The organism is Massilibacterium senegalense, from assembly GCF_001375675.1.
GTDB classification, from domain to species: Bacteria; Bacillota; Bacilli; order Bacillales; family Massilibacteriaceae; genus Massilibacterium; species Massilibacterium senegalense.
The window spans coordinates 1-57,671 of sequence record NZ_LN831785.1; the positions used below are offsets into that span (position 1 = coordinate 1).

Here is a 57,671-nt window from a genome sequence, read left to right on the forward strand (position 1 = left end):
ACCTACTCCTTTTAATCGGTCGCCAACTTCTTGAATCGCACCTCTCCCCATTAAGTTCAAACTAGGAATATAAAATCCATATACTTTGTTTTCCATGAGTCATCTTCCTTTCAAATATTTTAACCAATCATTAGTGTTTACGATTTATATCAGAATCATTACAACATTTCTTTCCACCCCCCTAAACAAGTAAGCGCTTACATTTTTATCTCAATATAAGAACTGTATTAATAGTGTAATCATATACTTAAATGCCGAAAAATATGTTAAAAATATGAAATTTTTCAGAAAAATCTTAGCAAGTGCTAAGATTTTTCTGAGTCCAACTGTTGAACAGTATAAAGATTGTAGTATTCTCCTTTTTTCTCCATTAATTGTTCGTGTGTACCCGTTTCTATTATTTCCCCGTGCTTCATCACAACAATTCGATCAGCATATGTAATCGTAGCTAAACGATGCGCAACGATAAATGTCGTTTTATCTTTTGCCAAACGTTCCATTGCTCCTTGAATTTCGTGTTCACTTTCTAAATCAAGCGCACTCGTTGCTTCATCAAAAATTAAAATAGGGGGATTTTTTAAAAATACGCGCGCTATCGCGAGTCTCTGTTTTTGTCCTCCAGATAATTTTACCCCGCGTTCTCCGATTTTCGTATCATACCCTTCTGGTAAATTCATAATAAACTCATGCGCTTTTGCTACTTTCGCTGCTTGCATGATTTCTTCTTCTGTCGCTTCAGGATTCCCCATTAAAATATTCATCCGAACAGAATCACTAAATAAAATATTATCTTGAAGTACCATGCCAATGTGGTCGCGTAATGAACGTACTTGATAATCACGAATATCGACACCATCTAATAAAATTTGTCCTTCTGTTACATCATAAAAACGAGGAATGAGACTAACAAGCGAAGATTTACCCCCACCACTCATCCCAACTAACGCAATTGTTTCCCCTTTTTGAACGGTTAAATGAATCTTTTTCAAAACATCGTTTGTGTCTTCTTCATATCGAAATGATACATTTCTAAAAACAACTTCCCCTTGCACCTCTTGTAACACTTTTGCTTGTTTTTTATCTTCAATATCATACGGTTCATCTATCAATTCAAATACCCGGTCCATCGATGCTAACGATTGCGTCAACGTGGTAGATGAATTAACTAAACGGCGAAGTGGGTTATACAATCGCTCCATATATGCAACAAATGCTACCATCGTACCGATTGATAATGTTCCTTGGATTACTTCATAAGCCGCATATCCAATAACGAGTAATGGAGCAACATCTGTAATCGTATTTACTACTGCAAATGTTTTTGCATTCCATCTTGTATGTTTGATTGCTTTTTCTAAAAAGTTTTTATTTTGTTTTTCAAATTGTTGTTGTTCGTAATCTTCGACAGCAAAACTACGGATAACAGAAATCCCTTGGATTCTTTCATGCAAATGTCCTTGTACTTCCGCTAATGCTTGCGAACGAACTTTCGTTAATTTACGCAATCGACCATAAAAATATTTAATTGAAAATCCGTAAAAAGGAAAGAGCAAAATAGCAGCAAGCGTTAATTTTACGTTCATTGAAAACATAATCGCCAATGCAATAATAATCGTAGCGCTATCTAACCAAATATTCATTAATCCTGTCACAACAAATGCTTTTGTTTGTTCTACATCGTGAATAACACGCGAAATAACTTCTCCTACTTTATGATTCGAATAATAACGCATGCTCAATTTTTGCAAATGACTAAATAGTTGATCGCGTATATCGTACAATATTTTGCTTGCAGTCCATTGCGCAAAATACTGGCGATAATATTCCACAGGTGGACGAATGACAACAAAAACAATAAAAGCTATTCCCATTATCCATACTAACTGCTGTACTTTTTCGTCCGTCGCCATACCATCTACTGAAATAATTTGATCAATCACATATTTTAATAAAAGCGGCATGAATAAAGGGATACTAAACTTGATTAATCCAATAAAAATTGTGATTATTATTTCTTTTTTATAAGGTTTTACAAATTGTAAATAACGAAAAATAGTATTCAGTGGTTATTCCTTCTTTCCTTGAAATTCCTTATACCATTTAGGAACAAATTTAGGATCAAACGGCCCTTTTTTCTGACGAATCCATTCTAATAATTCTTTCAATTCTTCTTCCACTTTTTTTATGACCTCCCCTGGATAATCCATTTCTTTTTGATGAAGGTCAAATTCATCTTGGTCAACAATTTTAAATGAGCCATCTGGTGCAACAATGACGTCTAAATCGTAATCAATATAAATTAACACTTGATTTTGTAAATCATACGCATTCGTCATATTGCAATAACAATGAATGCCGTCTTCTTTTATTAGTCCAATTACATTAAACCAATGCTGCTGATCAAAATAACAAATGGCAGGGTCTATCGTAAAAAATTCCCTTTTTCCTGGTTCGATTACTTTTGTACCAATGTTTGCTCCGATTATTTTTCCATCTTCTTGATGTAATACATATGTTTGTTCCCAAATTCTATGAATTTCCCCGTTATGTTTATGACTTTCAATTCGAATGATACTCTTTTCTTTTTTCGACATTTTTCTATTCTCCTTCTAATCATAGTACAGTTACTTACAAAAATAAAGTCCTTGTCATAACGAAAAAGGGCTTTTAACGATTCGTTAAAAGCCCTTTTCTTTCGCCTTCTTTATTTAGAAGAAGACATTTTTTTGTTTTGTTCAGATTGTTGGTTTTGCATTTTAACTTCCTGAACATTTGTTTCTGACGCAAACTCTGTCATAGAGTTTTGCCCTTGTTGTGCACCAGCAGATTGAGCATTTTGTTGCTTCACATGGTTCACATCAGTTCCAGCAGTAGTCTTATTTGGCATTTTGTTATTGTTAGTAGCCAAATTCATCACCCCCGCAGTACCTATTGTGTACAAAACGACAAATAATATGCTACATTGTTAAAAGGGAAATTCCACCATCTACAATAATGGTTTGTCCACAAATCATATTCGCTTGATCAGACAATAAAAACATCACTATATTTGCTAAATCTTCTTTTTCAACTAAACGTCCCGCTGGCGTTTTTTGGGAAGATCCCCCTAATAATTCTTCACGATTTGGAAAATGCTTTAGCGCATCTGTATCCACCGCTCCACCTGATACAGCATTGACAATAATATTTTTGGATGCTAACTCAACAGCTAAATAACGCGTTAACGCTTCTACTGCTGCTTTTGAAACACCGACTGCCGTATAATTATCTAAATACCGAATCGCACCGATTGAGCTTAAATTCACGATTTTTCCGCCGCCCGTTTTGTCCATTCGTTTCGCAGCTTCTTGTGAACAAAATAAAACAGCTTTACTGTTAATATCCATTGTCCAGTCCCAATGGTTTTCTTCTAGTTCCATCAATGGTCGAAGTACACCTGAAGCAGCGTTATTTACTAACACATCGAGACGTCCATAATGTTCATCAATTTTTGTAAACAACTCTTCAATTTTTTCTTTTTTTCCCAAATGTGCTTTTACTAAAAGAACATCACTTCCTAAAGCACGTATTTCTTCTGCTGTTTCTTCTGCAGCACTTTTACTTCTATTGTAATTAATCACTAAATCGTATCCTTGTTTTGCAAGTTCTTTCGCAATTACTTTTCCAATTCCACGACTACTTCCTGTCACTAACGCTACCTTTTTACTCATCGTTTACCTCCTATGTATAAATAACTCTTTCTTCATCATACTATAAAGTAAAAGCAGGGAAAATAAACGAGTGGACTTTTCCCCATAACTGAACCTTGTCTTCCTTCATTGCTGGAAGCATGTTTCTTTCCATTTTGTCCAATCTCTTGAATAAAACAATCATACCATGATTATGTAACGGGAAAAAGGAGGAAATTTTATGTATGTTGGACGCGATTTACTAGAGCTCTCATCGATTCAAACCAATGTTTGGTCCGATCAAGAGTTACATTATTATCATGAACAAATGACACACCTAGCTCCTTATCTCAACAATGAAGGAGTAACGATTCATCAAAAAATTATTCATGAAATGGAAAGTCGTAATCAATCACACCTATCGGAAGCGTCATACATGAATGGAACTAAATTTACATATAAAATAAACTACTAATTTGAAGCATTAAAATGCCGTATGAATTCATACGGCATTTCTTTTATTTTACTTCCACCAAATTATTTTCTTCCATTTTTTTGAATGTTTCCACTAATTCGTATTTCGTTATTTCCTCATCCGTTGCTTCGATATAGTTTTCCACATCTGTCCAAATGTTATTATTTACTAGCAATTCAATGGCATGACTTTGATAGCGAATATTTTCATCTGAAACTAAATTCATTACTGTTTTTGCTACTACTCCTTTTATAACAGGTTCCGCTTGTACATCAGGATTATCCATTCCGTCTAATGACACATCGTTATCTTTTAAAACATTGTACACCATATTATTATGTTCTTCTGGATTATCATTTTTTTCAACCGTAACATTCGCTTTTAAAGAAGGGAAATAATGCACAACCATTTGCGCAAATTCTGCTTCTGTAAGAAGTTGATCTGGATTAAAATTTCCATTTTCATCTGGTTGTACTAATTCTTTTTCTGTTGCCCACATCACAGTATTATACTTTTCATCACTTTGAGAAATATCTTTGTATACTACTTCTTGTTTTTCAATTTGTGTGTCTGATTTTACTTCATTAATACCAGTTTCATCTAATTTAAATTTATTACTCCCGATAATGACAACTATTATAATCATAACTAGAATAATGATGTTTAAAATCATGAACATTTTTGATGTTTTTTTCAAGTTTTCTCCATTCCCTTCAGTAAACTTATCAATTGACTATTAATTTTCTGGTTCAGCAGGTGGTGTCACTAACATATCTTGGTCAGCAGGTGATGTTACTTTTGGTTCAGCAGGTGGTGTCACTAGCGTATCTTGGTCAGCAGGTGGTGGTACGAATTCACTGTCCACACTTTCATTTTTAGAGTTTGTTGCGTCCTTTGACTCTATACTTTGTTGTTTTTCCGATACTGAAGTATTGGTACTTTTATTCTGACTAGAAGGAGATTCTTTATAATTATTATTTTGTTTGCTTTCTATTTTTCTTTCCATTTTAGTATTGTTTTTTGAATTAGAAAGATTGCTTTGTTTCGTTAGGGATTTTTCCAATTCTTCTTCGTTTTTAGTAGAATCTTTTGTTTTTTCTTTCTCATCCGTTTCTTGTATATCTTTTTGTTGTAGTGCTAAAAGAGCTTGATCAGGTGATAACTTTTTCTTTTTTATTGTATCAGCCATATCTGTAATCTTTTCATTTTCAATTTCCTTAAGTGTTGCTATCAAGTCGTACTTTTGTATGTATTCTGATGGTTGTTTATCTTTCCACCTTGAAGAATCAACTTTTTGTAGATATTCATATGATTCTGTATAATTATTGTATTTTTCCCCATTGATATAACTTAATATTTCTGCTAAATAACCAACATTCACCTCATTCTCACGCGTTGGGATATCCATATACCCCTTCAAAGGAACTTGGTATTGTAGTAATGTAGTATAGATTTTTTCTTGCTTTTCACTACTATTATTTTCTTTTATTTTCCCAATTTCCTTATATAATGTTTCATAATAAAGAACAATCATCTCTGCCAATTGTTCCTCTGTAACCGTTGCTTCTGGATTAAAGTTTCCATTTTCATCTGGTTTTACTAATCCTTTTTCTGTTGCCCACATGATTGTATCTAAACGTTCATCACTATTTGGGATATCTAGATAAGGACTTGTAAATGTTTCTTTTTTCAATTCTTTTTTAGATTCTTTTATGATATTTGAATCACTTTTATTTTTTCCAGTAAAGATATCACTACCTATGATAAATACACCTACAATAATTACAACTAATAAAACATTACCAATAATCAGTGTTTTCTTCTTCATCATATCTCCTCCTTCCACCTCTATTATTGTAATCCATTACACTAGTATATTTCTACCAATGATAACAAATTAATAAGTATCATTTAATATTTTACTTTTATTTCAATATAATCTTTTTAATCATTTTTTGATACGGTACTGGAAATGGTAGTTGTAGTAATTCTTCTTTTGTCACTAATCTTTTTCGTTCACTTTCTATAATAGTACCTTTATATTCACTACTGTAAACTGATATTTTCCATTTTAAATGAGAAAAGATATGCTCAAACTCATATTCGTAATTGATTTTTTGAATATCGACGTCATACAGTTTTTCCAATGCCTTTTGAAAATTCTTCTGTTCATTTTTCGTTTTACGAAGCGTTGAAACATTTGGAAACTCCCATAACTTAGCAAGCAAGCCAGTGTCAGGTCTTTTTTCTACGATATATTGGTTTTGTTCATTTTTCATAATGCTTACTGACAAAGACACTTCTTTCGTTGATTTTTTTCTCGTTTTAATCGGTAAAGTAGATTCTAATCCTTGATGAAATGCTTGGCAATGTTCCTGTACAGGACAAAGCAAGCAAGCTGGGGATGTTGGCGTACAGACTAACGCACCAAGTTCCATAATCGCTTGATTAAAATCACCAGGACGGTTTTGGTCGATTACTTCTCGGACAATCTCTTCTATTTTTTTTCTTGTTTTCGGCTTCGCGATGTCATCATGAAGGGCAAACAGCCGCGAAAATACCCTCATTACATTTCCGTCTACAGCAGGGACAGGTAAATTGTATGCGATACTTAAAATCGCTCCCGTTGTATAAGGTCCTACTCCTTTTAAAGTAGAAATTTCTTCTTCTGTATTAGGAACAACACCGTCATATTTTTGAACTACTTCTCTTACAGCTGTTTGCAAGTTGCGTGCCCTAGAATAATATCCTAACCCTTCCCACGCTTTTAACACTTCTTCTTCATCCGCTTTTGCTAAGTCATACACCGTATGAAATTTAGAAACAAACCGTTCAAAATACGGAATTACTGTATCTACTTTCGTTTGTTGTAACATAATTTCGGAAACCCATATTTTATATGGATCTTTATTTTGTCGCCACGGTAAATTTCGTTGATTTTTTAAAAACCATTCCACTAAATTTCGTTGAAATGTTGCGACATCCATTTGTTTTACAAGTTCTTTCATTTCCATTATTCTTCCTCCAGTAGCTTCCTTTCAAAACACCAGCAATGAAATTTTTTACCCCCACCGTCAATATCTTGTAAAATTGGACCAAAAACTTCATGCTTTTCATCAGAACGTAATTTTTTTATTTTTTCATATTCTTCAAAAGATAGTACCGTGAACATTTCCACATATAAATAAGGTTGATCTGATGCGACATACCATTGAAAATCACGTATAGATAATGTTTCGAGTGTTTTCTTACACGCGAACATTTTTGATTCATATACTTGAATACATTCTTTTTTTATTTTATACTCAATAAAAACTTGAAATTTATTCACTGGCAAAACTCCTTATTTTACTTTCGTCTTTCTATACATTTTAACAATGAATTTATCAAGATGCACTTTTTATCATTGTTGTATATGTAATAAGAAGCTTGCCGTTTTAATTTTCCTTATTTTAAGGAGGCGGTGCTTGAATGGATACAGGTACCCATGTTGTAATGGGAATTGCACTTGGTGGATTAGCAACGTTAGATCCTGTTGTTGCTACAGATCCATTGACACATCAAGCTATTATTATTGGGGTATTAGTTGGCTCTCAAGCTCCTGATTTTGATACTGTTACAAAATTGCGCAATAATGCGGTGTATTTACGAAATCATCGTGGAATGACACATTCTATTCCCGCTGTTTGTTTATGGCCTATCTTAATTGCCAGTGCTCTTTTTACTGTTTTTCCAGACGTAAACTTATTTCATTTATGGCTTTGGACCTTTTTCTCCGTTATTTTACACGTTTTTGTCGATGTATTTAACGCATATGGTACCCAAGCGCTCCGTCCCTTTTCAAAAAAATGGATTGGTCTAGGAGTTATCAATACATTTGATCCATTTATTTTCTTTAGCCACCTAATTGCTTTGTTCATTTGGAGGTATACAGGAGAGGGTGGTTATACGATCTTAACGCTTTATATTATCTTGATTTTTTATTATGTATGGAGATTTAAAGCTAGAAATCGTGTACAAGCTCGGGTCTTAAAAAAAATTCCCTCCGCCACTCAAATGTTCATCTCTCCAAGCTATCGTTGGAGTGACTGGCATATCGCCGTAAAAGATCCAAACCTTTTTTATGTCATAAAAATTAAAAAAAATAAATTAAAAATTATCGATACATTTGAACAACAACCACTGCCAACAAATGAAATTATGGAAGCTGCTACAACAGATGAAAACATTACAGCCTTTTTATCTTTTTCGAAAATCTATACGTGGGAAATTCACAAAGAGCAAAATAAAATCGAAGTTCGTTTTACCGATTTACGCTATTTAAGCAAAAGTTATTATCCTTTTGTAGCGGTCGTACATCTCAATTTAGATTTAATGCCACAATCCTCTTTCACAGGCTGGGTATTTAGTGAAGATAAATTGCAAAAAAAATTATCTTACATCACAGAATAGAAAATGGTCCGTCCTTTTTTACGGGCCATTTTATTGCTTTAGTCCATTACTATTTTCTAATAAATGCTTATACTTTGGATTATCGGTTATGAATTCATGCAAAGTAGGGCCATATCGGTTAATCCATTCTAAAACAATCCGTTCTGTCATTTCATGTCCTCGATATGACCATCCACCTTTTGCTCGTGTCGTTTCAAAATCTTCCCATAGTACTTCTACCCATGTCCTCGCTTGATGGTACGATAAATAATCGTTCATTTCTAATAATCGATTCGTTAAACGTTCAAAAATTGCATTCATGATTTTCTTTCCCTTCTACGTTTATATGAGGAGGATAAAATAACTCCTCACCAGTTGTTGATGAGGAGCATCATTCATCTTCCATTCGCTATAACGAATGGAAGGATATCATTACTCTACTTTATTTCCTAACATAGAAACAGGTAATGCTTCTAATTTTGGATTCCCACTACGATGTCCCCAAGCAAATGTACCATTTATGTACGAAATTTTAAATATTTCTCCAGGATCATCTTTAATTTCATATGTTTCTTCTGGATGAAAGTCACTTGGGTCGATTAAATATGCTTTCGCCATAGCAATTTTCCGTTCATAAACTGCTAATTCATTCACCATCCCCATTTGTTCTGCTTTTTTTGCTTTTTCATTCAGTTGAGAAATTTCACGATGCAGTTCAAATTCTGACATTTCACTATAACGTTTCATTTGTTCCATTCGTATTATACTCCTTCTGTTCATACTACGTTTATTTTACTCGTCTTCGTTATTTTGAAGAAAAGTGTCAATTTGCTCAAAGGTGAAGCCTTTTCGAACTAAATACTGCTTCACTCGCATCTTTTTTTCATAACCTGTATATTTCCGATACTTATATAATGCTTTTTCTCCGTGATATTGTAAAGCTGAATGTTCTGCTTGATCAGAATATTCCCATTTTGCTTGTGCAAAGGCTGTTTGAATAACATCGCGAGAAAATCCTTTTCGATATAACTGCTGGTATATTTTTTGTTTTTTTTCTTTTAACGAAGTATTTCCTAGTACTTCCTGTTTTTTTTCAATATACGATATAAGACGACTTACTTGGCTCTCAAAGGACATTCGTGATAAACTTGAAGAAATTATGGTGGAAGAAACTCCTTTTTCTTCTAACTCTCGTTTTATTAATAATGGCCCTTTTAGTTGTGTATTCATTTTCGATTGCACATACTGATTACTGAATTCTTCATCATTTATGTAATGATATGATTTTAATGTATCGATACATCCTACAATAGTGGAATAATCTAACTCTTTTCGTTTTAAATACTCAATTAATTCGTGTTCTGAGCGCATTCGGTACGATAAATAAGATAAAGCGAGACCAATCGCGCGTTTTTTTTCTTTTTCACGAACAATTTCCATAAGTTTTGTATGATCAATTTCCATGCCTTTTTGTAGTCGAAATCGAATAAACAAATCACTGTCAATCGTAAAGCCAAACTCTTCACCAGCTCCACAATCGATATACACATAGTACCAATCTTTCTTTTTGGGATGAACGGTGATTCTTGTTATGATTGTCATTTGTTACACCTCGAATTTATTTTAACATAAAACCTATGGGAGGGATTGTTATGAAAATTGCCATTGCTGGTGGAACAGGATTTGTAGGAAAAGCATTAACGGACCTTTTAGTAAACGAGGGACATCACGTATTTATTTTATCGCGAAATGAAAAAGTATCTAAACATCCAAATATAACTTTCGTCCCTTGGCTCGGCACTCATCCACTTCCGACACAACGATTAGAAGGAATAGATGCCATCGTAAATTTGGCTGGGCAAACAATTAATTCTCGATGGACAAAAGAAATGAAGCAAAAAATTATTACTAGTCGCCTTCATGCGACGGAAACGATTATTAACATTATCGAAGCATTAGAAACAAAACCAAAAGTTCTTATTAATGCTTCTGCCATTGGTTACTATGGCACTTCCTTACACGATGTGTTTGATGAAAAAAATACGACACCTGGCGATGACTTTTTAGCTCAAACCGTTGTGAAATGGGAACAAACAACGAAACAAACGGAACTATTTCATGTTCGTACAGTATTAGCACGATTTGGCGTTATTTTAGGAAAAGAAGACGGTGCTTTACCGAGAATGATACTTCCATATAAATTATTCGTAGGAGGCCCTCTCGGTTCAGGAAAACAGTGGCTTTCATGGGTTCATATAGATGATGTCACACGAATGATTTATTTCGCTATTCAAAACGAAGAAATTCACGGTCCAATGAACGTCACAAGTCCTATCCCAAAACGAATGAATGAGTTCGGTAAAGAACTAGCAGCCGTGCTAAAACGTCCTCACCTATTGCCAGCACCGGCAGTCGCCTTACGACTTGCACTTGGAGAAATGAGCATGCTTGTTTTAGAAGGACAACACGTAAAACCAACGGTCGCCCTAGAACATGGGTACACATTCGCCTTCCCTGACTTAAAAGAAGCATTAGAAAACATAGTGAACTACTCCCACCACTTATCACCCTTACGGGTCACTTGAAGTGGGGCTTCTCGACTTATCATTGCTTTTAGTAGCCGACGAAAACTGACCGAGCTATCCCTCTCGTTCCAAGAGTTCTTTTTTCTATGATAACGCTAATAAGCGTAATCCTTCATGTTTGATGTTGATAGAAGCATTCCAGTCTCTGTCTGCTACAAAACCACAATCACAGTGGAATGTACGCTCAGAAAGAAATAGAGACTTCTTTATCTGACCACAACATGAACAAGTTTTGGATGATGGAAACCACTTATCTATTTTGATCAGTTTTTTCCCTTGCTCTTCTAACTTGTATTGGAGAAATGTCGTGAACATGCCCCAGGCATTATCCGTAACGCTTTTACCGAAATGGAGTGCTTGTGACATTCCTTTCATGTTGAGGTCTTCGATAACCACACAGTCATACAGTTTCACTAATTTGTACGATTCCTTATGTAGAAAGTCCTTTCGTTGGTTCGCAATTTTTTCATGTAGCTTCGCTACTTTTAGACGTTGTTTGTGCCAACGATTAGATCCTTTCTTTCTGAGTGATAGAATACGCTGTTCCTTCGCTAACTTTTCCAAAGCTTGATGATAGAAACGTGGGTAATTGGCTGTCTTCCCTTTTTCACTATCGACAAATAAACCATTCATGGAAAAGTCTAAGCCAACAACAGCTTTTACTTCTTTTTGTACAGGTTGATGTTCGTATTCGATGAGAATAGAAACATAGTATTTTCCTGTTTTTGTTCGAGAAATCGTACAAGACTTGATGATATGATGCGACGGAATTTTCCGATGTTGCTTCATTTTCACAAGTTTCCATTTCGGTAATTTAATATAGCCATCCAAAAGCATAATGTTTCCATTTATCACGTTAGTTGTGTAGAATTGTCTTGCCTTACGGTTTTTGAACTTCGGAAATTCAGCACGACCAGAAAAGAAGTTTTTGTACGCCTTCTGCAAATTTAGTTGGGTGTTCGCCAATGCAAGACTATCTACTTCTTTGAGCCATGAAAACTCCTCCTTGTACTTAGCAGGAGTAGGAAACTTTTGCTTCTTTAGCGCTTCTTTGTCGCCCTTGAATTGTTCATACGCTTCCTTTCGTTCAGCTAACATTTTGTTGTAGACAAAACGAACACATCCAAAGGTTTTGACAAGAAGTTGCTCTTGTTCTTGCGTTGGATACAGACGAAACTTATATGCTTTGTTTGCCATATCGAATCACCTCACTTTACACCTTGATTTTCTATCTATTTCTTTATCACTTCAATGGACGCGCCACCAGTGGTAAGTAAGCAAAAATTCCTTGACCAAAAATACTCTTTCCACAGTTTCTTTTTCACCTATGGAAAATGCTTTTTGATAAGTCGTGAACTTGCGCTTTTATAAGCGTTGATGAACTTTGACATATCAGTATTCGGATGTGCTTTGAACAACATATGCACATGATCCATATCGTGACTCCATTCGACTAAGGAAATAGTATCATTTTCACCCAATCGAACAAACATATCTTTCGCATAGTCAGATATGGCAACGTCCATCACTTTTCTACGATATTTTACGACCAGAACAAGATAATAATACAACATTAATACTGAATAATTATTATTTTCTAATTTCATTGATGCAACATCTTTTTTATTATCTAATACTGATTTATCATAGTACAAAAAAAAGAAACAACTTTAGGCTACGCCTAACCGAAATTCATCTCCCACTTTCACTGGTGCTGCCGTACCTTCACGTTTAGAAGTGGAAGACTTCTTTCGTAGGGAGTTAAAATAAAAAGCAGAGGCGAGCTTGCTCAAAGACAGAGTAATAAGGTAAAGGATGATCTTACTCTATATTCCCAAAGAAGAAACAGCGTGCACACGTTGTTTCTTTTATTTTTCTAAAAAACCTCTAGCAAAAGTTAGAAAAGATAATGTATACTTTCTAAAATATGAGTACGCAAGAAAGGACGTCGGCGATGAAAACATTAATTACTGGAGCGACGGTATATCCGATTACATCAAAAAAAATGGATGTAGCAGATGTATTAATCGAAAAAGGAAAAATAGTAGCAATAGAACCATTTATTGATCCAATGGATGACATGGAAGTGATTGACGGCTTTGGTCATCATTTATTACCAGGGTTTATTGATGCACATACGCATCTTGGTTTATATGATGAAGGAACTGGATGGGCCGGAAATGATGCGAATGAAACGATTGAGCCATTAACCCCGCATATTCGAGCTATGGATGGTGTGAATCCATTAGATTTAGGTTTTTATGACGCAATTCGCTTCGGTATAACAGCTGTAAATGTAATGCCTGGTAGTGCCAACATTATTGGTGGAACAACATCGGTAATTAAAACACATGGAAAAAACATTGATTATATGTTTGTTCGCAGAGTTTCTGGCTTAAAAATGGCATTAGGTGAAAATCCAAAACGAATTCATAGTGAAAGTGACCATTCCATTACACGAATGGGCATTATGGGCATGCTTCGCGAAGCTTTTTATCAAGCAAAATGTAGTAAAGATCCAGATAACCCAAGGATTCGCCCACTTAATGCTGCGTTAGAACAATCCATTCCTGTTCGTATTCACGCTCATCGGGCAGATGATATTTTATCTGCTGTTCGTTTTGCGGATGAGTTTAATCTAGACGTGCGAATTGAACATTGTACAGAAGGTCATTTAATAGCAGAAGAATTAAAAGGAAGAAATTTAAAAGTAACAGTAGGCCCTACTTTAACGAGACGATCCAAAATAGAGCTGTTAAATAAAACATGGAAAACATATTCGATTTTAGCTAATGCAGGCGTGGAAGTTTCTATTACAACGGATCATCCATACGTTCCGATTCAATATTTAAATGTGTGTGCTGCTTTAGCAGTTCGCGATGGTTTAAGTGAAGAACAGGCACTCGAAGGAATTACAATAAATCCAGCACGAAATCTTGGAGTAGATCATAAAATAGGAAGTATCGAAATTGGAAAAGATGCTGATTTAGTCCTTTGGAATGAACACCCGTTTCACTATTTAGCGTCTCCTGTATTAACAATAATTGATGGACAAATAATTTACAAAAAATCTTAAAAAAAACTATTTTCAACACGGTTATTTTCAGTTAATATAAAAGTACAAAATAAATGAATCCTTATTGGAAGGTGAACTGTTTTAAAGAATTTTCAGTCAATTGTATAACAGCAGAGATGCGGGAAGGCAAATGGTGCGCCACCAGTTTAAACTGGTTCTAGTGGGTTCGATTCCCACCCCAAATTGTTTACGAATTGTAGGATTAGATTTGTGAATATATTGGGGGGGTAGATCGGTGAAAGGACCCAATTCTGCCCTCAAGAAATGGAGGGATGAACCATGTTTTTAAAAAAACGTGATCTTCTTGAGTGCCAACGTTTATTTGAACTGATGACTGATCCAGCAGTCTTCCCTTTTGTTCGTCAAAAAGCACACTCTCAAGAAGAATATTTATTTTTAACAAAACAGACGATTGAAGCAGAAGAACACGGTGAAGTCATTTCAAGAACCATCATGGATGAATGGGGAGAAGCTATTGGTACGATCAATCTGTTTGACATTGAAGATGGTTACGGATTTTTAGGTACATGGATTGGCAAACCGTACTTTGGTAAAGGCTACAATCAAGCTGCAAAAGCATTATTTTTTGATGAGTTATTTTTCGAAAAAAACATTGAAACAGTCTATATGAAAATTAGAAAGGCAAATATTCGTTCTAAAAAAGCAGCAGAAAAATTACCTTATGTCACATTAGCAAATCAAACAGCTATTGAACTTTATGAACAAGTTAACCAAGACGGTGAAATATTTGACCTTTACGCTATTCCAAAAGATCAATATCATCTACACACACTTCGTATGCCTCATGACACAATAGAGTTAGTCGAAGAACACCAATTAAAAGAAGCATAAGAACGATAAAAATCAAGGGTCACTCTGTCATAGGCGCTGAAGCTATATGAAAAAAAGCGAAAGGATGATTCCTTTCGCTTTTTTCGTTTACTAGAAAGATAAAATCATTGTTTATGGGAACTCTACTGCAATATAACTTAACGAACCATAATCATACGATCGATGCAAAATAGAACCATTCCCTTCACTTGCCCCCATTGCAATATATAAAGGGATATAATGTTCCGGTCTCGGTACGGCTAGTTCTACATATGGTGCTTCTTTTTCATAGTTTTTTAATGATTCCCGGTCGTTATGTTCGATTTTTTTAATGAGCCAATCGTCAAATGCATATGCCCAATCCGCTACCTGAGTACGATGCTGAAAATCCAGTGCTCGTAAATTATGCACCGTTCCTCCACTACCGATAATTAAAATATTTTCTTCTTTTAATGAACGAAGTGCTTCTCCTATTTTAAATTGATCAACAGCTGATAGATACGGTTGTACGGAAATTTGAATAAGCGGAACATGTAAGGACGGATATAGATGATGCAAAAGGCACCATACGCCGTGATCGATTCCACGTGTACTACCGACATGACTTTTGATATTAGACGCGTGAAATAAGGCATGAATTTTGTTTGCTAGCGAAACAGAACCAAAAGAAGAATAAGTCATGTGATATAATTCTTCTGGAAATCCATAAAAATCATATATAATTGAATTTTCACCATTGACCGTTGTAATTTCAATTTCCTCTGTTTCCCAATGAGCAGAAAAAACAATTACTGCTTTCGGCTGTTCGAAATGTTTAGATAGTCCTTGTAAAAAACGAGTATAGCTCGTATCTTCTAATGCCATCATTGGTGAACCGTGCGCTAAAAATAAACTTGGCATCATCCTATCACCTACTTTACTTTTTATAGTTACTATACTACATTAAATATAAAGCATCAATCTTTTTTCTTAACTTTCTCTGATCTTGGCATTATTTTAGTAAAGAAAAAAACATTCCTTCTTTTTTTATAGACAGAAAGGCTTTGTCTATTGTGTCAATTTTTATATAATGTGTTTATGCCTCATGACTGGGTAGTACCCTAATTGATGGACATGTTCTTTATTTTTTATAAAAGGAGCTTTTATTATGAAGAAATTTCTTGTTTACTGGCTCCCCGTAATCGTATGGATGGCGCTTATTTTTTATTCTTCTTCTCAACCATATGACCAACAAGATATTCGGCCTTTTTTATCAAGTACATTTAATTTAGGTTGGGTCAGCTCGTTATTTTCTTTCGTTTCTTTTCAATATGCAGGTAGTGAAATTAGTGTTGCTGCACTCGGAGAGACTGGATTTCTAGAATTCTTTATTCGAAAAGCGGCTCATTTTTTTGTTTATTTTATTTTAGGTATTCTATTTTACCGAGCTTTTCTGCATACGTTATGTAAAAAGAATCATCTTTTTATTATCTCCTTATATGCTACAATTATTTATGCAGCAACAGATGAATTTCATCAAAGTTTAACCGTAAATCGAACACCACTCGTTCAAGATGTATTAATCGATTTATCTGGTGGTCTCTTTGGTTTACTATGTATTTCTTTCATTCAAAAGAAAAAATAAAACCGCACAATTGTGCGGTTTTTAACTTTCACCAAATGCATCAATAAACTGACCATCTTTTGCACTGATGAAAAATGATGGAGTAATGATGTGGTACATTAATTGATGCGTACGTTTTTCAATAGGGAAATAAATTCTCTCCCATTCTAGACGGACATCAGTACCACTTAACCAATTTTTTTTCGCTGTTTCGTGATTCATTTGAACTTGTTCAGATGTGCGCCTAAAATGTTCAATCGGACATGTAATATTTGAAAAATAATTGACTAATCCATTTTGACGATTTATTGCAATGACTAATGTTTCACTTAATACTGGTAAATCCTCGATAAACGGACGAAATGTAAATAAAATTTGATCTTTTTTTAATTCACAAAGGTTACTTACTTCTTTAAAATACGTCTCTGCATCTTTGTATAAAAAATGTAAAAAAGCGATTGCTCGGTCATAACATTCATCTAAAGATAACTGTTGTTCATTCTGACATGCTTGATAACTATATAGGTTAATCATTCGATTCATGTTTAATTGTTTACGAATGACCGTCACACTCTCTTGTTTTTTCGCTAAAATGTTTTCTACGGTATCATAATTAGTCGGTAGTTCTATTTTTCGATACACGGCTTTCACTTCATTTTTATCTAGTATCTCTTCCTTATTAAACGTTTCATCTATTCCAATCCATTCTTCAAAGGTGGAATAATACGTTTTTTTAGGTGTCGTGAATGAAACGTATAATTCATCTGCTTCTTTTCCCCATAACGGTTCAGTCACATCATAATACAAAGAAATATCCCGTACATAATAAGCAGTTTGAAATTGTCCATCTTTATTTCGAATCACACATGGAGATACGTGACAATGTTCACGTAATTGTTGTAAAAACTCTTGTTTTGTTAAAAACTTTGATGGAGCAATCGGTTTTTGAAAGAGTCCTTTATAATGACATTCCACAATCTTCCCGTCGCATCTTACTGTGATGGAAATTCCTGTTCCCTTCATTTTGACTCCTTCTACATCTTGGCGGAACTTAAAACGAATCGATGATCCGAAATCTTTAATTTCTGTAAAAGATAATGAGTGCAATAAATCTGGATAATATTGTTGAATAAAATATTTGGCCATCTTTTCTAATACTTCTATTGATTCATTTTTGAAATTTTTTTCAGTTGAATAATTTGTATATTCTTGAAGCACACCTTCTGTCGTAAAACTAACGGAAATACATTCATGCTCATTTTCTGGATTTCCCCAAATAAAGAATGCTCGATTTTCGCTATAATCTTCAATAATCATTTCATAATGTGCTGGAATCGGAAAAGAGTGAAGTGCTTTTTCTTTTAATAATAGATTCATAAATCGACTACCTTTCCTTCAAATCGTACAATCTACTTTATATTGTACGATTTTTTTGAAATTTTTGCTATGAAAAATCGAATCCATCTTGACAATGATAATCTTTATCATTTATAGTATACATAAATCAACTGATAACAATTTTCAATAAGGGGTGGTCATAATGAAATCTTTACTTATTGTTGGAGCGGATCGTTTAGGAAATATCCCTAGTCGTTTAGAGGAGTATGGTATTGAAGAACTTCACCATTTTAGCGGAAGAAAAGTACAGATGGTTCGAAAAGATGTACCAGATGTAGATGCTATTTTAATTTTAACGGATTTTATTAATCATAACTTAGCTAAAATCATGAAGCAAAAAGCAAAAGCAAAAGACGTACCTATCTTATTTGCAAAACGATCTTGGGGTTCCATTGAACAAGCAATTAAATTTTCCATTTAGAAAGGAAAAAGCGTATGAAGGAAAATATTATACCATTACATATAAAAAAAACACCCTGTCATCTATTGCAAGACCTACTTGATGAAATGTTAATCGCCTTTGCTAGTTATCCAAAAAGAAAACAAACACAATTAACTTTACTAACCGTGTTTGAAAAAAAGATAAAGCAAGTTCCATTTGCAACATATAAACACTTATATTGTGATTTTCTTCCTTTCTTCGATCATTTGCTCACTATTTTATCCGAGCTACTTATTTACGATCACTATTGGTATCGAAGTCGGGAGCAATTTTTCTTAGTATCCAAACAAGAAGAAGGAGTCATCGTCACCGCTTTTTATTATCAACTGACGGCTCATAGTGAGCCAAACGTAACATTTTTTTTAAAAAAATATTTATCTCATCATCCAAGTATAACGAACTGCTCCCTTGAACTCGTTTCTTTATTAGATTATAAAAAATGGAAGCACTCCATTTGCTAATGCCATTTATAGGAGTGCTTCCTTTCTTTATTTTTCGTTCTGTTTTACGTCATCATAACTTCCCCAACATTCCACATTTTTAAGTCCTGGAATATTCGATACGTGGAAAACAGGATCTTTTCCTTCTTTTCGTTGTTTCGTATAATCATTTAAAGCTGCGATGGCAATCTTCCCTAATAAAACAATGGCAATTAAATTAAATAAGCCCATAAATGCCATAAAGAAATCACCTAAATCCCAAACAAGTCCAATTTTTGCAACCGAACCAAACATAATCATCGCTACAACTAATACACGATAAATGTGTAAAAAAATAGGATGAACATTAATAAACTCAATATTTGTTTCACCATAATAATAATTACTAATAAGCGAACTAAACGCAAAAAATAAAATAGCAACTGCGACGAAAGCTGGTGCCCAGCCACCTACTTGAGTAGCAAGTGCTTGTTGGGTAATTTGAATACCGTCGTTCCCTTCTGGAATAACACCAGACATTAAAATAATAAAGGCTGTTGCTGAACAAACAAGAATAGTATCTGTAAAAACGGCTAATGTTTGAATTAATCCTTGCTTCACTGGATGACTAACTGCCGCTGTTGCAGCTGCATTAGGAGCACTGCCCATCCCCGCTTCATTGGAAAATAATCCGCGCTTAATCCCGTTCATAATGACAGCACCTAAGCCGCCACCGAAAGCTTGTTCTAATCCAAACGCAGATTTAACGATTAATGCCATTACTCCAGGTAATGCTGTAATATTTGTTATTACAATAAATAAAGCGACTAATAGATATCCAATGGCCATAACAGGAACAAGAATTTCTGCTACTCTGGCAATTCGTTTTACTCCACCAAAAATGATAATAGCTACTAAAATAGCAATCACTAAACCAAACCATTTACGTTCAATGTTAAAAGCCCCTTCAAACGCTAATGTTAAGGTATTCGCTTGTACCGCATTAAACACAAGACCGAAACTGATGGAAATTAAAATAGCAAAAATGATTCCCATCCAGCGGGCATTTAATGCTTTCTCCATATAATAGGCAGGTCCACCGCGGAACCCATCCTTATCTTTTACTTTATAAATTTGTGCTAATGTACTTTCAATAAAAGCAGAACCAGCACCAATCATAGCAATAATCCACATCCAAAAAACAGCCCCAGGTCCACCTAAGGAAATCGCAATCGCTACCCCAGCTAAGTTCCCTGTTCCTATTCTAGATGCTGTACTCATCGCAAAAGCTTGGAAGGAAGTAACACTTTTTTTCTTTGCTTCTTTATCCGTTATTCCTTCCCCTAAAAGACGTACCATATCTCCAAATAATCGTACTTGCACAAACTTTGTCCGGAAGGAAAAATAAAGTCCTACTAAAATTAATAAAACTTACCCCAAAAAAAGTTATTTACTGCTCCAACAACCTGTTCAATTACCGTCACCACTGTTCCTCCTTTGTCATTAAGAAAAACTTTCTACCTCGTTTTTTTACCCCTTATCGTAAACTTTCGATTTCATTTCCTATTCTTAACAGAGCGTGTATAAAGAAATCTTCCCTCAGTGAGGGCCTTACTGTCCATTAACGGAGGATAAAACTATTAAATAAAACTATTAAAAAAAAAGTATAAGCCTCTGTCTTTCTATTATAAATACACTGAAATCGTACATTTACTCCTAATTATTTTATCATAAAAATAAAAAAGGTTTTCATTCCATTTAAAAACGAAATGAAAACCTTCTGTTCAAAAAGTATTTTAAAATTCAAATAATGCTTGATATTCGCCATACCCTTCTTTTTCTAACTCTTCTTTTGGAATAAACCGTAAAGATGCAGAGTTAATACAATAACGCAATCCTGTCGGATGTGGTCCATCATCAAATACGTGACCTAAATGAGAATCTGCCGTTTTACTTCTAACCTCTGTACGAATCATATGATGACTAGTATCGATATTTTCTTCGATTTCTTTTTTATCAATTGGTTTTGTGAAGCTTGGCCAACCACATCCGGCATCAAATTGATTGGTAGAACTAAACAATGGTTTCCCTGAAATAATATCGACATAAATTCCTTCTCGTTTATTATTCCAATATTCATTTCGAAACGGGGGTTCTGTCCCATTATTTTGTGTTACTTCATATTGAATAGGTGTTAATTTTTCCTTTAACAATGCGACGTCCTTTTTTGGACCCCAATTTTGTTTCATAAAGTCGTCTCTTCCGGAACCTTTTCGATACATCATATAACGAGTTGGATTTTTTTTATAATAACCTTGATGGTATTCTTCTGCTTCATAAAACGGTTTTGCTGGTAAAATAGACGTTACGATTTCTTTTTGAAAACGCCCACTTTCTGCTAATGTACGTTTGGATTCTTCCGCTTTTTCTCGCTGTTCTTCTGAATGATAAAAAATCGCTGTTTTATAAGAAGTACCCCGGTCATGGAATTGCCCACCTTCATCGGTTGGGTCAATTTGTTGCCAAAAGATTTCTAACAATTTTTCATATGGAAAAATTGCTGGATTAAATGTAATTTGAACGGCTTCATAATGCCCGGTATTATCTTGACAAACTTGTTCATATGTTGGATTTTCCACATGGCCACCTGTATATCCAGATACTACTTTTTCAATTCCATCAAATTGATCAAATGGTTTTACCATGCACCAAAAACAACCACCTGCAAATGTAGCAAGTTCATACTGTTTTGTCATCATGTCCTCCCCTTACCTTTTCGTAATACCCGTACTGAATGCTTTCATGCTTTCTTATTATAGCATGCACCATAAACGAAATTCGAATGTTATACTTGAAAAGAAAAATAAGATTACTTATATATTTACCTAAAATTTGCTAGAATAAAAATAAAAGTTTCTTTTTATAGGAGATTTTATGAAGAAGTTAAATTTATCATTACGTTTTATTATTATAGTTCTTACTTTTACTGTCCTACTTCTAACTTTATTGAATGCTATTTTAGCTGGTTATCGCGTTTCTAAAGAAACACTAATTGAAAATACGTTAGAAACGAATCGGGTATACTCCGTTAAATTAGCTGAAACGGTCGAATTAACAATTGATCAAACATTGCTAACAATGCGGTATAGCACTAATAAATTACAAAACTGTATGACAGAAAAATGTATGCTAGAGGAAGTAACAAGGCTTCAAAAACAAATGGATATTTTCAACAGTGTATTTATAACGAATGCACAAGGAATGATTACATCTGTTTATCCTGGTAGCCTTCCTATTATTGGCGGAACATTAACTTCAGAATATGCAGAGGAAGCACTGGCACAAAAGAAAGACTATGTATCTAAGCCGTATATTTCCCCGCTTACCCATAATATGATTGTGATGATTTCTGTTCCTATTTATAATTTAAATCATGAATATATCGGAATGCTCGGCGGAACAGTCTATTTAGAAAAAGATAATATGTTCGAATCTATGTTAGGAAAACACCCGTATAAAGATGGTTCTTCTGTTTGTGTTGTCGATCGAGATGGTAACTTAATTTACAATGAAGACAAAGATATGGTTGGTGGTCCTGTTAAAAATCCTATTATTATCGAGGAATTACTAACCAAAAAGAACGGGACAATTCGAGTAACAAATCCAGATAATACGAATATGCTTGTCGGATATGCTTACGTTCCGAAAGCGGAATGGGGCATTATTTCTCAACGACCTACTAACCAAGCATTAGAATCTATTTCTATCATTATGAAAGATATGTTCGTGCGAATGTTTTTCTTTATTATTATTTTATTAGTCGTTGTCTTTTGGTTAACAAATAAAATTACAAGACCACTCTCTGAACTTTCGGATTATGCGAATAAATTGCAAGGATTGCCAACAAAAAATCTTTCCTTCCCGAAAATTGATGCTTGGTATTACGAAGCAAAAGAATTAAAAAATGCTCTTTTTGATAACGCTCAGGCAATATCTGAACAATTATATATTGAAAATAAAAATGTCATTTTAGATGGAGCAACCGGTCTTTTGAATGAAAATGCTTGTCAAAGTATTGGTAAATATTACGAAACAATGGTTCAACCATTCTCTATCGTTATTATTAGTATGAATAATTTTAGTGAGCTCAAACAAACTTTTGGTCCACATGTTTGTACTGAAACATTAAAATTTATCGCTATCCTACTTCAACAGGAAGTAAAAAAGGACGGAATAGTATTCCGGTGTCACGATGAACAATTTGCCATTTTGTTAAAAACTGAAGAAGAGCACAACGCAAAAATGTTATCTGAACAAATTCATAAAAAGATGAACGAAACAATTACTCCTTGCGGAAAATATGTCGCCACTTCTTTTGGAATTGCATCCCTGATAAAAGATGCTCAAAATTTTGAAGATGTCATGTTAATTGCCCAAAAAAGACTTCAAAAAGCGAAACAAAATTATGAAAACACGTGATTTAGGGAATATAAGGATATACCTACTTTTTCATTCAACAAATTTTGAGACTTTTTTCAGTTTTCTTTCGTATAAGTATGTAAGGTAGTATTTTATTCGAAAGATAATCGAATGATACATGTTACTCACATAAAGAACGTATTAGAAAAACTAACACAGGAGCGTCGATGATACATGCGAAAAATATTATGGGGATTATTTAGCTTTTTTCTTTCCTTAGGGTTCGGTTTATTTACAACTGCTCTTTCTTTATTTGGAGGCACTGGGCTATTCCTCGCATTATTGCTTGGGGGATTTGTCCATATTAGCGGAACATGGCTACTCTATTCTTTATTAACAAAAAAAAGGTTTCCTAAAGGTATGATTAAACAAGAACAAAATTACATCTCCCAATTACTAGATAATGCAAAGAAAAAAATTAGACAAATCCAAATGGCTAGATTTCGCATTAAAACATTAAGAATGCAACAAACCATTTCTAAAATGACAAAAATTTCAACGAAAATTGTCAAATTAATTGAAGAAAATCCAGGACGTTATCGCGGTGCTAATCATTTCTTTAATACCGATTTAAACAGTGCTGCGGAATTAATCGACAAATACGTGACACTATCTAATCAACCAGTAAAAACAATGGAAATTAACGAAGCATTACAAACATGCGAAGAGACATTAAATGACTTAACAACATCTATGGAACAAGAACTTTTAGACTTATTAAATGATGATGTTCTGTATTTAGAGGCAGAATCGAATGTTATTAAACAAACGATTCAAGAAGTAAAAGCACGTGAACAATTAAAACGGTAAATACGAAAGGAGCTCTTGCTATGAGTGAATTCAATAAACCACAACAACAAAAAGACATCTCTTTACCAGACATGCCGTCTGTGTCTACCGATGAATTACTAAACAATCCTTTTCAAATCCCTACAATAGAAGTACCGAATGAAGTACAAACGGTAGAACAACAACCAAAAGCATTAATGGATACATTAACGACGGAACAACAGCAAAAAGCGCAAACTATCGCAAACCAAATTGATCCAAAAGCACAACAAGCGATTGTACAATACGGGATTGCAGCACAATCAGAACTTTCTCGCTTTTCTCATACAATTTTACAACATGTGCAAACAAAAGATACTGGTCCAGTTGGGGATATTTTAAAAGACTTAATGGTTAAAATTCGCGAAGTGGATGTCGATGATTTCAATCAACAAAAACCGAATATTTTTTCTCGTATTTTTGGTTCTGTACAAAAACAACTTTCACAAATCACGTCTAAATATCAAAAAGTAGGAACAGAAATTGATCAAATAGCCGATAAACTAGAACAAATGCGTCAAGGTTTATTGCGCGACGTTATCATGTTAGATACATTATTTAATAAAAACCGGGAATATTTTGATGTCTTAAATATTTATATTGCAGCTGGGGAATTAAAAATCCAAGAATTACGAACAAAAACAATTCCTACTTTAGAACAACAAGCAAAAGCTTCTGGAAATCAAATGCAAATCCAAGAAGTGAATGATCTAGCTCAATTTACAGACCGATTAGAAAAACGAATTCACGATTTAAAATTAAGTCGTCAAATTACAATGCAAACAGCGCCACAAATACGATTGATTCAAAATATGAACCAAGTCCTAATCGAAAAAATTCAATCTTCTATTTTAACTGCCATCCCATTATGGAAAAACCAAATGGTCATTGCCTTAACACTATTTAGACAACAAAAAGCATTAGATGCACAAAAACAAGTAACCAAAACAACAAATGATTTATTATTAAAAAATTCCGAGTTATTAAAAACAAATACGATTGAAACAGCTCGTGAAAATGAACGCGGAATTGTAGAAATCGAAACATTAAAGAAAACACAAGAAAACTTAATTGAAACGTTAGAAGAAACAATTAAAATCCAACAAGACGGACGAAATAAACGAATGCAAGCAGAAAAAGAACTTGCGCAAATGGAAGAAGATCTAAAAACAAAACTTCTTTCTATGAATTCTTAACATTGTTTTGACTACTCTAGAAGTATCTCTTTTGAAAAGAGATACTTTTTTTATGAATAAAGATGTTATTCTTTATGCTTAGACATATTTTCGCTATATTATTTTTAAAAAAGACAAATGATATAAAAAAGTAGAAAAAATTGTATCATTCAACTAATAATAAACAAAAAAATCATTCCATTGTTTTTTCTGGTTTTTCCTCCATCATTTTCATCCCGTTTCTCCTTCATATTTGAATAAAATTTGAACATTTTGTCGGTTTATTTACTTCTTTTTCGGGTAGCGTTAGAATGATAGCAGTTTTATTTAAAACGGTACAAATTTGATTCAACAAGTAGTTTTTTACCTCTACGATTTTTCTATAGAAAGTGTGAGAAAATGTTACGTTTTTCTATTCGTCGTTTTTTTGAAGCAGCAGTTGTATTATTGATTGTCAGTATGTTTATTTTTTTCTTTGTTCGTTTACTTCCTGGTTCGCCAGCTCAAGCATTGTACGGAGAACAATTTTTAAAAATGACAAAAACTGATCAACTTCGTATTGAAGAAAACCTAGGTCTTCACGATCCATTAGTTGTCCAATACTTAAAATGGTTACAAGGTATTTTTCATGGCGACTTTGGTCATTCCTATACAACTGGAGTAGAAGTGAAAACGATTATATTAGAAGCAATTCGTCCAACAATTTCTTTAACAATCGTTTCCTTCCTCTTGACGATTTTATTATCGATAACAATTGGCATTTATACTGGATTAAAACGATATAGCTCTTTTGATTACATTACTACTATCGTAAGCTTATTGTTTATGTCGTTACCTAGCTTTTGGCTTGCATTAATACTGTTACTAATTTTTAGTGTTCACCTACAATGGTTCCCTAGTGCTGGTATGGGGAATGGTTCATTCACTTCTTTTTTATCTCACGTCTTCTTACCTGCACTTGTCTTGGCACTAGCACATATTGGCTACTGGATTCGTTTATTGCGAAATCATGTGACAATTGCAAATGAAAAACCGTTCATTCGTGCATTGATTGCTAGAGGGATTCCGAAACGAACAATTATTTTTAAACATGTTTTGCGCAATGCCTCGCTTCCTTTTTTATCGTATATGGGAGTTGCTCTTTCTTTTATGCTAGCTGGCTCTGCAGTGGTGGAAACTATCTTTTCATGGCCCGGGATTGGTCTTTTAACGATGAATGCTGCAATAGAACGCGATTATCCTGTCATTATCGCGACCACTCTGTTATGTACGTTCATTGTAATTGTTGTCACGTTTTGTAGCGACTTGTTGTCTGCCTGTCTTGATCCTCGCCTTCGTCGTAATCTGTTAGAACAAAAGGAGAATATTCGATGACAAAAAAATTAGCTATCTATTCTTGTTTGTATCTTATTTTGTTATTCTTCTTCTCACTTTTCGCTCCTTTTATTAGTCATCAGCCATACAATGAGGTGAACTTAACCGAAACATTATCTTCCCCAAGTTTCCCTCATTGGTTTGGTACCGATGAAGTCGGGCGAGACATTTTAGTAAGACTACTATATGGTGGACGAGTTTCATTGCTTGTTGCCTTATCAGCTATGATGCTTTCAATTATCGTTGGTGTTGTTTACGGGGCAATCAGTGGATACTTTGGCGGTTGGACTGATCGCATAATGATGCGGATATTGGACGGATTATTAAGTATTCCTTCCTTACTATTCATGGTCATGTTACAAGCTTTATGGACACCAAGTATACGAAGTGTCATTTTTGTTATCGGGATTACAAGTTGGATGCCATTAGCAAGGTTAATTCGAGCAGAAGTAATGGCTTTAAAAGATGAAATGTATGTCTATAGCGCACATGTTGTCGGAGCGACATCGATACAAACTTTTTTTCGTCACATATTACCACAATGTTTTCCAACTATTATTGTCATGTCTACCAATGGTATTGGACACGCAATTTTATCAGAGGCGACGTTAAGCTTCTTTGGTATTGGAATCCCTTCTAACGAACCATCATGGGGAAATATGTTAATTGGTGCACAAAACCATATTTTATCTGGTGTTTGGTGGACTGCTTTTTTTCCAGGCTTATTCATTATCGGTACTGTTCTCTCTTTCGTCTTTATCGGTGATTATTTAGAAGACCGTTTAACGCTCCCTCATCGTAAACGAAAGGAGGTATTTTTAACATGAACGAACACATTGTAGAAGGAAAAGAAGTATGTGTATCCTTTCAGAAACAAAAAGTAATTCACCATATTGATTTTCAGCTTTCAAAAGGAAAAATTACCGCCATTATCGGAGAAAGTGGTTCGGGTAAAAGTATCACTGCTCAAAGTATCGCTTCCCTACTTCCACCGGAGGCAGTCATGGAATCGGGTGAAATTTTCTTTCAACATGAACGGACAAACGAATGGACAAAGAAACGTTGGCATGAAATGCGCGGTACGAAAATAAGTCTCATGTTTCAAGAAACATATGAAACATTGGACCCACTTTACCGAATTTCTCACCATTTTTATGAATTTTATAAAGCACATACAAAATTGCATAAAAAGGAAATAGAAGAACAGGTTCTTTTGTTGTTTAAAAATATGCAAATTCCAGACCCCGAAAGAACGTTTCATAGCTATCCTTTTGAATTATCAGGTGGCATGCGACAACGAGTACTATTAGCGTTATCCATTGCATTAAACCCAGATTTATTAATTGCCGATGAACCTACCACTGCACTTGATGTGCATGTGCAGGCAGTTATTCTTCACTTAATAAAAGAATGGCAAACAACAAACAAAAAAAGCGTGTTGTTTATTACACATGATTTAGGGGTTGTAAGTGAATTAGCGGATTATGTCATCGTGATGAAAAGCGGAAAAATCATTGAACAAAATACAGTAGCAAACATTTTAGAACACCCAGTTCATCCTTATACACAGCTACTTATACAGGAATATAAAAACTTAGATATTAAAACTGTTTCCAAACAGGAAAATGAACCTTCCTTACCACTTGTTAGTGTAAAAAACATATCAAAATCGTATCAAACAGCTACGTTGTTCAAATGGTCCCGATACAAGGTCTCAGCTGTTCGCCATCTATCCTTTACCATAAACAAAGGGGAAATTGTTGGCATTTTAGGAGAGAGTGGTTCGGGTAAAAGTAGTTTATCTCGATTGCTTTTACAATTAGAACAACCTGATGAAGGAACAATAATTTGGCATAATCATCCGATTTTACGAAAAGATTTGCAATGGGTCCCACAAGACCCTAGTGCATCGTTTAATCCCCGCTTTCGCATTGCTGATATTGTCGGGGAAGGCCTAGATTATAATGAACGTCTTTCTGTCAAAGAAAGAGAGCAATTAATTAAACAAACATTACGACATGTTGGATTACAAGAACAATGGTACGATGCATATCCCAATCAATTATCAGGTGGCATGTTGCAACGAATTGCCATTGCCCGTGCGATTATTTTAAAACCAAAATTAATCGTATTAGATGAACCTTTTGCTAGTCTAGACTTATCGTTTCAACGGGAAATGATTGCATTGATACGTTCGATTCATGACAGATACCACACTGCATTTTTATTTATTTCTCACGATATTCGGGTGGCTAGTCATCTTTGCCATCGCATTTTCTTTATGGAAAAAGGAACGTTCGTCGAAGAAATAAAAGGACACGAAATTTGCAATACGACACATCCTTATTCGAAACGACTTATCTCAGCCATCCCAGTTTTACCATAAATGAAGGAGGATATATTATGCAAAAATCACTCATTTTTATAGTATTTATTTTTGTTTCAATTAGCATGTTTACGGGTTGTGCTAATAAAGAAACTACAGAAAAAAATAATACACTCACCTATGGAATAGAATTTGAAATTGAAAAGATTAATCCTATTTTAGATGAAGAACAAGAAATTGATAGTCTTCTATTTCGTGGATTAACAAAACCTTCTACAGACCGTTCTCCAGTAGGTGATTTAGCAAAAAAATGGACAGTTTCTGAAGATGGAAAAACATATGTTTTTTACTTACACGAACAAGCGAAATTTTCAGATGGAGAAGAAGTAACAGCACAAGATGTAAAATTTACATTGGATAAAATCTTAGATTTAAAAACAAATACGCCGCTTTTTAGTGATTTTGAACCGATTGAAAACGTAGAGGCCACAAATAAACACGTTGTTACTATTTTTTTAAAATATCCATACCCTGCAATTTTAGATAAACTTCGTGTTGGTATCGTTCCAAAACATTTATTACAAAGCCAAGAAATGAATAAATCAACCTTCAATCAAAAGCCGGTTGGCAATGGTCCTTATAAAATAAAAGAATGGAAAAAGGATAAAACAATCATATTAGAAAAAAATCCATATTACTATGGAACTAAACCCAAAATTGAGGAAATCATTTTTAAATATGTACCAGATCCAAACGCTCGTCTTATGCAATTAAAAACAGGCGAAATTGATTTAGCTTACTTAGAGGCTAATCAAATGAAATCTATCAAAAAAACAGATGACATTACCATTCATCGCATTTCAACAGCAGATTATCGCGCTTTCATGTATAATCTTCAGCATCCCCTTTTTCAAGATGCAAAAGTACGACAAGCGTTAAATAAAATGGTGAATAAAGGTGAATTAGTAGATGGAATTTTACAAGGAAACGGTGAAATTGCGTATGGTCCACTTCAACGTTCTTGGGCACATGCACCTTCTATTGAAAAAGAAACATATAATAAAGAAGAAGCCATACGACTTTTAAAAGAAACAGGATGGATAAAAAACAAAAATGGGATTCTCGAGAAGGATGGAAAAACATTCTCTTTCGACATTGTCGCACCATCTACAGATCCGATTCGTGTTGCAATCGCTCAATCGTTGGCAACAACTTTCAAGGAATACGGAATAGAAGCAAAACCACAAATCAAAGACTTTAAATCACTCGATATTTCCAAAGAAGATACGTTTGTCATCGGTTGGGGGTCTCCATTTGATCCGGATGATCATACCTATCGAATTTTTCATCGCTCTCAAATGAAAGATGGCCTATCAAACTTTGGCCATTACAAAGATCCAATTGTGGATGAAACATTAGGAAAAGCACGTCAGTTAAGCAACCAAGAAGAACGGAAACAACTTTATCAACAGTTTCAAGAACAACTAACAGTAAATCCCCCATTTAACTTTTTAATGTACGTTGATGCTTTATATGGAGCAAACAAATCAGTGAAAGGAATTAGTGATAGTACATTAGGTCACCATGGATACGGAATCATGTGGAATATTGAATCTTGGGAAATACAATAAAGAAATCTTTCATCAGTGGGAATTTTTGCACTTATCCCACATTTATCAAAAAAGAGGAGAGCGCTCGTCTAGAGGAGTCAAACATAAGCCCTTGTACCCATAACTAAATTAGGGAAGTTTGACCCCATACTTAAAAATTTCGGTGCTCTCTTAATATTTTAAATGTGTTGTCTTACTTCCCATTAATGAGGGATAAATGAGTAGACAGGTGGAAAAATTTTATTTTTTCACCTGTTTTTAGTAAATCGGAGAATAATCCACCATAATATACCTAAATTTCACGAAGAAAATATGCATTTTATATAATACTACTATTTTCCAAAAAAATGAATGTTAAAGTTTTGTAAAAAAACAATGAAGAATTGGTTTTTTTGTAGATAAATAGTCATAGGTTATTTAAACTATATGTATCTGGACAAATAAACGATCTTTTAGTCCCTATTACTTCAAAGAAACATCTACCTTTTGGCCTTATAACCTAAAATTTCACACCGCTGGTTAACAATATGGGAGGATACATACATGATTGATAGTTTGGAAAAATATCAACTTAACAAAGACAGACAAGAGATTATGCAAAAATCACTAGAAATTAAACAAGCACTAGATGAATCAACTATTGTAGTAATTACAAATAGCCAAGGTGTCATTACGTATGTTAATAAAAAATTTGAAAAAATATCTAAATACAATAAAAGCGAACTAATAGGACAGACACACCGCATTTTAAATTCTGGTGTTCACTCTTCACAATTTTTTAAAGAAATGTGGAGCACTATTTTACAAGGACAAACATGGCAAGGTGAAATTTGCAACAAAGCAAAAGATGGATCCCTTTACTGGGTAAACACAACGATTATTCCGTTTTTAGATCATCATCAAAAACCATATCAATTTATTGCTATTCGCAATGACATTACAAAACAAAAAGAAGCAGAATATCAATTAAAACTTTCATTAGAAAATGACTTTTTGCAAACATTTCGTCAACTGCAACATCTAATTTTTATAATAAAAAAGGACGAACAGGGCGAATTTATTTTTACTTTATTCGAAGGAAATTTAGCACAAAAATATGCCTTATCCACTAATCTTGCAAAAAATCAAACACTTGAGAAGGTTTTCCCAGAACGTGCATGTAAGAAAATACGAAAAGAACTTACAAAAGCATTTCAACAAGAAGCTTCTCTATTTGAAGTACGATTAGATGATAAACAATATTTTTATTGCTCTTTATCCCCCAATATTAAAAATGGAGAAGTCATCGAAGTAGTTGGGTCCGCAGTAGATATTACCGAACGTAAAGCTGCCGAAAAACAAATCCATCATTTAGTATATAAAGATGATATAACAGGGTTGCCAAATCAACGTTCATTTTCAAAAGATATTGAAAAACGAATCATAAAAAGTATCGAAAGAAATCAACAATTTGGTGTTTTTATTATTAATATTAATCGATTTCGTTATTTCAATGAAACTTACGGGTATATTACGAGTAACTTTTTGTTGAAATCTATCGGGAATCGTTTAGAAAAGTATGCAAAAAGTGGAACGAAGATTTACCGTTTTAATGATGCTGTTTTTATCGTATTAACGAAACGAACAAATGAAATAAACACTATATTAGAGACAGCAAATCAAATACTTTCTGTCTTTGAAGAACCGTTTTTGATGGATCATCAAGACAACTTAGTGTCTGCCAATATAGGAATTAGTACATTCCCAAAGGACGGAAAAAGTGAAATTGAATTATTAAGAAATGCGGATATTGCTGTACATATTGCTAAAATGCAAACTCATTCATCCATTGCTCAATATAATGTTCATTTTAGCGCGCAGTTGAAAGAACGAGTCCAGTTGGAAAAAAACATATATAAAGCGTTAAAATCAAAACAATTTATGATGTACTATCAACCGAAAGTAGATGTGCAAACGAATACAATTACTTCGTGTGAAGCGCTGATTCGTTGGCCACAAAAAGATGGTTCTTTTATTTCACCAGTATCATTTATACCAATTGCAGAAGAAACCGGATTAATTATCCCTTTAAGTGAGTGGATTATCGAAGAAGTTGCATCTCAATACGCAGCATTCCAACAAGAAGGAATCGAAACTATGCAAATTAGTATTAATTTATCAGCAAAACATTTTCAAAAGCGAACCATTACGAAAGATATTGAGAACATTTTAAAAAAATATAATATGCCACCCAAATCTTTACAAGTAGAGATTACAGAACATATGTTGATGGAAAACGAACAAGAAGCAACAAAAAGATTATATGAATTAAAAGAAATGGGAATTTTGATAGCTATTGATGACTTTGGCACAGGCTATTCTTCGCTAAATTATTTACGTACGTTACCTGTCGATATTTTAAAAATTGATCAATCTTTCGTAAATGAACTACCATCTAATCCGAAAAATAAAAATATTATTCGCGCCATTATTCAATTATCTCAAGCACTCAACTTATCAGTAATAGCAGAAGGTGTTGAAACAGAAGAACAAAAAAATTTCCTTTTAAACGAAGGATGTCATATTATGCAAGGATACCACTTCCATCGTCCAATACCAGGTGAATCAATGAAGCAACTCATGAAAAACTCTCTCCTTTAATGTCCTATTATTGGAGAGAGTTTTTCTATTCTATATATGGTTGAATTTTAGTAATATCCCGTTCATTTGGTAATGTCGAAATAAGGATAACTGGGAGCTGCTGACATTCTATCGGAAAATCAGAAATAATAAAATCTGCTTGGTCTGCTATTTGTTCTTTTTTTATATCGAAAAATGAGCGGCGCATTATCATTAATTTATGACCAAAATGTTCTACTAAAATAGATTCTACATAACGGCCCCATCCATCATTTCTGACGGTAATAAAAAGCGCTTTTTTCTTCTGTTGCTTCTTTCTTTTTCTCGTAGCTTCAATATGCATCGCTAACATCATAATTTCTTCTTTTCTGACAGAAGAAATAGTATTCCATTCTTTCCACTTCTCACAACACCATTGAACTTTTTCCACTGTTTGAGGATATTGTTCTTCTATAAAACAAATTGTTTGCTCATTGGATGGTAGCACAGAAATCGGTCGTGTACAGAACTTCGTTGTTTTGTAAAAAAATTGTAGAAGAGCAATCAAAAATTCATCATCTGTATGAAATGGAAGGTCAAAAGATTCCTCTAACAACTGTAAAAAAAGCCACACTTTTTTATATGTACCCTTTACCTGTTCTGTTTTTAATTGTTGAAGATCATTATCTAAAGGTTTCGTCCAAATAAATGATGAACCCATAATTGCAAACGAAAAATACACCTTTTCTGAAGTCGTGATTACCACATCATATTTTTTTTGAACATCCTGCTCTATGTTTTTCACCGCTTCATAAAAAGGCGTTCGCTGGGCATAGTGAATATCTTCTTGTTTTAATAAAACAAAATGCCCTTCCTTCATTCTTTTTATGGCAATTTGAAAAACCTGTCCCAACCTTATCAAAGATTCCGGGTAAAATTTTATTTCCATCGTATCAATAAATATTTGAAAAAAACGTTGAAAATACTCCTCTTGATATACTTCTTCCCCCCATAATTCCCCATATACTTGATTGTATATGTTATGTAAATAAAGGCGAAGGTTTATTTCTTCTCCCACAATTGCTAACGGACGGCGTGTTAGTTTTAACTGATAAACGGATAAATCTTTTTCTATTTTTCGCAATAACTCATATAACGAATGTGGATAAAGAAATAATGCTTCCGATAAAGACGAAATAGTATAAAAAGAATGATTCATCAATTTTTCTATTACCTTTACTAACAGTTCATCTTGATCTGACACCACTTTTAACGATGAAATAGATTCATTATCTGGGATAAGAAGTCGGACTCCTTTTCCTTTTAAACGCTCTAGGTTCCATGTGTCGGGTAAAATTTTTTGAATAAGCTGAAGGTCTTGTTGAACAGTTTTATTAGAACATCCTAATGCCTCACTTATCTTTTTTGTCGTCACCCATCCTTTTTTTCTAGACAAATAATCCATTAATTTTTTTTGCCTTTCTATTATCACCAATATCCACACCTATTCTTTAAAGTAAAATAGATGACTGTAATGTATACATGTTATATATTCCTATATATATATAAAGCAAGACCTCCACGAATGAAAGACTTCTTTATACTATATTCACCGATCTTGTATATTATGCTAAAATCAAAAAGCAAAACACACCTCAATGATGTTGTTTTGCTTTTGTTGTCCTCTTCTACTATATTCGTTTTAAAATAGTTGATAAATCTTCGTACATAAAGAACATTACTTTTTGCACAGTTGTTCCATTGTCAGGAAAGTACTTAATAGCTGGAAATTCCGAATCTAATTGAGTTTGAGTAAAATGGCGATTATGGCTCCTGTACCACTCTTCATATTTTGATTCAAAAGCGAGTAAATCACTAAGCGTGAAATGTTGTAAAATTAATTCCACATGTTCAGAACTTGACTTCCAGCGTTTCATCCATATTTCTAATTCTTTTTTTCCTACTTCATTTTTCATGTATTTAAAATAATTTTTATACATTGAAAAGACAACATCAGGCCACGGATAGGCACTTCCTACTTTTATAAATTCATGCAAGACCTTTTGATTATCCCGTGCAAACCACTTAATTGCCATCAAAACCATCTCCTTGCATATTTTTGCCTCATTGCTGTACATTCAGATTCACACATTCAATCAAAATAAAGACACTAGTAAAAATTGTTTTCGCCGTCTATTTATTATCATATCAAAACATCACCCTCATATTGTTTATATTCTTTGTTTGTTTTTTGTTATGTATTTATTCTACTTCTCTATTCTTTTTCCTCTTATTAACGAAATAAATCAAAAAGGATTAAGGTTCCCTTAATCCTTTTTGAACTTACCTTTTTTGTTTTTGTGTGCGGAATACAACATAACTACCCACAAGTAAAATCATCATTCCGATGATTAAAATATTTGGAATAGAAGTAGATGTATTCGGTAATGTTTTTCCTTTTGAATCCGTTCCTGCATTTGTACTAGTTCCTGCATTTGTACTATATGTTCGATTGGAATAAGGTTGAACAGAAGATGTAAATGTACTTTTTATCTTTTTTTGATCATTTAATTGTGGAGTTTGTGGATGATTATTCATTGGTGGTTGATTGTTTTGGTTCGTAGGAATGTTGTTTTTATCTGTTTGATTTTTCTTTTTATAAAAAATAATTATTTGTTGTTCTTCTTTTGTAAAATTTCCGTTTTGATTTCCTTCAAATCTGCTAAATTCATATCCTGGAATCGTTTTTGCTGAAACAGTATAGTCTTTACCAATCACGTCTAATTGCGTTTCTGGTGACAGAATCGATTCATTTGTTGCTTCATCCTTATAATGAATCGTTAACTTCCCTTTTTCTTCACCAATTTTTTTGTATTTAAATATAACCCCTTGATTTGGATACTCTTTTGTTAATTCTACTGTTACTTGTGGTTCGCTCAATAATTGATACCCTGGGATTTCAAGCGCATGTTCCGTATATGTTTGTAACGCTAATTGGTCTCGTACGATTGTTTTATGAATTGGTTGATTAAATTCATCTAAAAAGTGAACACTAATAGATCCTAAGATATTCACAACTGGCTCTTTTTTCTCATAATAATACGTAATGACTGCTGGCTCTACTTGAATCCATCCAGCTACGTCACCAGTCGCATAAATGTAACGATAGCCATCGATTTCTTTTGCAACTGTTTGATAAGCGTCCGATACATAACCTGTCATTTTTTCGGATTTTGCAATTGTTTCTCCTGTATTTACATCTACGTAATGAACAGCAACTTCACCTTGTAATTTTCGATAGATAAAGGTAATCACTTGAGATGGTGTTTCTTCGGATAATGTCACCGCTACTTTTCGGTCGCTAAGTAGTTCATACTCATATAATGACACTGCTTCCTGTTCATAATCTCCATATGGTAGTTCTTCGTATACCATTGGTTCAAAAATGTTATTTCCTGCTTCATCTTTATAGTACACTGTTATATTTCCAGTGCCTTGTTCCTCTTCTTTTACCGTATAATAATAGTAAACATCTTGATGTGTTTTCCCATACACACCTTTGACATTACCATCAACACGGAAAAACTCAAATCCCGAAATCTCTTTTCTTTCCGTTTCGTATGTCGTTCCTACTTCTCCTGTTAACGTAGTAGATGGTAGTAAAGGTTCATTTGTTGCTGCGTTCAAGTAATGAGCCGTTACCGTACCGTCTGTGATTAATTTTTTATACGTAAAATGATGTGCTTGATTTGAGTTCTCTTTTGTTAATGTCAAAGAAACATCTGGTTCACTAATAATAGTGTAACCTGGAATCGCAATCGCTTTATAATGGTACGAACCTAAAGATAAATCATTCGAAACAACTGGTTTCACTAATTCTTTTCCTGCTTCATCTACATAATGAATAGTCGTCGAACCTTTGATTATCTTTTGATAATAGTACGTCACATCTGTTCCTTCTTCGATAACCATTCCTTTTGATTCACCGTCTGCTCGTACTAATTGGTAATCTGGAATCTCTTTCGCAGGAGCTTCATACACTGTCCCCACTTCTCCAGTTTGTACGTGAGATGGCTCAATTTTTTCACCTGTTTCCTCATCTATATAATGGGTACGCACTTCCCCATATTTTATTTTGGCATATAAAAATGTATACGATTGATGAGGAGATTCTTTCGTTAAAGTAAATGTTTTTTTTGCATCTCCTATTACTCGATAATCCGGATGATCTTGTACTGCTTTTTCGGTATATTCTCCTAAATCTAACGGTTCTTGTACAACTGTAGGATTTACTTCTTCCCCATCTTCTGTTTTATGATGAATCGTTAAGGAGCCTTTCATACAATTTCCGGAAAGTGCAACCTCTTGCACAGGAATCGTTACTTGTTCCGTTTCATTGTGTTGTTGATATTCCATATATGATTTTGTCGTTGTCGGATACAATCCTTCCTCTGTTTCTTTAGAAGCTCGTTTTAATACATAGCGAATCTTCAAGTCCTCTTTCTCAAAAATTCGATTAATTTTAAAATATACTTGATTGCCTTTTATGTTGACTTCATCTGCTCCTTCAATTGAATCTGGATCTATAATAAATTCAGGGGCAATTGTTTCGAAGATTTCAACCGATTGATCTTTTAATTCTTCTTCAATGTCTTTAAAAATTTTCGCAATTTGATCTGTATTATTTAAATAATAAAAATGCTCCTCTTTCTTTGCTAAACCTTCCACAAAAGAAATCGCTCTATCTCGATTATCTTTATTTGCTTCATTATCATAATAAATACTAAAAATGTAATCAGAAGCGGACTTTGTTCGAATAATTTCTTCATTCGCTAATTGAATAGCCTTATTTACACTGATAGATTGATTTTTTAAATCACGATTCGGTACACCATCTGTGAAAAGAATAACCACTTTTTCTGCATCATCACGCTTTTTGTTGATTAAATCTTCTGTTCCTGTTTTAATGCCTAATCCAGTTGGTGTTCCTCCAGATGGAGTCGCCTTTTGTAATTCTTTCTTTGCTTGTTCAAAATTATTTCCCAAGGAATAAATCGTTCTTGTTACATTTTTTCCACTACCAGATTGGAATACTGTAATTCCAACTTGGTCTTTATTATTATCAAATGAATCGATTAACGTCTCAATATTTTTTCTTACTTCTCCCCATTGCTTTTCAATAGACCCTGAAACATCGATAATAAATTCAATATCGTACTTTGAACGTTCTGGATTATCCATTCTACTTTTATCAATCGAAATTTCAGTTATAAACTCTTCGGCACATAATTGCTGATTCGATGTGACCTGCTTTGAAGCTGTAAGTGCCCTTTCCTCGCCATTAGAAGCATATACTTGTCCAGGGACTAATTGTGTTAACAATAGTAAACAAGCTATGAACCAACTAATAGTACGTTTCATACCGTCACCTTCTTTGTTATTTTTACTAATAATCAGATAAAAAAACAATCCTCCTTTCTAAAAAAAGTGCTTACATACAAAATATAAGCGCGATATTCAAAAAAAATGATGAAGGATTATTCCTTTGATAACGGCACAAAAACATAGCATAGAACTAGTATTTTATTCATATTATTTTATTTTGAACAAAAAAATAAACTGTATCAAAAAGATACAGTTGATCCTTTAAACTCTTGAAGCCATTTTTTCAATTCCGTTGCTTTTAATGGTTTTGCATAATAATATCCTTGTACGATATCACAATCATATTGTTTTAAAATTTCTTTTTCTTCGTTCCGTTCTACCCCTTCCGCCACCACTTCTAATTGTAAATTGTGTGCAAGTTCGATAATCGATTTGACAATCGATTGTGTTCTCCTATCTGCTAATGTCATTTGGAAAGACCGATCTATTTTCATTTGGTTGATTGGTAGTTGTTTTAAATAAGATAATGATGAATACTCTTTTCCAAAATCGTCTACCGAAATAGAAAGACCAAATCGTTGAAGCTCTTCTAATTTCGAAATAATACTTTCAAAGTTGTACATTGCAATGCTTTCCGTTATTTCTAATTGTAAAAATGAAGGTGGGAATCCCGTTGCTTGCAACACATGACGTACGACTTGTACGAAATCCGGCTGCTCTAACTGATGAATCGATACATTCACGGAAATAATCATCGGTGCTAATCCGGCCATCATCCATTCTTTTCCTTGACGACAAGCCTCTTCTAGCACCCATTTTCCGATAGGAACAATTAAACCAGTTTCTTCGGCAATCGATATAAAATGATCAGGTCGAATCAATCCTCTTTTTGGGTGATTCCAACGAATTAAACTTTCTACTCCATGTACTTTTTCAGGATGAATATGAACTTGTGGTTGATATACTAAAAATAATTCTTTCTTTTCTAATGCTTGATACAAATCATTTTTTAACGCCATGCGTAATACAGCGTGTTCGTTCATTTTTGTTTGATAATATAAATAATTGTTTCTCCCATTCCGTTTCGCACAAGCCATTGCTAAATCTGCGTAGCGAATTAATGTCTTACTATCAGATGTATCTTCTGGAAAACAACTTATTCCTATGCTAATAGTAATAAAGATACTCGTTTCTTCGTTAATATATAAAGGTTTTTGAAACTCACGAATCAATCCTTTAACAAATGGTTCCAATGAAATATTTTTTTGACAATCTAACAAAATAACAAAATCGTCTCCACCAAAACGTGCGATTTCTCCTCGATGATTCACATATGCATGTAGTCGCTGTCCAATAATATTTAAAACTTTATCCCCTTGTTCATACCCAAGCGAATCGTTAATTAATTTAAATTGGTCTGTATCAATGAAAATTAAATTAAATGATTCTTTTTTAGTCATTTTTATATCGATCATTTCTTCTAACCAGAAACGATTCGGTAAATTAGTTAGCGTATCTTTGTACGCTAGTTTATGTAATTTTTCTTGCGCCAATTTTTCTTGCGTAATATCACGCGTCGCTCCTCGATAGCCGATTACATTATTATCTTGGTCATACATTAATACCGCGCTTGATTCCATCCATCGAATTTTACCATTTTTAGCGATGATTCTATATTCTAACTGATGTAATGGTACCTTATTTTGTAAAGAATGTTGAACCATTTGTTTGGTTGTTTCTTGGTCCTCTTCATATACAATTTCGATAACTTTTTTTCCCAGTAATTCTTCGCGTTCATATCCTGTTTTTTCTGTAATTCGTTTGGAGATAAATATATATTCAAGGTTTTCATTCATTTCCCATACATATTCATCAAAAGCATTTACTACATCACGGAAACGACGTTCACTATTTTCAATTTTTTCTTTATTTTTTGTATATTCTTCTACAATCATATCAAACTCAGGAAAAAACTTTCTAAACTGTGCTCGATTAGAATCGACAGAGAGCAATTGATTCGTAAAGGTTTCTAATGCTTTTCGATAATAATAGACAATAAATTGTACCCCAATCACACCGATAATAATTAAAATTACAAACAACTCTACGGATTTTTTCACTTGTTCTAAAAAAATCATTTGAAGATTATCAATCGTTACATTTCCCCATACGTGCCCAATCACTTCCCCTTCTCGTATAATCGGATGAATCCGTGCAATTACTTGATTTTCTCTCGTTTGTGAAACGGAACCAAACCAAATTGCTTCTTTTCTTTCATATACTTCACGAGCTTTTGATTCTTTTTTAATATCTCTAAGCCCTTCTTCTTGAAAATTAGGTCCGAACGCAACAATGGAATCTAACTCCCGCACGTAATATCCTGCACCGACTTCTGGAAAAGAAACAGTAACTTCATCTACAAATGGCTGTAACTTTTTATTTAACATTTTTATTTTTTCTTCTTTTGATAAATCTGGATCTTCTATGTAATCATCGTAGGTACCTGTTAGTTCTTCATCTAACAGTTGAGCCACCGCTTGTACTTCAGCACGTTTACTTTCTAATATGTAATTTTGTTGTAAAATGGTATTAAAAATAATACTAATACTCATCATAATTGCGATAAGAAAATAAATGAGAATACGCGCTCTTTTTATCATATGATTGACTCCTACTTCTATATTTATAGTATTATTTACCCAATAAGAGAGTAGGATAAAACAATATAATCCATTTAATTAATGAAAATCTTATTAAATTTCACTTTCCGTGTATCTACACCTATTTCTTCTAGAAATTGATATGCTTCTTCTAATGTATGAATAGAGTAATTAAACTTCACCATATTTTTGATTTTCTTCAATCGTTTTTCACGTTCTTCTTGCAAAGATTCATCCGTCATCCAATATGGAAGTTTCTCTTCATCTTTCACAAACGACACTAACTTTAACTCATCATCAAAATACATTAACATAGGGACATCTAAAATGGGATGTTTAAAAGATGCTCGATACATACACTCACTCCATTCTTTTATTTTTTGACACTACTATCATGGTATGTTATTCGTCTACAAACAGTATATTTTATCATTATTTCACACTATTTATCTCGTAATCATAAAATATAACGCTCATTATCGTATTCTTCTTTTCCCTATTTTAAAAATAGAGTAGGAGGAGAATTTTAATCCCCGACTTCTCACACCACCGTACGTACGGTTCCGTATACGGCGGTTCAACCTTTTAAGTATCGTAACTCATAAAGTTGGGAAATGTCTTTTAATCCCCACTTTGTGAGTTTTTCTTTTGTTATCGCTTGATAGATGATTTGACTTTTCGATATCCTCCAATATCCCTTTCGGAAACTAGCTAATTTCATTGCATCATCATGGTTGATTCCATAACTACAGGGCATCCTGTATTTAGTCCTTACCTTTTTCCATCTCTTCCAAATTAGTTGTCTAAGTCGGTGTTTTAACCATTATTGAGTGTCTAAGATGAATCTTTTCATTCGTGCTATTCCATAATAATTAATCCATCCGGTGGTTAGCTGGTTTATCTTCTTCGTGATTTCTTCAAAAGTTCCCGGTTGTTTTCGACTCGTCCACTTCCTCCATTTATCTTTAAATCGTAGTTTTGCCGACGTGCATGGTCGGCATTCGACTTTTCCAAGAGGTTTTGTAAATTGAATCCAAGGAATGTAGCCGATGTTGCACCAAAGACTTTACTTTTCTTTTGGTTGATAATTAGCCCAAGGCGTTTTTCGATGTAGCTTGTGACGCTATCCATTCCCCTTTCGCCTGCACGTTTACTTTTTACATAGATGACGAAATCATCCGCATACCTAATAAAACGGTGTCCTCTCTTTTTTAGTTCTATATCCAGTTTGTTCAAATAGATAGTTGCTAAAATAAGGGATAATGGACCACCTTGTGGTGCTCCTTCTGCGGTTTCAATATAGATATCTTTGTCAAGAATACCTGAACAAAGAAACTTCCAAATCAGTTTAAGGACAATTTTATCCGAAATGAATTCTTCCAAATATGCCCTTACTCTTTGGTGGTGGATTGTATCAAAATAGCTTTTCAAATCGCAGTACACTACTACTTGGTATCCTTCTTGATAATATTGTTCGGCAAGTTTAATTGCTTGATGGGCATTCCTTCCTTTGCGAAAACCAAAGCTATTCTCAGAAAAGTATGGGTCTATGATTGGTTCAATTACTTGGAGGATGGCTTGCTGTACCACTCTATCCAACAAACATGGTATCCCTAGATATCCTTTTGGAACCATCTGACTTTGGAATAGCAACCCTTTTAACCGGCTGAGGCTCGTAAGTCCCCTCCATAAGTTTCTGTCTGAGAGGTTGAAAGTACTTTTTCATATGTGATTTCAATTGATATACGATAATTCCATCTACCCCGGGAGCACGGGAGCACCTTTATTACTATAAACTTTTTCCTATGCTCTCCAAAGATTCTCGTTTGCGATAACTTTATTGATTAGATTGACATTGATACCATCTTGTTCTTTCATATCCATGTCTGCATCTTTACGCACTCCTATGTATCTTTTGGTTCATACCACGATGTATTCTGCGCTTAGGCGAGATGCTTACACCTCCTTGTTTTCCAAGATTTAAGATTGTTCAGTCCTTCATTTCCATTGGAAACTACTATGACCTCTGCTGACTTCTCACGATAAATCTTGTTTCAACCACGCAAGTTTTGCACGTCCGTGAGACCTCCCCGGGTAAGAGCGATAACCTTCGTCTCATGTAACTGCTATATTTACTGTATGGGATTCGGGCAGTATTGGACTTTATCTTGGTGTGCAGACTCGTTCTTCCCACTTCAGCCTTCTATATAGTTTCTGTTCGTCAGTTCGAGATTTTACCTCCAACTTCCTTCAGATTCCACCTCACGGTGGACACCCTTGCTATCGGCTAACAGTTCCCTGTAGTGGACTTTCATCACCAAGTTTTCGCCCATGCCGGGCGCACATATAAAAAAACGGAAGGAAACTATCCCTCCGTTTTAAGTCCACCTTCTATATTCTATTGTAACGTTTTAAACATTAGTCCTTTTCCAGCAATTCCAGGTCGCGTCATTTCTAAAGGATGTAAAATAACATCTAATTCCGCTTCTGTTAATACGCCTTTTTCTAAAATAATTTCCCGTACTGGTCGCTCTGTTAACACTGCCTCCCTAGCAATCGCAGCCGCTGTTTCATAGCCAACATGTGGGTTAATCGCCGTAATAACGCCGACACTATTATCTACGTATTGGGCCATACGTTCTTTATTTGGTACAATTCCTTCCATGCAATATTTTTTAAAAACAGTAAAGACATTGGACATAATTTGAATCGATTGTAATAAGTTAAATACAAGCACTGGTTCCATAACATTTAATTCAAATTGCCCAGCTTCTGATGCTAAACAAATGGTATGATCATTCCCAATAACTTGAAAGGCTACTTGATTGACCACTTCTGCCATCACTGGATTCACTTTTCCAGGCATAATCGAAGAACCTGGTTGTCTTGCTGGTAAAACAATTTCTCCTAATCCACATCTAGGACCTGATGCCATTAAGCGAATATCGTTTGCAATCTTACTCATGTTCATCATGCATACTTTAAGTGCTGCAGATACTTCTGCATAGCAATCTGTATTTTGGGTGGCATCGACTAACATTTCTGCTTTTTTAATCGGATACCCACTATTCTCAGCCAAGTATTTTGTGACTAATTCAATATAATATGGATCGGCATTTAATCCTGTTCCAACCGCTGTCGCCCCCATGTTCACTTCATATAAATGTTGATCCGCTTGACGAATTCTTCCGATATCTCGCGCAAATACACGTGCATACGCTTCAAATTCTTGTCCTAATAGAATCGGCACCGCATCTTGTAAATGAGTGCGTCCCATTTTAATGACATCGTCAAATTCCTTCGCCTTATCTTTAAACGTCTGATGGAGTGCTTCCATCGCGTCCAATAAAATATCTAATCGAATCAACGAAGCTAAATGAATCGCTGTAGGAAAAGCATCATTTGTTGATTGTGACATATTTACATGCGTATTCGGACTAATAATATTGTAACGCCCTTTTTGCTCTCCGATAATTTCTAAAGCTCGGTTAGCAATCACTTCATTCGTATTCATATTAATTGATGTACCTGCCCCGCCTTGAATAGGGTCTACGATAAATTGATCGTTCCATTTTCCTGCTATCACTTCATCCGCTGCTTGCACGATAGCAGTTCCAATTTTTTTATTTAATTGCCCAATCTCAATATTTGCTTGGGCAGCTGATTTTTTTACTATTCCCATTGCTTTTATTAATTGTTCATCAATTCGATAACCTGTAATAGGAAAATTTTCGATAGCACGTAATGTTTGTACACCATAATAGGCTTCGAGAGGAACTTCTTTATGACCTAAAAAGTCCCTTTCTATTCGTATGTTGTCTTGACTCATCTGCTTCATCTCCTATCTTTTCACTATTTACAGTATAAAAAAATCATTATAGGTGCCATTTTTCACTTTCTTTGGACTAACTCAAAGGAACCAAATGTATAAAAAACAGTACCTTGTTTATTTTGTTATCATATCCAATTCCCAATAAAATAATCACCAGTTACCCGTTACAAATATATACATAAAATGGTATAATAGTGAAAAAAGCATAAATAAAGAAAGGAGCAGGAAATGCGTTTTGCCGGAAAACTGTTTATGTTGATTGGACTTTTGTTTATTTCGTTTTCTATTTATAAGTGGTACGATGTAACATCAAAAGAAGCAAAGTCTTTACAAGAAGCAAAACAGCTCGTTCAAAAACCATCTCCTAATAGTTTGATATCTTTTCAACCTAAAGAAAATGAAACAATTGGTATTTTACGAATCCCATCCATTCATGCAGAAATCCCTATTATAGAAGGCACATCACCCAATGATTTAGAAAAAGGCGTCGGTCATTATAGCGACACAAAATTTCCTGGAAGTAATGATCAAATTTTACTTTCTGGTCATCGTGACACTGTATTTCGAAAAATGGGGGATGTGAAAGTAGGCGATCAATTAATCGTGGAACTTCCGTATGGGACATTTACCTACGAAATGACCGATGCCAAAATTGTTCCTGCCGACGATACTTCCATTATTCGCTCTACTTATCCTAATGAAGAGTTAGTCGTTTCTACTTGTTATCCATTCCGATATGTTGGCGATGCTCCTGACCGTTATATTTTATATGCAACACCTGTAAAGAAGGAATAAAGCATGCTACTTGTATTATACGTTGATTTTTTTTATTCTAAAAAAACAAGGAGGGGTTAATGATGCAATCATTTACATATAGTAACCCAACAACATTACATTTTGGAGAAGGGAAGCTAGAAAAGCTAACAGAAGAAATTCCAAAATACGGGACAAAAGTCTTACTCGTGTACGGTGGAGGTAGTATTAAACGAAATGGCATTTACGACCAGGTCATCAAACGTTTAAACGAAATAAATGTTGAGATAGTAGAACTTTCTGGTGTAGAACCTAACCCAAGACTTAGCACCGTTCATCGTGGAGTGGACTTAGTAAAAGAACATAATATTGACTTTTTACTTGCTGTCGGTGGCGGTAGCGTCATTGACTGTACAAAAGCAATTGCAGTTGGTGCAAAATATGACGGAGATGTTTGGGACATTATTACAAAGAAAACACAACCGAAAGAAGCGTTACCACTTGGAACTGTATTAACCATTGCGGCAACTGGTTCTGAAATGAACAGTAGTTCTGTTATTACGAATTGGGAAACAAACGAAAAATATGGTTGGGGAAGTCCGCTTGTTTTTCCGAAGTTTTCTATTTTAGATCCAACGTTTACCGCTTCTCTTCCGAAAGATCATACTACCTACGGGATGATTGATATGATGGCACATGTCTTTGAGCAATATTTTCATCACGAGAAAAATACACCGGTACAAGATCAATTCGCTGAATCCATTTTAAGAACGGTAAAAGAGACAGCTCCCCTTTTACTCAATGATTTAACGAACAAGGAGTATCGATCTACGGTTCTTTATTGTGGCACGTTAGCATTAAATGGAACATTATCGATGGGGCTTCGCGGCGATTGGGCGACGCATAATATTGAACATGCTGTATCAGCGGTGTTTGACATTCCGCACGGTGCTGGTCTAGCTATTTTATTCCCAGCTTGGATGGAATATTGTCTAGAAGAAAATGTGACACGCTTTACGCAATTAGCTACACGCGTATTTGGAGTGAACCCTGAAGGAAAAAGTGACCTTACTGTTGCAAAAGAAGGAATCCAAGCTATCCGTGATTTTTGGACTTCAATTGGAGCACCAGGCAAACTTTCTGATTATCATATTAAAGAAAGTGATTTACCAGTGCTTGTCGAAAAAGCAATGGCTAATGGCCCATTTGGGCGTTTCAAAACATTGCAAGCAGAAGATGTGTTAGCTATTTATAAACGAGCATTGTAAAACGAACGGAGCCTTTCTGAGGCTCCGTTTTACTTTGATAAGAGAGAAAAATTTTCCTTCATTCGTTTTATGAGATAAATGGCAAATACAGCGAAAATCATGAGAATTCCTTCTACTATCCAAATATTCGTCAGTACTCCCGCTTGGTATAAAGCAGGTGCAAAATCTAAGAAAGCATGATAGATAACTGCTAACCAAACATACATCATTTGTTTTCGGATGACACCGTACAATACGAGCAACGTGGCGGACACATGAAATAAGATGGCTGCTATTCTCTCCACTACTGCAATCAAATACATCCACCACGGTGTTTGAACTAATTGCTGTTGAATGAAATCAATCGTTTCTTTCGGAACTGCATTGCCAATCATGGTATCTAACATTCCTTTATTCATCAAAATGGCGAAAACGAATGTATTAATCCCTACTAACATTGTAACTAACCATATTTCTATACCAGCATGACCAATTCCAAATGATACTCCATCATCATACGAACGGTGTTTTCGTAATACATATCGAAAAGCAAAAAATCGACCAAACTCTTCGAATAATCCAGCAGCAAGCCCACCATATAGCATAAACAAATAAGGATTATCGGTAAATTTTAATCTCATCCCTGAAGCATCTATCATATAAAGGTGCAACAGTTTTTCTAATACTTGTGAAAACAAAATAAAAACAATCATCCCCATCACAAACGAACGCCATCGCATTTTCTTTTTCAGCACAAAATATACCAATAAACTAATTGGCAAAAGAAAAGCAATCATTATTTGAACAAACATCCCTGTTAGTTGTGCAGTACTAACCATCTGTTTTCTCCTTTTCTGAAAAAAAGAACTCCTTTTATTCAGGAAGTTCTTTCGTATTTTCGTCCGTCTTATTTTTTTGTTGTAACTCCGTTGTCTCTACCTGATCTTTTTGCTCTGATGCTGCAGACACGTTTGGTAATTGTTGAATATCCGATTCTGATTCGATTACTTCTTGCTCACTTTGCGCTTCTACTTTTCGATCCTTTTCTTTTTGTGCCACTTCAAGTTGTTCAGGTGTCATTGGTTCATGTGACCATTTTTCAATTACCCCAGCTACTTGTGTCATCGGAATACTGTATCCATTCCCTGCTACATCAACTGCCGAGTTAATCCCAATTACTTCATTGGAACCTTTTTTCACCAATGGTCCTCCGCTATTACCACGTTGTAATTCAACATTAATTACATACATGTTCGTATATTCATACGGCTCTCCATCAATTGTAAAAGAAGCGGTATCGATAATTTTTCCTTCTTTTTTATGAAACTCCATCTCTTCATAAATACTATCATCAAAAAATACTTGTGTTACATTATCTTTGAATTTACTACCATATGTTTCAATCCCTGTATGTAGTTGTGCTTCTTTTTCTACATTTAATTGTAATGGATTTCTATTTTTCAACGCTTCTACGCGAATCAAGGCAACATCAAGCTGATGATCGTAACCGATTAACTTGCCTTGGCCTTTTAGCAATTGCTTTTGATCTAATAAAATCGAAAACTCATTGTTTACATGTTCGATGACATGCCCGTTCGTTACGACATCTCCAAATGTATTCACTAAAAATGCAGTACCTTGTGATACGGTACTATCATTTTTGTTAAAACTATATACCGGAAACACACTTTCCCAGACATCTACAGGAGTTGGTATTGGTTTTACTGGTTCTGTTGGTTTTGGAGAAGGTTCCTGTATATTTCCTTGTTCTGATGATGGGTCAGACGGATTATTATCAGGTACGATACTTGGCATTTTAGGTTTTGTTTCTGATTCTTCTCCTTCACTTTTTACATACGGTTTCGAAGGAGTTATCTTACTACTAGGCTGTTCCCTTTTAGGACTTACCTTGTTTATTTCCACATCTTGTTCATTATTCTCTAAAAAAGAGGAACGTATTCCTGATGCTTGTAAAGATGAAGAATCACCATGTATCTCTCCCTCTTCTACATGAATCTTTTTTTCTTTCTCATTCGTTCTTTTCGACTGTTGAAGTTCTTCTTGCTTTTCTTTTTCCTCAATAGAACGCTCCGGTTCTTTTAATCTATTTTCTTCTTTTTGTATCGTTGGATTCGTTGTTTGTCGTTCCTTACTTTTATCCACTACTGTTGTTACCATTAAACTACTAACTAATAATATGACAAATAAAATTGGTAGAAAGATAGGTAAAAATAAAGATGTACCACAATGTTTACAGCGTAATCGAAAGAAAGACGTCTGTTGTGCACACTTCTTACATTTCATTCTTTCACCTCCGTTAGGTATAGTAGTATTTTACTCTAGCAATACACAAAAGGGAAAAAATTTCTTTTTCCACTATAAAAACTACTCTATTCATCATAGAGTAGTTTTTCCTTATATCGAAGAAGGGATAAAGGTAACAGCTGCTTCCTTTTTTATATTGATTGTCGTAACGAAAATATTTTTCTCTTTTAATTTTTTCTGTAATGCTTCACTATAGGTAAACGTATGAATAGGCTTTGTTACAATCAGCATTTCTATCGGTATTTCATCTATCATGCGTAATAATTCTTCATATCCTTCGTTCGTAGACCAAGAACTAACGACGGCAATGACATCCCATTTATAAAAACTACCATATTCTTGAATAATAAATAGTTGATCGGTCATTTCTACTTCTGCCTCTAATGTCTCTTTATCCGTCCAAACAAAGCCTACTGCTGTTGCACTTTCCATGTATATCCTCCCTAGTCTTTTTTCCTATGCTTATACACAAACGTTAACGTACCATATGTGGTAACAAATAGTCAAAGTAAAGGCACCGACCATTACGAATTGTTTTTACAAATAAATTCTATTTCCTTCACATACCTTTTTTTATGTTCTATTTTGATTTTTTGAAATACTCCGTAATTACTCCATTCTACATAGGTATCCGTTTCGTTCGTAGGTTTTTTCTCATTCAAAGAAAATAGTTGTAATGTTTTTTTCGTAGATAATGGCATCTTCACTTCTTCTTTTGGAACGTACTGAATAATCTGCGCCTTATTATTTACATACGTAATGACATATTGTTCATCTTGATAAGACTTTTCCATTTTTCCGTATTTAGTTTGTTCATCTTCTTTTCCTAAGTAACCTTCCACGACACTTGGAGGTTGGTTTGCAATCTTCCCGATGTCTATAAGGGGATTAACTGATATGTCGGGATTCGAACAACCAAAACTACTATATACTAAAAAACTTATTATGAAAGCACGGAATACCCACTTTTTTCTCATTATCTGTTCATCCTTTCATCATGTATCTCTATTATACAATGACGATTGAGCAGTGAAAAAGTATTCATTTTTTCCTTTATTTTTACTTTTATTCCTCATTAACAAGCAGTAAAATTCCCCATTGATAGAAGATTTCTTTATCAATCAATTACTATCGATAAAAATCTAATTAATGGAATATTTTAGTTTAAAATAAGGATAAAAAAACAACGAAACATGACATGACTCATGTTCCGCTGTTTTGTTCATGCGAGGAAATGGAAAATGCTTGTTCAAACATTGCTGCAAATTGATAAAGTTTCGTTTCTGCTCCGTGCTCGGCAATTAGTTGAAAACCAATCGGTAAGGAATCTTTTGAAAAACCACAAGGAACAGATAAACTAGGATTTCCTAAATAGTTAGTAGGTGACGTCTGACGTAATAACGTTGGAATAACAGCCTGACTTTTTCCTTGAATCATTACTTCGCGTTGAAAAATATCCGTTGGTACAATCGGTAACGTTGGTGTCAAAAGTACATCTACTTCTTGGAATACTTTATTAAATGTTTCAATCCATTTTTTCTGATTCCGTTTCGCTAACACATATTCGTATCCTTTTATTTGTTTACTATCTTCTAAACGTTTTCTCACTTCTCGCTGGATGTCTTCTGCATACTTTTTAAGGTTATCTTCATGAATCGCATACGCTTCACTTTGAATAATAATGCTTTGCATCCGAATAATGTCATCGATAAAATCTAACTCAATCGGCACCACTTCCGCACCTAATTGTTCATATAATTGAATGACGTGATGTACTTGTTGACGTACTTCCTCGTCTATTCCTTTAAAATAAAAAGAAGGTACTCCGATTTTTTTGTGGCGAATGGATTTTCCCATGCATCTAGTAAAATCTTCTTCAGTAAATGCAACCGATGCATCATCTAACGGATCATATCCAGCTAAAATGTTAAGAAGAACGGCGTTATCCCGAACTGTTTTTGTCATAGGACCGACATGATCTAACGTATAACTTAATGGAAAGGCACCATGCTTGCTTACTCGCCCGTACGTCGGTTTCATCCCTACAATCCCGCAAGCACTTGCTGGAATTCGAACCGAACCCCCCGTATCCGTCCCGAGTGCTGCTGCACATAAATTACTAGCTACTGCCGCACCAGAACCAGCACTAGAACCCCCTGTTATTTTTGTCGTATCATATGGATTATGAGCAGGTCCAAAATAAGATTGATCACCGACAGGTCCGTAAGCAAATTCATGCGTATTTGTTTTCCCAATAATAATGGCACCCGCATCTTTTAACTTTCGAACAACTGTCGCATCTTCGTTTGGAATATAATGTTCATACACTTTCGAACCTAATGTTGTTCGTATATTTTTTGTAAGAATCATATCTTTTATCGCGATTGGGATACCATGCAGTGGTCCACGAATGTTTCCTTTCATGATATCAATAGTCGCTTGTTCAGCAGATTGTAATGCCTCTTTTTCACAAACCGTTATAAAAGCATTTAATTCCCCGTTTTTCTTTTCAATTTCTTTTAAGAAAAAATGAACAAGTTCTGTTGGGCTTACAATTTTTTGTTTGATTTGTTGCTCTAACGAAATAATATCCATCCCGTTTCCCTTCTCTCCTTCACATAGTTATAATGGACTATTTATCTTTCGGAAATCTTCTATTTTTTAACGAAAAAAGTACGCGTTGTATTTAAAAAATGGAAATATTATATCTTCTATCATAAAGTAGTTCTTGTTATACGTCTATTGTTTGTCCATGAAGATTCTCTGATCGACATTTTTATTTTCATCTCGTATAATTATCTTGAATTCAAGATAATTAATTTCAAGATAAAGGCGGGATAAAATGCCTAGTAACTTATCTCTAAAACTATTAGTTGTTTTTTCAAGGGCTTCACACTATACGACAGAAAAAATCAAGGAGGATATCGCTTATTATGGATTAAATCTAACGGAATTTGGTGTGTTAGAGCTTTTATATCATAAAGGGGAACAACCTATCCAACAAATCGGAAAGAAGATTTTGTTATCAAGTGGCAGTATTACGTATGTCGTCGACAAACTAGAAAACAAACAATTGTTAATGCGTAAATCTTGTCCGACAGATCGTCGTGTCATCTATGCCGTTATTACTGAAAAAGGGAAGCATTTTCTAGAAGAAATTTTTCCAAAGCATGAACGGTTCGTGGACGACTTATTTTCTGCTCTATCCCATGAAGAACAACAAACAATGATTACATTATGTAAAAAAATAGGACTACAAGGAGAGTGATTGATATGATAAAAGTGTATAAAGCAGAAGATCGTTATGAGGCAAACCACGGATGGTTACGTTCTAAATTTAGTTTTTCATTTGCGGAATATTACGATCCAACTAATCTCCAATTTGGACCGATGTGTGTGTTAAATGATGATATCGTCCAACCTACGTATGGGTTTGGGATGCATCCACATCGGGAAATGGAGATTGTCTCAATCGTATTAAAAGGATATTTACAACACGAAGATACGGCAGGACATCGTTCAAAGACTACGTTTGGAGAAATTCAACGAATGTCAGCTGGTACCGGAGTGTATCATTCTGAAATGAACCCATCGCAAACAGAAGAAGTGAACTTTTTGCAATTATGGTTCTTACCTGATCAAGCTGGATTAACTCCATCCTATGAAAAAACAACGTATTCTATCGAAAACATGAAAAATCAATTACTACCAGTCGTTACGAAACATCCAAAGGAAGATGGTATTGCACACATTAACCAAGACTTAACGATTTATTTATCTACCTTTGAAGCTAAAAAAGAGATCACTTTTAAACAAGCCCCAGGAAGAAGAGTATTTTTATTCGTCATGGATGGAACACTTACGATTAATCATACCGAAACATTAGAAAATCGTGATTCCGCTCGAATAACAGAAACAACCTCTCTCATATTAACAGCAAATGAACAAGCGACATTCATGTTAATCGATTTACCATAAAGAAATCCCCTTTCACATTTGAAAGGGGATTTCTTTATAATTGGAAAACTTCGGCTAGTAATTGATACGAGCGAAGTTTATGTGCAAAGTCATGTGTAATCGTCACGACCATGAATTCATCTGTTTCGTACGCCTTACTTAACGCCATCATTTGTTCTTTTACTTGTTGTGGATTTCCGACAATCATTCGTTTACGATTTTCTTTGACACGAAGCGCTTCAAAATAAGAATAATTGTACGCTTGTGCTGTTTCAATCGACGGAATCCCATTAGAAGGCATTCCGTTTTCAAGTATTAAAAGCGATAAATCTAAACTAGATGCAATTTTTTCTGCTTCTTCTGTTGTATCCGCACAGATAACAAAAATGCTAACAAGCACGCTCGGTGTTTCTCCTACAATAGAAGGTACAAAAGAACGCTTGTACTGTTGAACTACTTCTTCGCCACCTTCTCCATTAATAAATTGAGCAAAAGCAAATGCTGCTCCACGTTCTGCAGCTAACCGTGCACTTTCTCCGCTAGAACCTAACAACCAAATTTCTGGCGGTTGTTCTGGAATCGGTGTTGCTTTCAATCCTTTATACCGGTGTGTCTCTGGTAAAGCATCGTGTAAATACGCAATGAGTTCATCTAATTTACGTGGATAGTCTTGATAATTAGATAATCTCCCTTCTTGAAGTGCATACGTTGAAATAGGCATTCCACCCGGTGCTCTCCCCATTCCTGCATCAATTCTTCCTGGATAAAGTGTTTCTAATAAGCGAAAATTTTCTGCTACTTTATACGGACTATAATGCGGTAACATGACACCACCAGAACCAATCCGCATATGCGAAGTATGTGAAGCTAAATGAGCCATTAACACTTCTGGGCTGGAACCTGCTAACTTTTTCGTAAAATGATGCTCTGATACCCAAAATCTTTTATATCCAAGGCGTTCCACTTCTTTCGCTAACTCCGTCGTTTGCAAAATCGCTTCTCTCGGGGTACTCCCTTCGGATACTGGTGATTGATCTAATACACTTAATTTCATGATTCCACTCCCCCTTGTCATGATATTATTATAACAATTTTCCTTTCGTTTCTAACGTAACATACTCAAAAAATACCCCCACTAATAGTAGTGAGGGTATGTTCTTTATAATAATTTTTCAATATCTTTTTCGATATCCATCGGTTCTACAGGTGGCTCAAAGCGCTCTACAATATTTCCGTTACGGTCAATTAAAAACTTCGTAAAGTTCCATTTAATCGAGTCATCTATTAAAAATTCCGGATGATTTTCTTCTAAATATGTTTTGATTAATTTCGCTTGAATATTCGATGTATCGAAGCCTTTAAAATGCGTATTTTCGGTTAAATATTGAAATAATGGATGAATTTCTTCGTCACGTACGTTCACTTTTTCAAAAAGTGGAAATGTTACCCCGTAATTTTTTTGACAAAATGTTTGAACGTCGCTATTCCCACCTGGTTCTTGTTCGTCGAACTGGTTACAAGGAAATCCTAAAATCTCTAAACCTTTATCTTTATATCTTTCATATAACTTTTGTAAATCCTCATATTGTGGAGTAAATCCACATTTACTAGCTGTATTGACAATTAATAATACTTTCCCTTTAAATGCTTCTAATGAAATATCTACTCCATTAATTAATTTTGCTTGAAATTGATATACGCTCATCTCAATCACTCCATCATTTTTTATATCCATCGTTGTTAATAAAATACCACGTATAGTAAATTATGCACAAGAAAAACGCTTATTTGTTTCAAAAAACATAAAAGGGCCAACTTTTGATAAAACATGCTAAAATGAAGAAAAGGAATTTAAGGGAGTTTTTTTATGAATATTTTTGTTCTTTCCTATTTAATTATTTACATTCTTTCTTTTTTTTCGATGTATGAAATTTTTAAATGGCAAGAGAGAAAAACGCGTCATTCTCCCGTTTATTACGGATTTGTGAATGTATTTTTTTCGTATTTCTACATTCTCATTGCGTATGCTTTATTCGGAGAAGCTATTGCAAAAGAAATTGGGATGTTTGAATTATTATTTGTAGCACTCATATTATCCGCACCGTTAATTTTCCCTATTGCATTCGCTAGTTCTTTTACCTTACATTACTATATGAAACAAAAAAAATCCTCTTAATTTTTTCCGCAACTTTGGCTGCATCTAGACTATCATGCAGCCTTTTTTTATCTAAAAACGCCTTCCATCCGCGAGTATCGTCCTACCTGTTAATGATAGATAAATATTAATTTTTTCTTAATCCCTTCAATCTTATCATTCCATTATGTTATAATCTTTTTCAAATATATCCAAAAAATAGATATTTTTGATATGATTATTTTTTTTAATAGGAAGATAATATGGTTGAAAAATACATAAAAAGAATGGAGAAGAACAGCATAATGAGAAAATTAGTTGTTGCGTTTGTTATTTTTTTACTCATCTTAACCATTGGATGCCAGAAACAAGCAAAAGAAGAAACGAAAAAAATAAAGCCTGTTCAAGCAAAAGAAAAAATACTCCCTCAAGGAACGATACTCGTTGGCGAGATTCATCCAAATGCTACTGGGACAACGATTCAAATCAATAATCTAAGGGATACTTTTACAAAAATAGAATATCAAATTTTCCGAACAGCAGATGGAAAACAAACTTCTCAATCTTTCATTGTCGAAAACCCAGAAACAAACTTTTCAGTTACCTTTAATCTTGCTTCTTTTGAGCAAAAACGTGGAGAATATCAAATTCAAGCGTTTGGGATTCATGATAACAATAAAAAAGTACATTTAAATCACACAACGATGACTTTTCCACAAACAGTGCCGATTTTAATGTATCATGCAATTGATGACTATCAAGGAGTCGGCTTACAAGATTTATTTGTCACACCTAGTAATTTTGAAGCACAAATAAATTATTTAAAAACAAATGGTTACACTTTATTAACGTTTGAAGATTGGGATAAAATCAATCAAGTGAACAACCCAATTATGATTACGTTAGACGATGGAATGAAAAATAACCATAACGTCCTTTCCATTTTTCAAAAACTAAAAGACGAGCAATTTACACCAAAAGCAACGATTTACATGATTGCAGACGCTATTAACAAAGAAGGTTTTTTATCGGAAGAAGAGTTAAAACAAATGAGTGATTCTGGAATGATTTCCATTCAATCTCACACGTCTTCTCATAATGAATTACCTCAAATTACAGACTATACATATGAATTACAAGCATCTAAAGAAAAGATTGAACAAACTACAGGAAAGCCTGTTATTTCACTCGCCTATCCAATCGGTCGTTTTAATGATCAAGTAGTAGAAGAAACGAAAAAATATTATAAATTTGCTGTAACAACGAAGAATGGAAAGTTTCAAGAAACAGGTATACGGGATGAAAAATTATTAATACAAAGGGTGCGTATTCATCATTCCACCACATTAGAACAATTCCCCACATTAATTCAATAATATGAAAAAAACCGTTGTGTCTACTAAATAGGTACAGCGGCTTTTTCGTTATCCTTTTCTCATAATATTCACTATATAAGTCTTCAGAATATAAATCGTTATAGTAATCGTTATAAAGATTATATTTTAGATTATTGTAATAATCGAAATGGTATAAACATTTAATGAATTATCATAACACTAATCATTATAGCAACCCGTTACCATGAAACAATCAAAACATGCACCATTATGAAAAATTCCAACTCACGCACTCATGAAGAGTGCGACCTTTTATCATCACATATCGGTAAAATAAATCACCCGCAATTTCAATCCACGCACTCATGAAGAGTGCGACTTCAAAAATTTTTGCCACGTAAACAATTCGAACGATTTCAATCCACGCACTCATGAAGAGTGCGACCTTTTCGGCACTTTTATTCCCGCTCCTATACATGATTTCAATCCACGCACTCATGAAGAGTGCGACAATTGCAGTAAATTTAGACGCACAGTCGGAGAGGATTTCAATCCACGCACTCATGAAGAGTGCGACATGTATGGACGTATTGCAATTAACTTTGCTCCGTATGCATTTCAATCCACGCACTCATGAAGAGTGCGACCTAAACTAGAATTACATTTGTTAAGCACAGACAATATTTCAATCCACGCACTCATGAAGAGTGCGACACGAACGAG

General features: G+C 34.3%; 52 protein-coding genes, 2 pseudogenes and 1 CRISPR repeat array (1 of these 55 running past the window's edge). Of the genes and pseudogenes, 22 read left to right on the forward strand and 32 right to left on the reverse strand.

The window, feature by feature from the left end:
• Window positions 1–305: 305 nt before the first annotated feature.
• The 4 genes from BN1372_RS00790 to fabL form a co-directional block, all read right to left on the reverse strand.
• Window positions 306–2,063: an ABC transporter ATP-binding protein gene (locus tag BN1372_RS00790; RefSeq protein ID WP_062197005.1), complete on the reverse strand. Its 1,758-nt coding sequence runs from the start codon at window positions 2,061–2,063 to the stop codon at window positions 306–308.
• Between the two features lie 3 nt (window positions 2,064–2,066).
• Complete coding sequence (locus BN1372_RS00795; RefSeq protein ID WP_062197006.1) at window positions 2,067–2,594, reverse strand: DUF402 domain-containing protein; 528 nt, start codon at window positions 2,592–2,594, stop codon at window positions 2,067–2,069.
• 110 nt (window positions 2,595–2,704) lie between these two features.
• The gene (locus tag BN1372_RS00800) at window positions 2,705–2,887 is read right to left on the reverse strand and encodes a gamma-type small acid-soluble spore protein (protein WP_230198788.1); all 183 of its coding nucleotides are present in this window, start codon (window positions 2,885–2,887) and stop codon (window positions 2,705–2,707) included.
• Between the two features lie 70 nt (window positions 2,888–2,957).
• Window positions 2,958–3,710 (reverse strand): enoyl-[acyl-carrier-protein] reductase FabL, encoded by a 753-nt coding sequence (gene fabL, locus BN1372_RS00805; protein WP_062197008.1) that lies wholly within the window; start codon window positions 3,708–3,710, stop codon window positions 2,958–2,960.
• 199 nt (window positions 3,711–3,909) lie between these two features.
• On the opposite strand from fabL, the gene BN1372_RS00810 reads away from it, so the two are divergent.
• Window positions 3,910–4,143 (forward strand): hypothetical protein, encoded by a 234-nt coding sequence (locus BN1372_RS00810; protein ID WP_062197009.1) that lies wholly within the window; start codon window positions 3,910–3,912, stop codon window positions 4,141–4,143.
• Window positions 4,144–4,186: 43 nt separating this feature from the next.
• Here the strand turns inward: BN1372_RS00810 and BN1372_RS00815 are convergent, their stop codons facing one another.
• The 4 genes from BN1372_RS00815 to BN1372_RS00830 all read right to left on the reverse strand — a co-directional run bounded on the left by BN1372_RS00815 (window position 4,187) and on the right by BN1372_RS00830 (window position 7,474).
• Window positions 4,187–4,840: an S-layer homology domain-containing protein gene (locus BN1372_RS00815; protein WP_062197010.1), complete on the reverse strand. Its 654-nt coding sequence runs from the start codon at window positions 4,838–4,840 to the stop codon at window positions 4,187–4,189.
• A gap of 39 nt (window positions 4,841–4,879) precedes the next feature.
• The gene (locus BN1372_RS00820) at window positions 4,880–5,971 is read right to left on the reverse strand and encodes an S-layer homology domain-containing protein (protein ID WP_062197011.1); all 1,092 of its coding nucleotides are present in this window, start codon (window positions 5,969–5,971) and stop codon (window positions 4,880–4,882) included.
• Between the two features lie 97 nt (window positions 5,972–6,068).
• Window positions 6,069–7,160 carry an A/G-specific adenine glycosylase gene (mutY, locus tag BN1372_RS00825; RefSeq protein ID WP_062197012.1) on the reverse strand — a complete coding sequence of 364 codons (1,092 nt, stop codon included), beginning with the start codon at window positions 7,158–7,160 and terminating at the stop codon, window positions 6,069–6,071.
• Window positions 7,157–7,474 (reverse strand): hypothetical protein, encoded by a 318-nt coding sequence (locus tag BN1372_RS00830; RefSeq protein ID WP_062197013.1) that lies wholly within the window; start codon window positions 7,472–7,474, stop codon window positions 7,157–7,159. The genes mutY and BN1372_RS00830 overlap by 4 nt, the downstream gene beginning before the upstream one ends.
• A 140-nt stretch (window positions 7,475–7,614) precedes the next feature.
• On the opposite strand from BN1372_RS00830, the gene BN1372_RS00835 reads away from it, so the two are divergent.
• Complete coding sequence (locus BN1372_RS00835; protein WP_062197014.1) at window positions 7,615–8,595, forward strand: metal-dependent hydrolase; 981 nt, start codon at window positions 7,615–7,617, stop codon at window positions 8,593–8,595.
• A 30-nt stretch (window positions 8,596–8,625) separates the two neighbouring features.
• Here the strand turns inward: BN1372_RS00835 and BN1372_RS00840 are convergent, their stop codons facing one another.
• The 3 genes from BN1372_RS00840 to recX form a co-directional block, all read right to left on the reverse strand.
• Complete coding sequence (locus tag BN1372_RS00840; protein ID WP_062197015.1) at window positions 8,626–8,895, reverse strand: YfhJ family protein; 270 nt, start codon at window positions 8,893–8,895, stop codon at window positions 8,626–8,628.
• A gap of 111 nt (window positions 8,896–9,006) precedes the next feature.
• A complete protein-coding gene (locus tag BN1372_RS00845; RefSeq protein ID WP_062197016.1) occupies window positions 9,007–9,330 on the reverse strand; it encodes a YfhH family protein in 324 nt (107 codons plus the stop codon).
• Between the two features lie 36 nt (window positions 9,331–9,366).
• The gene (gene recX, locus BN1372_RS00850) at window positions 9,367–10,176 is read right to left on the reverse strand and encodes a recombination regulator RecX (protein ID WP_062197017.1); all 810 of its coding nucleotides are present in this window, start codon (window positions 10,174–10,176) and stop codon (window positions 9,367–9,369) included.
• Between the two features lie 50 nt (window positions 10,177–10,226).
• Here recX and BN1372_RS00855 point away from each other — a divergent pair, with 50 nt between their 5' ends.
• Window positions 10,227–11,159: a TIGR01777 family oxidoreductase gene (locus BN1372_RS00855; protein WP_062197018.1), complete on the forward strand. Its 933-nt coding sequence runs from the start codon at window positions 10,227–10,229 to the stop codon at window positions 11,157–11,159.
• Window positions 11,160–11,243: 84 nt separating this feature from the next.
• Here the strand turns inward: BN1372_RS00855 and BN1372_RS00860 are convergent, their stop codons facing one another.
• Complete coding sequence (locus BN1372_RS00860; protein ID WP_062197019.1) at window positions 11,244–12,356, reverse strand: RNA-guided endonuclease TnpB family protein; 1,113 nt, start codon at window positions 12,354–12,356, stop codon at window positions 11,244–11,246.
• 35 nt (window positions 12,357–12,391) lie between these two features.
• Window positions 12,392–12,766, reverse strand: a pseudogene (gene tnpA / locus BN1372_RS00865) (IS200/IS605 family transposase).
• Window positions 12,767–13,113: 347 nt separating this feature from the next.
• Between tnpA and BN1372_RS00870 the strand changes: the two are divergent.
• Window positions 13,114–14,235, forward strand: a complete 1,122-nt coding sequence (locus BN1372_RS00870; RefSeq protein ID WP_062197020.1) for an amidohydrolase — start codon at window positions 13,114–13,116, stop codon at window positions 14,233–14,235.
• 279 nt (window positions 14,236–14,514) lie between these two features.
• Complete coding sequence (locus BN1372_RS00875) at window positions 14,515–15,087, forward strand: GNAT family N-acetyltransferase (protein WP_062197021.1); 573 nt, start codon at window positions 14,515–14,517, stop codon at window positions 15,085–15,087.
• A gap of 111 nt (window positions 15,088–15,198) precedes the next feature.
• On the opposite strand, the gene BN1372_RS00880 is transcribed toward BN1372_RS00875, so the two are convergent.
• On the reverse strand, window positions 15,199–15,969 hold the full coding sequence (locus BN1372_RS00880) for a DODA-type extradiol aromatic ring-opening family dioxygenase (protein ID WP_062197022.1): 771 nt from the start codon (window positions 15,967–15,969) through the stop codon (window positions 15,199–15,201).
• A gap of 244 nt (window positions 15,970–16,213) precedes the next feature.
• Here BN1372_RS00880 and BN1372_RS00885 point away from each other — a divergent pair, with 244 nt between their 5' ends.
• Window positions 16,214–16,690, forward strand: coding sequence for a VanZ family protein (locus BN1372_RS00885; RefSeq protein WP_062197023.1), 477 nt, complete (start codon window positions 16,214–16,216; stop codon window positions 16,688–16,690).
• Between the two features lie 21 nt (window positions 16,691–16,711).
• Here the strand turns inward: BN1372_RS00885 and BN1372_RS00890 are convergent, their stop codons facing one another.
• The gene (locus tag BN1372_RS00890) at window positions 16,712–18,046 is read right to left on the reverse strand and encodes a YcdB/YcdC domain-containing protein (RefSeq protein ID WP_062197024.1); all 1,335 of its coding nucleotides are present in this window, start codon (window positions 18,044–18,046) and stop codon (window positions 16,712–16,714) included.
• Window positions 18,047–18,209: 163 nt separating this feature from the next.
• Between BN1372_RS00890 and BN1372_RS00895 the strand changes: the two genes are divergently transcribed.
• Together BN1372_RS00895 and BN1372_RS00900 are read left to right on the forward strand one after the other, a co-directional pair.
• Window positions 18,210–18,488: a DUF2325 domain-containing protein gene (locus BN1372_RS00895; protein WP_062197025.1), complete on the forward strand. Its 279-nt coding sequence runs from the start codon at window positions 18,210–18,212 to the stop codon at window positions 18,486–18,488.
• A 14-nt stretch (window positions 18,489–18,502) separates the two neighbouring features.
• The gene (locus BN1372_RS00900; protein ID WP_062197026.1) at window positions 18,503–18,970 is read left to right on the forward strand and encodes a hypothetical protein; all 468 of its coding nucleotides are present in this window, start codon (window positions 18,503–18,505) and stop codon (window positions 18,968–18,970) included.
• A 27-nt stretch (window positions 18,971–18,997) separates the two neighbouring features.
• Here BN1372_RS00900 and BN1372_RS00905 read toward each other — a convergent pair.
• Together BN1372_RS00905 and msrA are read right to left on the reverse strand one after the other, a co-directional pair.
• Window positions 18,998–20,415, reverse strand: a pseudogene (locus BN1372_RS00905) (alanine/glycine:cation symporter family protein).
• Window positions 20,416–20,724: 309 nt separating this feature from the next.
• A complete protein-coding gene (gene msrA / locus BN1372_RS00910; RefSeq protein ID WP_062197027.1) occupies window positions 20,725–21,684 on the reverse strand; it encodes a peptide-methionine (S)-S-oxide reductase MsrA in 960 nt (319 codons plus the stop codon).
• Window positions 21,685–21,862: 178 nt separating this feature from the next.
• Here msrA and BN1372_RS00915 point away from each other — a divergent pair, with 178 nt between their 5' ends.
• The 8 genes from BN1372_RS00915 (at window position 21,863) to BN1372_RS00950 (ending at window position 33,360) form a co-directional block, all read left to right on the forward strand.
• Entirely contained in the window at window positions 21,863–23,407 is a 1,545-nt protein-coding gene (locus tag BN1372_RS00915) for a sensor domain-containing diguanylate cyclase (RefSeq protein WP_062197028.1), read from the forward strand.
• Window positions 23,408–23,581: 174 nt separating this feature from the next.
• Complete coding sequence (locus BN1372_RS00920; protein WP_062197029.1) at window positions 23,582–24,217, forward strand: 5-bromo-4-chloroindolyl phosphate hydrolysis family protein; 636 nt, start codon at window positions 23,582–23,584, stop codon at window positions 24,215–24,217.
• Window positions 24,218–24,288: 71 nt separating this feature from the next.
• Window positions 24,289–25,431 (forward strand): toxic anion resistance protein, encoded by a 1,143-nt coding sequence (locus tag BN1372_RS00925; RefSeq protein ID WP_407656429.1) that lies wholly within the window; start codon window positions 24,289–24,291, stop codon window positions 25,429–25,431.
• A 378-nt stretch (window positions 25,432–25,809) separates the two neighbouring features.
• A complete protein-coding gene (locus BN1372_RS00930; protein ID WP_062197031.1) occupies window positions 25,810–26,784 on the forward strand; it encodes an ABC transporter permease in 975 nt (324 codons plus the stop codon).
• On the forward strand, window positions 26,781–27,611 hold the full coding sequence (locus tag BN1372_RS00935) for an ABC transporter permease (protein WP_062197032.1): 831 nt from the start codon (window positions 26,781–26,783) through the stop codon (window positions 27,609–27,611). The genes BN1372_RS00930 and BN1372_RS00935 overlap by 4 nt, the downstream gene beginning before the upstream one ends.
• Entirely contained in the window at window positions 27,608–29,170 is a 1,563-nt protein-coding gene (locus BN1372_RS00940) for an ATP-binding cassette domain-containing protein (RefSeq protein WP_062197033.1), read from the forward strand. The genes BN1372_RS00935 and BN1372_RS00940 overlap by 4 nt, the downstream gene beginning before the upstream one ends.
• Window positions 29,171–29,187: 17 nt before the next feature.
• Window positions 29,188–30,741: an ABC transporter substrate-binding protein gene (locus BN1372_RS00945; protein ID WP_062197034.1), complete on the forward strand. Its 1,554-nt coding sequence runs from the start codon at window positions 29,188–29,190 to the stop codon at window positions 30,739–30,741.
• 522 nt (window positions 30,742–31,263) lie between these two features.
• Window positions 31,264–33,360 carry a sensor domain-containing protein gene (locus BN1372_RS00950; protein WP_062197035.1) on the forward strand — a complete coding sequence of 699 codons (2,097 nt, stop codon included), beginning with the start codon at window positions 31,264–31,266 and terminating at the stop codon, window positions 33,358–33,360.
• A 25-nt stretch (window positions 33,361–33,385) separates the two neighbouring features.
• On the opposite strand, the gene BN1372_RS00955 is transcribed toward BN1372_RS00950, so the two are convergent.
• The 8 genes from BN1372_RS00955 to aspA form a co-directional block, all read right to left on the reverse strand.
• Window positions 33,386–34,810, reverse strand: coding sequence for a BglG family transcription antiterminator (locus tag BN1372_RS00955; protein WP_062197036.1), 1,425 nt, complete (start codon window positions 34,808–34,810; stop codon window positions 33,386–33,388).
• A 199-nt stretch (window positions 34,811–35,009) separates the two neighbouring features.
• Entirely contained in the window at window positions 35,010–35,414 is a 405-nt protein-coding gene (locus BN1372_RS00960; RefSeq protein ID WP_062197037.1) for a hypothetical protein, read from the reverse strand.
• A 247-nt stretch (window positions 35,415–35,661) separates the two neighbouring features.
• On the reverse strand, window positions 35,662–38,739 hold the full coding sequence (locus BN1372_RS00965; RefSeq protein WP_147515307.1) for a MucBP domain-containing protein: 3,078 nt from the start codon (window positions 38,737–38,739) through the stop codon (window positions 35,662–35,664).
• Window positions 38,740–38,942: 203 nt separating this feature from the next.
• Window positions 38,943–41,363 (reverse strand): EAL domain-containing protein, encoded by a 2,421-nt coding sequence (locus BN1372_RS00970; protein ID WP_062197039.1) that lies wholly within the window; start codon window positions 41,361–41,363, stop codon window positions 38,943–38,945.
• 74 nt (window positions 41,364–41,437) lie between these two features.
• On the reverse strand, window positions 41,438–41,719 hold the full coding sequence (locus BN1372_RS00975; protein WP_062197040.1) for a hypothetical protein: 282 nt from the start codon (window positions 41,717–41,719) through the stop codon (window positions 41,438–41,440).
• 467 nt (window positions 41,720–42,186) lie between these two features.
• Complete coding sequence (locus BN1372_RS15420) at window positions 42,187–42,276, reverse strand: group II intron maturase-specific domain-containing protein (RefSeq protein WP_230198789.1); 90 nt, start codon at window positions 42,274–42,276, stop codon at window positions 42,187–42,189.
• On the reverse strand, window positions 42,261–42,953 hold the full coding sequence (locus BN1372_RS15425) for a reverse transcriptase domain-containing protein (RefSeq protein WP_230198790.1): 693 nt from the start codon (window positions 42,951–42,953) through the stop codon (window positions 42,261–42,263). Before BN1372_RS15425 ends, BN1372_RS15420 begins: the two co-directional genes overlap by 16 nt.
• Before the next feature lie 808 nt (window positions 42,954–43,761).
• Complete coding sequence (gene aspA / locus BN1372_RS00985) at window positions 43,762–45,192, reverse strand: aspartate ammonia-lyase (RefSeq protein ID WP_062197041.1); 1,431 nt, start codon at window positions 45,190–45,192, stop codon at window positions 43,762–43,764.
• A gap of 231 nt (window positions 45,193–45,423) precedes the next feature.
• Between aspA and BN1372_RS00990 the strand changes: the two genes are divergently transcribed.
• Together BN1372_RS00990 and BN1372_RS00995 are read left to right on the forward strand one after the other, a co-directional pair.
• Window positions 45,424–45,990 (forward strand): class D sortase, encoded by a 567-nt coding sequence (locus tag BN1372_RS00990; RefSeq protein WP_062197042.1) that lies wholly within the window; start codon window positions 45,424–45,426, stop codon window positions 45,988–45,990.
• Between the two features lie 62 nt (window positions 45,991–46,052).
• Window positions 46,053–47,216 (forward strand): iron-containing alcohol dehydrogenase, encoded by a 1,164-nt coding sequence (locus tag BN1372_RS00995; protein ID WP_062197043.1) that lies wholly within the window; start codon window positions 46,053–46,055, stop codon window positions 47,214–47,216.
• Between the two features lie 29 nt (window positions 47,217–47,245).
• Here the strand turns inward: BN1372_RS00995 and BN1372_RS01000 are convergent, their stop codons facing one another.
• The 5 genes from BN1372_RS01000 to BN1372_RS01020 form a co-directional block, all read right to left on the reverse strand.
• A complete protein-coding gene (locus BN1372_RS01000) occupies window positions 47,246–48,034 on the reverse strand; it encodes a YhfC family intramembrane metalloprotease (RefSeq protein WP_062197044.1) in 789 nt (262 codons plus the stop codon).
• 34 nt (window positions 48,035–48,068) lie between these two features.
• Complete coding sequence (locus tag BN1372_RS01005) at window positions 48,069–49,499, reverse strand: trypsin-like peptidase domain-containing protein (RefSeq protein WP_062197045.1); 1,431 nt, start codon at window positions 49,497–49,499, stop codon at window positions 48,069–48,071.
• Window positions 49,500–49,610: 111 nt separating this feature from the next.
• Window positions 49,611–49,952 carry a hypothetical protein gene (locus BN1372_RS01010; protein ID WP_062197046.1) on the reverse strand — a complete coding sequence of 114 codons (342 nt, stop codon included), beginning with the start codon at window positions 49,950–49,952 and terminating at the stop codon, window positions 49,611–49,613.
• 92 nt (window positions 49,953–50,044) lie between these two features.
• Window positions 50,045–50,497 carry a hypothetical protein gene (locus BN1372_RS01015; RefSeq protein ID WP_062197047.1) on the reverse strand — a complete coding sequence of 151 codons (453 nt, stop codon included), beginning with the start codon at window positions 50,495–50,497 and terminating at the stop codon, window positions 50,045–50,047.
• 226 nt (window positions 50,498–50,723) lie between these two features.
• Window positions 50,724–52,115: an Asp-tRNA(Asn)/Glu-tRNA(Gln) amidotransferase GatCAB subunit A gene (locus BN1372_RS01020; RefSeq protein ID WP_062197048.1), complete on the reverse strand. Its 1,392-nt coding sequence runs from the start codon at window positions 52,113–52,115 to the stop codon at window positions 50,724–50,726.
• 247 nt (window positions 52,116–52,362) lie between these two features.
• Between BN1372_RS01020 and BN1372_RS01025 the strand changes: the two genes are divergently transcribed.
• Together BN1372_RS01025 and BN1372_RS01030 are read left to right on the forward strand one after the other, a co-directional pair.
• The gene (locus tag BN1372_RS01025) at window positions 52,363–52,788 is read left to right on the forward strand and encodes a MarR family winged helix-turn-helix transcriptional regulator (protein WP_062197049.1); all 426 of its coding nucleotides are present in this window, start codon (window positions 52,363–52,365) and stop codon (window positions 52,786–52,788) included.
• 5 nt (window positions 52,789–52,793) lie between these two features.
• Window positions 52,794–53,498 carry a pirin family protein gene (locus BN1372_RS01030; RefSeq protein WP_062197050.1) on the forward strand — a complete coding sequence of 235 codons (705 nt, stop codon included), beginning with the start codon at window positions 52,794–52,796 and terminating at the stop codon, window positions 53,496–53,498.
• A gap of 34 nt (window positions 53,499–53,532) precedes the next feature.
• Here the strand turns inward: BN1372_RS01030 and BN1372_RS01035 are convergent, their stop codons facing one another.
• A complete protein-coding gene (locus BN1372_RS01035; protein WP_062197427.1) occupies window positions 53,533–54,534 on the reverse strand; it encodes an LLM class flavin-dependent oxidoreductase in 1,002 nt (333 codons plus the stop codon).
• 102 nt (window positions 54,535–54,636) lie between these two features.
• Window positions 54,637–55,182 (reverse strand): glutathione peroxidase, encoded by a 546-nt coding sequence (locus tag BN1372_RS01040; protein WP_062197051.1) that lies wholly within the window; start codon window positions 55,180–55,182, stop codon window positions 54,637–54,639.
• A 162-nt stretch (window positions 55,183–55,344) separates the two neighbouring features.
• On the opposite strand from BN1372_RS01040, the gene BN1372_RS01045 reads away from it, so the two are divergent.
• Both BN1372_RS01045 and BN1372_RS01050 read left to right on the forward strand, forming a co-directional pair.
• Window positions 55,345–55,653 carry a hypothetical protein gene (locus BN1372_RS01045; protein WP_062197052.1) on the forward strand — a complete coding sequence of 103 codons (309 nt, stop codon included), beginning with the start codon at window positions 55,345–55,347 and terminating at the stop codon, window positions 55,651–55,653.
• A gap of 263 nt (window positions 55,654–55,916) precedes the next feature.
• A complete protein-coding gene (locus BN1372_RS01050) occupies window positions 55,917–56,987 on the forward strand; it encodes a polysaccharide deacetylase family protein (RefSeq protein WP_062197053.1) in 1,071 nt (356 codons plus the stop codon).
• 238 nt (window positions 56,988–57,225) lie between these two features.
• Window positions 57,226–57,671: a CRISPR direct-repeat array (repeat unit 32 nt; unit sequence ATTTCAATCCACGCACTCATGAAGAGTGCGAC); it runs 594 nt beyond the window's last position.

Coding starts and splice junctions, on each gene's coding strand:
- aspA (WP_062197041.1), bottom strand. CDS start 45,192: ATGAGTCAAGACAACATACGAATAGAAAGGGACTTTTTAGGTCATAAA.
- BN1372_RS00970 (WP_062197039.1), bottom strand. CDS start 41,363: ATGATAAAAAGAGCGCGTATTCTCATTTATTTTCTTATCGCAATTATG.
- BN1372_RS01030 (WP_062197050.1), top strand. CDS start 52,794: ATGATAAAAGTGTATAAAGCAGAAGATCGTTATGAGGCAAACCACGGA.
- BN1372_RS00940 (WP_062197033.1), top strand. CDS start 27,608: ATGAACGAACACATTGTAGAAGGAAAAGAAGTATGTGTATCCTTTCAG.
- BN1372_RS00995 (WP_062197043.1), top strand. CDS start 46,053: ATGCAATCATTTACATATAGTAACCCAACAACATTACATTTTGGAGAA.
- BN1372_RS00835 (WP_062197014.1), top strand. CDS start 7,615: ATGGATACAGGTACCCATGTTGTAATGGGAATTGCACTTGGTGGATTA.
- BN1372_RS00810 (WP_062197009.1), top strand. CDS start 3,910: ATGTATGTTGGACGCGATTTACTAGAGCTCTCATCGATTCAAACCAAT.
- BN1372_RS01045 (WP_062197052.1), top strand. CDS start 55,345: ATGAATATTTTTGTTCTTTCCTATTTAATTATTTACATTCTTTCTTTT.
- BN1372_RS01005 (WP_062197045.1), bottom strand. CDS start 49,499: ATGAAATGTAAGAAGTGTGCACAACAGACGTCTTTCTTTCGATTACGC.
- BN1372_RS00920 (WP_062197029.1), top strand. CDS start 23,582: ATGCGAAAAATATTATGGGGATTATTTAGCTTTTTTCTTTCCTTAGGG.
- BN1372_RS00890 (WP_062197024.1), bottom strand. CDS start 18,046: ATGAATCTATTATTAAAAGAAAAAGCACTTCACTCTTTTCCGATTCCA.
- BN1372_RS00945 (WP_062197034.1), top strand. CDS start 29,188: ATGCAAAAATCACTCATTTTTATAGTATTTATTTTTGTTTCAATTAGC.
- msrA (WP_062197027.1), bottom strand. CDS start 21,684: ATGACAAAACAGTATGAACTTGCTACATTTGCAGGTGGTTGTTTTTGG.
- BN1372_RS00875 (WP_062197021.1), top strand. CDS start 14,515: ATGTTTTTAAAAAAACGTGATCTTCTTGAGTGCCAACGTTTATTTGAA.
- BN1372_RS00800 (WP_230198788.1), bottom strand. CDS start 2,887: ATGCCAAATAAGACTACTGCTGGAACTGATGTGAACCATGTGAAGCAA.
- BN1372_RS00935 (WP_062197032.1), top strand. CDS start 26,781: ATGACAAAAAAATTAGCTATCTATTCTTGTTTGTATCTTATTTTGTTA.
- BN1372_RS01000 (WP_062197044.1), bottom strand. CDS start 48,034: ATGGTTAGTACTGCACAACTAACAGGGATGTTTGTTCAAATAATGATT.
- BN1372_RS00870 (WP_062197020.1), top strand. CDS start 13,114: ATGAAAACATTAATTACTGGAGCGACGGTATATCCGATTACATCAAAA.
- BN1372_RS00795 (WP_062197006.1), bottom strand. CDS start 2,594: ATGTCGAAAAAAGAAAAGAGTATCATTCGAATTGAAAGTCATAAACAT.
- BN1372_RS00915 (WP_062197028.1), top strand. CDS start 21,863: ATGAAGAAGTTAAATTTATCATTACGTTTTATTATTATAGTTCTTACT.
- recX (WP_062197017.1), bottom strand. CDS start 10,176: ATGACAATCATAACAAGAATCACCGTTCATCCCAAAAAGAAAGATTGG.
- BN1372_RS01040 (WP_062197051.1), bottom strand. CDS start 55,182: ATGAGCGTATATCAATTTCAAGCAAAATTAATTAATGGAGTAGATATT.
- BN1372_RS00990 (WP_062197042.1), top strand. CDS start 45,424: ATGCGTTTTGCCGGAAAACTGTTTATGTTGATTGGACTTTTGTTTATT.
- BN1372_RS00820 (WP_062197011.1), bottom strand. CDS start 5,971: ATGAAGAAGAAAACACTGATTATTGGTAATGTTTTATTAGTTGTAATT.
- BN1372_RS00925 (WP_407656429.1), top strand. CDS start 24,289: ATGCCGTCTGTGTCTACCGATGAATTACTAAACAATCCTTTTCAAATC.
- BN1372_RS00895 (WP_062197025.1), top strand. CDS start 18,210: ATGAAATCTTTACTTATTGTTGGAGCGGATCGTTTAGGAAATATCCCT.
- BN1372_RS00845 (WP_062197016.1), bottom strand. CDS start 9,330: ATGGAACAAATGAAACGTTATAGTGAAATGTCAGAATTTGAACTGCAT.
- BN1372_RS00950 (WP_062197035.1), top strand. CDS start 31,264: ATGATTGATAGTTTGGAAAAATATCAACTTAACAAAGACAGACAAGAG.
- BN1372_RS00885 (WP_062197023.1), top strand. CDS start 16,214: ATGAAGAAATTTCTTGTTTACTGGCTCCCCGTAATCGTATGGATGGCG.
- BN1372_RS00840 (WP_062197015.1), bottom strand. CDS start 8,895: ATGAATGCAATTTTTGAACGTTTAACGAATCGATTATTAGAAATGAAC.
- BN1372_RS00880 (WP_062197022.1), bottom strand. CDS start 15,969: ATGATGCCAAGTTTATTTTTAGCGCACGGTTCACCAATGATGGCATTA.
- BN1372_RS01050 (WP_062197053.1), top strand. CDS start 55,917: ATGAGAAAATTAGTTGTTGCGTTTGTTATTTTTTTACTCATCTTAACC.
- BN1372_RS00975 (WP_062197040.1), bottom strand. CDS start 41,719: ATGTATCGAGCATCTTTTAAACATCCCATTTTAGATGTCCCTATGTTA.
- BN1372_RS00860 (WP_062197019.1), bottom strand. CDS start 12,356: ATGGCAAACAAAGCATATAAGTTTCGTCTGTATCCAACGCAAGAACAA.
- BN1372_RS01020 (WP_062197048.1), bottom strand. CDS start 52,115: ATGGATATTATTTCGTTAGAGCAACAAATCAAACAAAAAATTGTAAGC.
- BN1372_RS00855 (WP_062197018.1), top strand. CDS start 10,227: ATGAAAATTGCCATTGCTGGTGGAACAGGATTTGTAGGAAAAGCATTA.
- BN1372_RS00960 (WP_062197037.1), bottom strand. CDS start 35,414: ATGGCAATTAAGTGGTTTGCACGGGATAATCAAAAGGTCTTGCATGAA.
- BN1372_RS00965 (WP_147515307.1), bottom strand. CDS start 38,739: ATGAAACGTACTATTAGTTGGTTCATAGCTTGTTTACTATTGTTAACA.
- BN1372_RS01015 (WP_062197047.1), bottom strand. CDS start 50,497: ATGAGAAAAAAGTGGGTATTCCGTGCTTTCATAATAAGTTTTTTAGTA.
- BN1372_RS01025 (WP_062197049.1), top strand. CDS start 52,363: ATGCCTAGTAACTTATCTCTAAAACTATTAGTTGTTTTTTCAAGGGCT.
- BN1372_RS00930 (WP_062197031.1), top strand. CDS start 25,810: ATGTTACGTTTTTCTATTCGTCGTTTTTTTGAAGCAGCAGTTGTATTA.
- BN1372_RS01010 (WP_062197046.1), bottom strand. CDS start 49,952: ATGGAAAGTGCAACAGCAGTAGGCTTTGTTTGGACGGATAAAGAGACA.
- BN1372_RS00900 (WP_062197026.1), top strand. CDS start 18,503: ATGAAGGAAAATATTATACCATTACATATAAAAAAAACACCCTGTCAT.
- fabL (WP_062197008.1), bottom strand. CDS start 3,710: ATGAGTAAAAAGGTAGCGTTAGTGACAGGAAGTAGTCGTGGAATTGGA.